Source organism: Azohydromonas lata (assembly GCF_034427735.1).
Lineage (GTDB): Bacteria > Pseudomonadota > Gammaproteobacteria > Burkholderiales > Burkholderiaceae_C > Azohydromonas > Azohydromonas lata.
This window is the reverse complement of record NZ_JAXOJX010000016.1, coordinates 1-55,901: the sequence shown is the minus strand read 5'-3', so window position 1 is coordinate 55,901 and position 55,901 is coordinate 1. Positions and strand designations below refer to the sequence as shown.

51 protein-coding genes, 1 tRNA gene and 1 riboswitch (1 of these 53 running past the window's edge) are annotated in these 55,901 nt (G+C 69.7%); of the genes, 20 read left to right on the top strand and 32 right to left on the bottom strand.

The features are described from left to right. Positions 1-1,009: the 5' portion of a Trk system potassium transporter TrkA gene (trkA, locus tag SM757_RS11945; protein ID WP_066332647.1), read on the bottom strand. 473 nt of this gene lie to the left of the window's left edge; 1,009 of the gene's 1,482 nt are visible here — the first part of the coding sequence; the start codon lies at positions 1,007-1,009; its stop codon lies off the left edge, out of view. A 268-nt stretch (positions 1,010-1,277) separates the two neighbouring features. Here trkA and SM757_RS11940 point away from each other — a divergent pair, with 268 nt between their 5' ends. After that, positions 1,278-1,703, top strand: a complete 426-nt coding sequence (locus SM757_RS11940) for a DUF4148 domain-containing protein (protein WP_066332643.1) — start codon at positions 1,278-1,280, stop codon at positions 1,701-1,703. A 4-nt stretch (positions 1,704-1,707) separates the two neighbouring features. On the opposite strand, the gene SM757_RS11935 is transcribed toward SM757_RS11940, so the two are convergent. Then, complete coding sequence (locus SM757_RS11935) at positions 1,708-2,112, bottom strand: nucleotidyltransferase substrate binding protein (RefSeq protein ID WP_066332640.1); 405 nt, start codon at positions 2,110-2,112, stop codon at positions 1,708-1,710. 228 nt (positions 2,113-2,340) lie between these two features. On the opposite strand from SM757_RS11935, the gene SM757_RS11930 reads away from it, so the two are divergent. Further along, on the top strand, positions 2,341-3,822 hold the full coding sequence (locus SM757_RS11930) for a Do family serine endopeptidase (RefSeq protein ID WP_322465617.1): 1,482 nt from the start codon (positions 2,341-2,343) through the stop codon (positions 3,820-3,822). A 169-nt stretch (positions 3,823-3,991) separates the two neighbouring features. On the opposite strand, the gene SM757_RS11925 is transcribed toward SM757_RS11930, so the two are convergent. Both SM757_RS11925 and SM757_RS11920 read right to left on the bottom strand, forming a co-directional pair. Beyond that, positions 3,992-4,258, bottom strand: a complete 267-nt coding sequence (locus tag SM757_RS11925; protein WP_157118758.1) for a hypothetical protein — start codon at positions 4,256-4,258, stop codon at positions 3,992-3,994. A 98-nt stretch (positions 4,259-4,356) separates the two neighbouring features. After that, positions 4,357-5,478, bottom strand: coding sequence for an NAD(P)/FAD-dependent oxidoreductase (locus SM757_RS11920; protein ID WP_322465616.1), 1,122 nt, complete (start codon positions 5,476-5,478; stop codon positions 4,357-4,359). Between the two features lie 682 nt (positions 5,479-6,160). Here SM757_RS11920 and SM757_RS11915 point away from each other — a divergent pair. Beyond that, complete coding sequence (locus tag SM757_RS11915; RefSeq protein ID WP_066332632.1) at positions 6,161-6,631, top strand: MarR family winged helix-turn-helix transcriptional regulator; 471 nt, start codon at positions 6,161-6,163, stop codon at positions 6,629-6,631. A gap of 132 nt (positions 6,632-6,763) precedes the next feature. Here SM757_RS11915 and SM757_RS11910 read toward each other — a convergent pair whose 3' ends face one another. Both SM757_RS11910 and SM757_RS11905 read right to left on the bottom strand, forming a co-directional pair. Continuing rightward, positions 6,764-7,513 carry a SapC family protein gene (locus tag SM757_RS11910; RefSeq protein ID WP_066332629.1) on the bottom strand — a complete coding sequence of 250 codons (750 nt, stop codon included), beginning with the start codon at positions 7,511-7,513 and terminating at the stop codon, positions 6,764-6,766. A 106-nt stretch (positions 7,514-7,619) separates the two neighbouring features. Further along, the gene (locus SM757_RS11905) at positions 7,620-8,927 is read right to left on the bottom strand and encodes a hemolysin family protein (protein ID WP_066332626.1); all 1,308 of its coding nucleotides are present in this window, start codon (positions 8,925-8,927) and stop codon (positions 7,620-7,622) included. Positions 8,928-9,001: 74 nt separating this feature from the next. Here SM757_RS11905 and SM757_RS11900 point away from each other — a divergent pair, with 74 nt between their 5' ends. The 3 genes from SM757_RS11900 to SM757_RS11890 all read left to right on the top strand — a co-directional run bounded on the left by SM757_RS11900 (position 9,002) and on the right by SM757_RS11890 (position 12,364). Then, positions 9,002-9,829, top strand: a complete 828-nt coding sequence (locus SM757_RS11900; RefSeq protein ID WP_322465615.1) for a symmetrical bis(5'-nucleosyl)-tetraphosphatase — start codon at positions 9,002-9,004, stop codon at positions 9,827-9,829. Next, positions 9,826-10,092, top strand: a riboswitch (cobalamin riboswitch). It overlaps the preceding gene by 4 nt. Before the next feature lie 92 nt (positions 10,093-10,184). After that, positions 10,185-12,152: a TonB-dependent receptor gene (locus tag SM757_RS11895; protein ID WP_322465614.1), complete on the top strand. Its 1,968-nt coding sequence runs from the start codon at positions 10,185-10,187 to the stop codon at positions 12,150-12,152. A gap of 122 nt (positions 12,153-12,274) precedes the next feature. Further along, positions 12,275-12,364: transfer RNA gene (locus tag SM757_RS11890), tRNA-Ser, on the top strand. 226 nt (positions 12,365-12,590) lie between these two features. On the opposite strand, the gene SM757_RS11885 is transcribed toward SM757_RS11890, so the two are convergent. The 13 genes from SM757_RS11885 to SM757_RS11825 form a co-directional block, all read right to left on the bottom strand. Beyond that, positions 12,591-14,831 (bottom strand): putative bifunctional diguanylate cyclase/phosphodiesterase, encoded by a 2,241-nt coding sequence (locus SM757_RS11885; RefSeq protein WP_322465613.1) that lies wholly within the window; start codon positions 14,829-14,831, stop codon positions 12,591-12,593. A 4-nt stretch (positions 14,832-14,835) separates the two neighbouring features. After that, entirely contained in the window at positions 14,836-15,264 is a 429-nt protein-coding gene (locus SM757_RS11880) for an Hpt domain-containing protein (RefSeq protein ID WP_322465612.1), read from the bottom strand. Positions 15,265-15,370: 106 nt separating this feature from the next. After that, a complete protein-coding gene (gene flgL / locus SM757_RS11875; protein WP_066332603.1) occupies positions 15,371-16,615 on the bottom strand; it encodes a flagellar hook-associated protein FlgL in 1,245 nt (414 codons plus the stop codon). A gap of 101 nt (positions 16,616-16,716) precedes the next feature. Beyond that, positions 16,717-18,753, bottom strand: a complete 2,037-nt coding sequence (flgK, locus tag SM757_RS11870; RefSeq protein WP_322465611.1) for a flagellar hook-associated protein FlgK — start codon at positions 18,751-18,753, stop codon at positions 16,717-16,719. 43 nt (positions 18,754-18,796) lie between these two features. After that, positions 18,797-19,753: a flagellar assembly peptidoglycan hydrolase FlgJ gene (gene flgJ / locus SM757_RS11865; RefSeq protein ID WP_322465610.1), complete on the bottom strand. Its 957-nt coding sequence runs from the start codon at positions 19,751-19,753 to the stop codon at positions 18,797-18,799. Next, the gene (locus SM757_RS11860) at positions 19,753-20,901 is read right to left on the bottom strand and encodes a flagellar basal body P-ring protein FlgI (RefSeq protein WP_066332599.1); all 1,149 of its coding nucleotides are present in this window, start codon (positions 20,899-20,901) and stop codon (positions 19,753-19,755) included. Before SM757_RS11860 ends, flgJ begins: the two co-directional genes overlap by 1 nt. Positions 20,902-20,903: 2 nt before the next feature. Beyond that, entirely contained in the window at positions 20,904-21,611 is a 708-nt protein-coding gene (locus tag SM757_RS11855) for a flagellar basal body L-ring protein FlgH (RefSeq protein WP_066332753.1), read from the bottom strand. Positions 21,612-21,646: 35 nt separating this feature from the next. Next, a complete protein-coding gene (gene flgG / locus SM757_RS11850; protein ID WP_066332590.1) occupies positions 21,647-22,429 on the bottom strand; it encodes a flagellar basal-body rod protein FlgG in 783 nt (260 codons plus the stop codon). A 185-nt stretch (positions 22,430-22,614) separates the two neighbouring features. Beyond that, the gene (gene flgF / locus SM757_RS11845) at positions 22,615-23,343 is read right to left on the bottom strand and encodes a flagellar basal-body rod protein FlgF (RefSeq protein WP_066332586.1); all 729 of its coding nucleotides are present in this window, start codon (positions 23,341-23,343) and stop codon (positions 22,615-22,617) included. 44 nt (positions 23,344-23,387) lie between these two features. Beyond that, positions 23,388-24,668 carry a flagellar hook protein FlgE gene (gene flgE / locus SM757_RS11840; RefSeq protein WP_066332582.1) on the bottom strand — a complete coding sequence of 427 codons (1,281 nt, stop codon included), beginning with the start codon at positions 24,666-24,668 and terminating at the stop codon, positions 23,388-23,390. Positions 24,669-24,684: 16 nt separating this feature from the next. Next, the gene (locus tag SM757_RS11835) at positions 24,685-25,374 is read right to left on the bottom strand and encodes a flagellar hook assembly protein FlgD (protein WP_066332575.1); all 690 of its coding nucleotides are present in this window, start codon (positions 25,372-25,374) and stop codon (positions 24,685-24,687) included. Between the two features lie 41 nt (positions 25,375-25,415). Continuing rightward, positions 25,416-25,838: a flagellar basal body rod protein FlgC gene (gene flgC, locus SM757_RS11830; protein ID WP_066332750.1), complete on the bottom strand. Its 423-nt coding sequence runs from the start codon at positions 25,836-25,838 to the stop codon at positions 25,416-25,418. Between the two features lie 59 nt (positions 25,839-25,897). Further along, positions 25,898-26,401 (bottom strand): flagellar basal body rod protein FlgB, encoded by a 504-nt coding sequence (locus SM757_RS11825; RefSeq protein ID WP_066332573.1) that lies wholly within the window; start codon positions 26,399-26,401, stop codon positions 25,898-25,900. A gap of 128 nt (positions 26,402-26,529) precedes the next feature. Between SM757_RS11825 and flgA the strand changes: the two genes are divergently transcribed. The 3 genes from flgA to SM757_RS11810 all read left to right on the top strand — a co-directional run bounded on the left by flgA (position 26,530) and on the right by SM757_RS11810 (position 28,161). Beyond that, on the top strand, positions 26,530-27,261 hold the full coding sequence (flgA, locus tag SM757_RS11820; RefSeq protein WP_157118757.1) for a flagellar basal body P-ring formation chaperone FlgA: 732 nt from the start codon (positions 26,530-26,532) through the stop codon (positions 27,259-27,261). 166 nt (positions 27,262-27,427) lie between these two features. After that, positions 27,428-27,745: a flagellar biosynthesis anti-sigma factor FlgM gene (flgM, locus tag SM757_RS11815; RefSeq protein ID WP_066332571.1), complete on the top strand. Its 318-nt coding sequence runs from the start codon at positions 27,428-27,430 to the stop codon at positions 27,743-27,745. A 20-nt stretch (positions 27,746-27,765) separates the two neighbouring features. Next, positions 27,766-28,161: a hypothetical protein gene (locus SM757_RS11810; RefSeq protein ID WP_066332569.1), complete on the top strand. Its 396-nt coding sequence runs from the start codon at positions 27,766-27,768 to the stop codon at positions 28,159-28,161. 106 nt (positions 28,162-28,267) lie between these two features. Here the strand turns inward: SM757_RS11810 and SM757_RS11805 are convergent, their stop codons facing one another. The 13 genes from SM757_RS11805 to flhD all read right to left on the bottom strand — a co-directional run bounded on the left by SM757_RS11805 (position 28,268) and on the right by flhD (position 42,694). Then, positions 28,268-30,571, bottom strand: coding sequence for a PQQ-dependent sugar dehydrogenase (locus tag SM757_RS11805; RefSeq protein WP_322465609.1), 2,304 nt, complete (start codon positions 30,569-30,571; stop codon positions 28,268-28,270). Between the two features lie 118 nt (positions 30,572-30,689). Continuing rightward, positions 30,690-31,409, bottom strand: a complete 720-nt coding sequence (locus tag SM757_RS11800) for an RNA polymerase sigma factor FliA (protein WP_066332746.1) — start codon at positions 31,407-31,409, stop codon at positions 30,690-30,692. 25 nt (positions 31,410-31,434) lie between these two features. Next, positions 31,435-32,247, bottom strand: coding sequence for a hypothetical protein (locus tag SM757_RS11795; protein WP_066332564.1), 813 nt, complete (start codon positions 32,245-32,247; stop codon positions 31,435-31,437). 14 nt (positions 32,248-32,261) lie between these two features. Continuing rightward, entirely contained in the window at positions 32,262-33,830 is a 1,569-nt protein-coding gene (gene flhF, locus SM757_RS11790) for a flagellar biosynthesis protein FlhF (RefSeq protein WP_322465608.1), read from the bottom strand. Further along, positions 33,827-35,917 carry a flagellar biosynthesis protein FlhA gene (flhA, locus tag SM757_RS11785; protein WP_066332561.1) on the bottom strand — a complete coding sequence of 697 codons (2,091 nt, stop codon included), beginning with the start codon at positions 35,915-35,917 and terminating at the stop codon, positions 33,827-33,829. Before flhA ends, flhF begins: the two co-directional genes overlap by 4 nt. 170 nt (positions 35,918-36,087) lie before the next feature. Next, a complete protein-coding gene (gene flhB, locus SM757_RS11780) occupies positions 36,088-37,227 on the bottom strand; it encodes a flagellar biosynthesis protein FlhB (protein WP_322465607.1) in 1,140 nt (379 codons plus the stop codon). Positions 37,228-37,375: 148 nt separating this feature from the next. After that, positions 37,376-38,017, bottom strand: a complete 642-nt coding sequence (locus tag SM757_RS11775) for a protein phosphatase CheZ (RefSeq protein ID WP_066332553.1) — start codon at positions 38,015-38,017, stop codon at positions 37,376-37,378. A gap of 19 nt (positions 38,018-38,036) precedes the next feature. After that, the gene (gene cheY / locus SM757_RS11770) at positions 38,037-38,438 is read right to left on the bottom strand and encodes a chemotaxis response regulator CheY (RefSeq protein WP_066332550.1); all 402 of its coding nucleotides are present in this window, start codon (positions 38,436-38,438) and stop codon (positions 38,037-38,039) included. Continuing rightward, positions 38,435-39,409, bottom strand: a complete 975-nt coding sequence (gene motB / locus SM757_RS11765; protein WP_066332546.1) for a flagellar motor protein MotB — start codon at positions 39,407-39,409, stop codon at positions 38,435-38,437. Before motB ends, cheY begins: the two co-directional genes overlap by 4 nt. A gap of 33 nt (positions 39,410-39,442) precedes the next feature. Further along, positions 39,443-40,303 carry a flagellar motor stator protein MotA gene (gene motA / locus SM757_RS11760; RefSeq protein WP_066332544.1) on the bottom strand — a complete coding sequence of 287 codons (861 nt, stop codon included), beginning with the start codon at positions 40,301-40,303 and terminating at the stop codon, positions 39,443-39,445. Between the two features lie 84 nt (positions 40,304-40,387). Continuing rightward, positions 40,388-41,575 carry an HD-GYP domain-containing protein gene (locus tag SM757_RS11755; RefSeq protein WP_322465606.1) on the bottom strand — a complete coding sequence of 396 codons (1,188 nt, stop codon included), beginning with the start codon at positions 41,573-41,575 and terminating at the stop codon, positions 40,388-40,390. 146 nt (positions 41,576-41,721) lie between these two features. Further along, positions 41,722-42,261 (bottom strand): flagellar transcriptional regulator FlhC, encoded by a 540-nt coding sequence (gene flhC / locus SM757_RS11750; protein WP_066332542.1) that lies wholly within the window; start codon positions 42,259-42,261, stop codon positions 41,722-41,724. Positions 42,262-42,370: 109 nt separating this feature from the next. Then, the gene (gene flhD, locus SM757_RS11745; RefSeq protein ID WP_066332744.1) at positions 42,371-42,694 is read right to left on the bottom strand and encodes a flagellar transcriptional regulator FlhD; all 324 of its coding nucleotides are present in this window, start codon (positions 42,692-42,694) and stop codon (positions 42,371-42,373) included. A gap of 570 nt (positions 42,695-43,264) precedes the next feature. Here flhD and SM757_RS11740 point away from each other — a divergent pair. The 11 genes from SM757_RS11740 (at position 43,265) to SM757_RS11690 (ending at position 55,807) form a co-directional block, all read left to right on the top strand. After that, entirely contained in the window at positions 43,265-44,137 is an 873-nt protein-coding gene (locus SM757_RS11740; protein WP_322465605.1) for a flagellin N-terminal helical domain-containing protein, read from the top strand. Between the two features lie 228 nt (positions 44,138-44,365). After that, positions 44,366-45,241 carry a flagellin N-terminal helical domain-containing protein gene (locus SM757_RS11735; protein WP_322465604.1) on the top strand — a complete coding sequence of 292 codons (876 nt, stop codon included), beginning with the start codon at positions 44,366-44,368 and terminating at the stop codon, positions 45,239-45,241. A 158-nt stretch (positions 45,242-45,399) separates the two neighbouring features. Further along, positions 45,400-46,824, top strand: a complete 1,425-nt coding sequence (gene fliD / locus SM757_RS11730) for a flagellar filament capping protein FliD (RefSeq protein ID WP_066332533.1) — start codon at positions 45,400-45,402, stop codon at positions 46,822-46,824. Positions 46,825-46,948: 124 nt separating this feature from the next. Then, positions 46,949-47,386 carry a flagellar export chaperone FliS gene (gene fliS / locus SM757_RS11725; protein WP_066332530.1) on the top strand — a complete coding sequence of 146 codons (438 nt, stop codon included), beginning with the start codon at positions 46,949-46,951 and terminating at the stop codon, positions 47,384-47,386. Positions 47,387-47,469: 83 nt separating this feature from the next. Next, positions 47,470-47,769, top strand: coding sequence for a flagellar protein FliT (locus SM757_RS11720; RefSeq protein WP_066332526.1), 300 nt, complete (start codon positions 47,470-47,472; stop codon positions 47,767-47,769). 118 nt (positions 47,770-47,887) lie between these two features. Continuing rightward, the gene (locus tag SM757_RS11715; protein ID WP_322465603.1) at positions 47,888-49,009 is read left to right on the top strand and encodes a glycosyltransferase; all 1,122 of its coding nucleotides are present in this window, start codon (positions 47,888-47,890) and stop codon (positions 49,007-49,009) included. After that, positions 49,006-49,647 carry a glycosyltransferase family 32 protein gene (locus SM757_RS11710; RefSeq protein WP_322465602.1) on the top strand — a complete coding sequence of 214 codons (642 nt, stop codon included), beginning with the start codon at positions 49,006-49,008 and terminating at the stop codon, positions 49,645-49,647. Before SM757_RS11715 ends, SM757_RS11710 begins: the two co-directional genes overlap by 4 nt. Positions 49,648-49,668: 21 nt before the next feature. Continuing rightward, positions 49,669-50,334 (top strand): class I SAM-dependent methyltransferase, encoded by a 666-nt coding sequence (locus SM757_RS11705; RefSeq protein ID WP_322465601.1) that lies wholly within the window; start codon positions 49,669-49,671, stop codon positions 50,332-50,334. A 187-nt stretch (positions 50,335-50,521) separates the two neighbouring features. Next, positions 50,522-52,369 (top strand): O-linked N-acetylglucosamine transferase, SPINDLY family protein, encoded by a 1,848-nt coding sequence (locus SM757_RS11700; protein WP_322465600.1) that lies wholly within the window; start codon positions 50,522-50,524, stop codon positions 52,367-52,369. A 20-nt stretch (positions 52,370-52,389) separates the two neighbouring features. Beyond that, positions 52,390-54,582, top strand: a complete 2,193-nt coding sequence (locus SM757_RS11695; protein ID WP_322465599.1) for a type I secretion system permease/ATPase — start codon at positions 52,390-52,392, stop codon at positions 54,580-54,582. Positions 54,583-54,592: 10 nt separating this feature from the next. Beyond that, positions 54,593-55,807: an HlyD family efflux transporter periplasmic adaptor subunit gene (locus tag SM757_RS11690; RefSeq protein ID WP_322465598.1), complete on the top strand. Its 1,215-nt coding sequence runs from the start codon at positions 54,593-54,595 to the stop codon at positions 55,805-55,807. The last annotated feature ends 94 nt before the right edge of the window (positions 55,808-55,901 follow it).

Sequence of the window (55,901 nt, the reverse complement as noted above, 5' to 3'; positions counted from 1 at the left end):
AGGCGCGGCGGTTGATGAGCGCGAGCACGTGGCGCGCGCCCATGCGCTTGGCCAGCAGGCAGGCCATGATGTTGTCCTCGTCGTCGCTGGTGAGGGCCAGGAAGAGGTCCATGTCCTGCACGTTCTCGTCGCCCATGAGCTCCTCGTCGGTGGAGTCGCCGTTGAGGATGAGCACGTCGCCAGGCAGTTGCGTGGCCAGGTAGTCGCAGCGCGAGCGGCTGACCTCGACGATCTTGACCTGCACCTCCCCGCGAAGCTGCCGCGCCAGGCGCAGGCCCACGCGGCCGCCGCCGGCGATCATGACGCGGCGCACGGGCCGGTCGCGCTCGCGCAGCGCGCCCAGCACGGCGCGCAGCTGCCCGGTGCGGCTGAGGACGAACACCTCGTCGCCGGGTTCTATGCAGGTGTTGCCGCAGACGTCGGCCACCGGCTTGTCCTGCCGGTAGATCGCCACCACGCGCATGTCGGCCTGCGGCGCCAGGCGCGGGATGTCCTCCAGCCGGTGGCGCACCAGCGGGCCGCCGGCCACGGCGCGCACGGCCACCAGGCTCAGCAGGCCCTGCGCCAGCTCCAGCACCTGCAGTGCCTCGGGGTATTTGATGAGCTGCCAGATGGTGCGCATCACCGATTCCTCGGGGCAGATGACGCGGTCCACGCCGAAGCCTTCAGGCCCCGCGGTGAGCGCCGTGCCTTCGGAGAACTCGGGACTGCGCAGCCGCGCGATGGTGGTGGGCACGGTAAAGAGCTGGCGGGCGAGCTTGCAGGCCACGAGGTTGGTCTCGTCGAGCTGCGCGCAGGCGATGAAGAGGTCGGCGTCGGCCAGGCCCGCGTCCCGCAGCACCGAGGGCTGCACGCCGTTGCCGGCCACGCCGCGCAGGTCGAAGCGGTCCTGCAACAGCGACAGCCGCGCCGGGTCGGTGTCCACGACGGTGATGTCGTTGGCCTCCGAGGCGAGGATTTCGGCGACGCTTTCTCCCACGCGTCCGGCACCCAGGATGACGATGTTCATGGCGGCGCGCATCTTCGCCCGGCTTGGAGCCCGGCATGGCCCATCACGGTGATGCAAACGTGACCTCGTGTTGGCGCCCGGCCCAAAGGCTGGCGCGAGGCCCTTCTCGCACCCCCCAACCAATGAGAAACCGTGACCAAACGGTGACCTTTCCTTGAATCCCCCGTGACCCCCGGCGCCCAAACTTCATTTCACCAGCCCGGGACATTCACTCTTGAAACGAAACCACGGCGCTGGACCCTGTCGTCACTCCCTGGAGAGGTCCGCCATGAAAGCCACGCTGATCACCACCGTCCTGGCCGCCACCGCCGCCGCACTGCTGTCCTTCAACACGCAGGCCGCGGAGCTGTCGAGCTACTACCGCGAATCCGCCGTGCCGCCGTTGGCCGGCAGCACCGCCAAGACGCGCGAGCAGGTGAAGGCCGAGCTGGCCGAGGCCGTGGCACGGGGCGAGGTGAACAACAGCGGCGTGCGGCCGTCCTTTACGTACCCGTTCCACCACGAATCCGCTCCCGGGCCGCTGGCCGCCTCCGGCAGCAAGACACGCGAGCAGGTGAAAGCCGAGCTGGCCGAGGCCATCGCGCGTGGCGAGGTTTTTTATACGAGCGGCAACGCGTACCGACGCGGGTATGACTCGGCCCCCGCGCCTTTCATCTCGCCCGCGGCGCCGATGGACGTCATGGCGCGGCGCTGAGCCCTCACACCACCCGCCCCGCCAGCCGCCGCTGCAGGTGGCGCACCTCGTCCAGGAAGCGCGGCACGGCGGCCACCACTTCCGGGCCCATGGGCTCCTCGTCGGTGTGGCCGGTGTGGGCGCGCAGGTCGCTCCAGGTGCGCCACACCGGCCAGCCGCCCAACAGCAGCGCCTGCTCGTGGCCCAAGGTCACCAGCGATTCCATGCTCATCGCCGCCACGTCCTGGGGTTGAGCCGACGCCAGCGCGAGGCAGCGGTGCAAGGCCTTGAGAGCGAGGTCGTAGGTGAATTCGAAGCGGTGGATGAGCCCGTCGCGTATGAGCAGGTCGCCCGGGTCGAGCAGGCTGCGCCGCAAACCCTCATCCAGTTGTTCCACGGCGCGTCTGAGCGGTGCGATGTAAAGGTCCATGGGCCTCCCGGCGGTTGATCGCGGCCCTATCCCACGGGCAACCCGCACACCCGCCGGGACAAGGCTCGCCCGCCATCCTCCCGCCGTCGCGCGCACAGGCCACCCGGCACGGCTCCCCCAGGACGCAGGGACGGCCCGTTCCCGGCAGGGCTCCCGCGCGGCGCAGCCCCGGCGCCAGGGCACACCCCTTGCCATCCCCGGGCGCATCACCGACTGAACGAGGCCGTCATGAAGCCGCGCATTGCCCCTGTCTCGCTGCTGATCGCCGCCGCCCTGGCCGGCTGCGGCCCGCGCTCCAACACCGAGGCCCCGGTGGCTGCTTCCGCCTCGGCGCCCGCGGCGGTGCCGCCCGGCGCATCGGCCTCGGCCATCGCGCCGCTGCCGGCAGGCTCCAACGACTTCACGGCGCTGGTCAAGCGGGTTGGGCCCGCGGTGGTCAACGTCACCACGGTGCAGACGGCCCGGCCGCAGCCCGGGATGGCGCTGCCGCCGGGCGATCCGCTGTCGGAGTTTTTCAGGCGCTTCATGCCGCCGCCGGGCCAGCAGCCACCCCAGCAGGCGCAAGGCATAGGCTCCGGCTTCGTCATCGACGGCGAGGGCCACATCCTCACCAACGCCCACGTGGTGGCCGACGCCGAAGAGGTCACCGTGCGCCTGGCCGACTCCAAGCGCGAGTACAAGGCCCGCGTGGTGGGCAGCGACGCGCTCACCGACGTGGCGCTGCTCAAGGTGGAAACGCCCAACCTGCCCGTGGCCCCCATCGGCCATTCGGCCCAACTGCAGCCGGGCGAGTGGGTGGCGGCCATCGGCTCGCCCTTCGGCTTTGCCAACACCATCACCGCCGGCATCGTCAGCGCCACGCAGCGATCGCTGCCGGACGAGACCTACGTGCCCTTCATCCAGACCGACGTGGCGGTGAACCCGGGCAATTCCGGCGGGCCGCTGCTGAACATGCGCGGCGAGGTGGTGGGCATCAACTCGCAGATCTACAGCCGCTCCGGCGGCTACATGGGCATCTCCTTCGCGATTCCCATCGACATGGCCATGGAGATCGCGCAGCAGCTCAAGGCCAGCGGCCGCGTCACGCGCGGGCGGCTGGGCATTGGCATCCAGGAGGTGAGCGAGCCGCTGGCGCAGTCCTTCAAGCTCGACAGCGCGCGCGGCGCCCTCGTCACCGCCGTGGAGCCGGACAGCCCCGCGGCGCGCGCCGGGCTGGTGCCGGGGGACGTGATCCTCAACTTCGGCGGCCAGGCCGTGGCCGACGCCACCACGCTGCCGCGCCTGGTGGCCGGGACCAAGCCGGGCACGGAAGTGCCGCTGGAGGTCTGGCGCAACGGCGCCGCCGCCACGGTGAAGGCCACGGTGGCGCAGGCGCCGAATCCGCAGGTGGCGCAGGCGGCGCAGCCGGCCCGGGGATCGGCGCCCAAGCCCGCGGCGACGCAGTTGGGCATCGCGGTGAGCGAGCTGCCCGCGGCGGCGCGGCGCGCGCTGGGTGTGCCTTACGGGCTGGTGGTGGAGGAGCTGCAGGCCGGCGTGGCCCGCGCGGGGCTGCAGCAGGGCGATGTGATCGTGGCCGTCAACGGCCAGCGCTTTGCCAGCCTGGAGGAATTCCAGCGCCTGGCCCAGGCCCCGGCCGGCGGCTCCGTGGCGCTGCTGGTGCGCCGCGGGGAAGCGAGCCTGTTCGTCCCGGTACCGGTGGGCAAAGGATGAGGCCCGGCACGGTCATCCGGCGGCCCATAAAAAAACCAGCCCCGCTGGAAGCGGGGCTGGCGTGTGGAGAAAGAAGCTGCGGTTGCGTGGGAGATTGTGTGGTGCCTCAGACGGCTTTTTAGGGTGCAGTGCGTGACGTCAGGCCGGTGTTCTGAAGTCGCTCAGGCGTTCAAAAACGTGACACCGCACTGTGGCTGCCCGAGAGGCCGGCGGGCAGTTGATGGTCCAGCCGGTAGCGGGTGACTTCGGCATCGCGGCCGCCGTAGACCTTGGAGAAGTACAGGTCGCGCGCCGTCACCGGGCCACGGCGCAGAGGGGTTTCGCCTTCGCTGCAGCGTTGACACAAGCCGCTGAACGACAGTTCGAAACAACCAGGGGTCGAGCACCGGTGTTGCAACATGCCTTGCTCCGCTTCGGCGTTGTCAGGGAAAGCCATCCTAGGGGCCACCCTTCCCCTGTTACAGCGGATCAACCCTTACCCGAAGCTTGCATAAGTATGCTGCGGCGCAACAACTTTTTTAGTTGCGCGCGCACTCACAGCTTTTCGAGCTGCTCGGCGGCGTGCTCGGCCAAGGCCAGGCAGGCGGTCAAGCCGGGGGACTCGATGCCAAAGAGATTGACCAGCCCCGGCACCCCATGCTGCGCCGCCGCATCGATGCGGAAATCGGCTGCGGGCTGGCCCGGCCCGCTGATCTTGGGCCGTATGCCGGTATAGGCCGGTGTGAGCGCACCGTCCGGCAGCGCGGGCCAGTAGTGGCGTATGGCGGTTTCGAATGCGGGGATGCGCGATTCATCGACCCGGTAGTCGAAAGTGGCGGGGTCGGCGTTATCCAGCCACTCGGTGTCCGGGCCGAAGCGGGCCTGGCCGCCCAAGTCCAGCGTGAGGTGCACGCCCAGCCCGGCCGAGTTGTGCATGGGGTAGACCAGCCGCGAAAAGGGGCTGCGCCCGCGCAGCGAGAAGTAATGGCCCTTGCAGGCCCAGGCGCGCGGCACGTGCTGCGGCGCCAAGCCGTCGATGCGCGCGGCCAGCGCCGGCGCGCCGTGCCCGGCGGCGTTGACCACGCGCCGCGCCAGCAGCGTCATGGGCTGCTCGCCCCCCACCTGCAATTCGATGCCGCCCTCGCCCACGCGTGCCGAGAGCACGGGGCTGGCCAGCGCCAGCATGGCGCCCGCGGCCTCGGCGTCGCCCAGGAGGCTGAGCATGAGCGCGTGGCTGTCCACGATGCCGGTGGAGGGCGACAGCAGCGCCGCCAGGGCATGCACTTGCGGCTCCAGCGCGCGGGCCTGGGCGGCGCTGAGCCACTGCACGTCGTCGACGCCGTTGGCCAGGGCTTGCGCTTGAAGGGCGCGCAGCGCGCCGAGCTGCGCGTCGTCCGTGGCGGCGATGAGCTTGCCGCAGCGCCGGTGCCCAATGCCGTGTTCGGCGCAGTAGGCGTACAGCCGCTCGCGGCCGCGCACGCACAGCAGTGCCTTGAGCGAACCGCTGGGGTAGTACAGCCCGGCGTGCAGGACCTCGCTGTTGCGCGAGCTGGTGCCCGTGCCGATGGCAGTGGCGCCTTCCAGGATGAGCACCTCGCGCCCGCGCTGCGCCAGCTCGCGCGCCACGGCCAGGCCCACCACGCCGGCGCCTATGACGACGGTATCGACGCTGTCCATCACGCGCGCTCCTGCGCACGGCGGGCTGACGCGTTGCGGCCAGGCCACATGGCGCGGCCCCGGCATGGGCCTGCGCATGGCCCGGGAGTCGCCCGGGGAAACCGGGCGGCGGCATGGGCCGCCGTTGCGTCATGAAAGAGGGGAATCGGCATGGCGGTGTGCATGTGAAACCCCGGCGCAGGGCTGCGCCGGCGGAAGTTGGTTGCGCTGCGAAGGCGCTTGATCACACACGCAAGCATGCACCGGAAAACTGCTGGCGCGGCCGCTGTGGACGGCGGCGCGCCCGGCGTGGAGGTCCCAATGCATGGGCATGCCTCCCCCCATGGCGGTCCGCAGCCGCCCGGAGGCCGCCTTGTGGTCGCCCGACAGCCGCCCTACAGCGGCCCCCGATTGCCGCCCCGTTGCGCAGGCAGCCTGCCGCCGCGGTGGTTGCCTGCGGCACCGGGCTCCTGGGGAAAAGTCACGAACCTTGGGCAGGGGGTCGGTGCGGGAGCGCGGTTTGCCATGGTTGTGTGCGCCACGGCCACGCTGGCCGCTCTGCGGGCGGGTGGGATGTCCCGGAACGCCCTGGCGAGCCGGCCCTGCCGCCCAGAATGCCTTGAAGGAATGGGCGGTTGCGTGCGCAACACGACCGTTGCCTCGCTACACTGGCCTTCCTTTGGTACTGAATTGCGAGCCGACCATGACAACACGTTCCAAGCCCGCCACCCGCACGCCTCCGCCGGCACTGGATGCGTTGCTCAGTCACCGGTTGCACGAGCTCTACAAGCTCAGCGACGCCTTCGGCAGCGGCAGCGGCCTGCGCGCCAGCGGCGTGGCCCCGGGCGACGCGCGCTGCCTTGCCGCCATTGGCGCTTTCGAGCCGCTGTCGGTGGTGGAGCTGGCCGCGCGGGCGCGGCTGAACAAGGCGCAGGCCAGCCGCGCGGCGCAGTCGCTCTCCGACCAGGGCCTGGTGCGCAAGCAGGCCAACGCCGCCGACGCGCGCGGCGTGGTGCTGTCGCTCACCCCGTCCGGGCGCGCAGCCTGGCGCAAGGTGATGGCGCTGATCGAGCGCCACAACGAGCAGGTCTTTGGCGTCTTCTCGCCCAACGAGCGCAAGCAGTTCGACAAGCTGCTGGAGCGGCTGCTGGCGCATCACCGCGAGCAGGCGTAACGCCGCGAGGGCGACGGCTCCTGCGGGAGCCTGTAGGAGGCCCGCTTGCGGGCCGAATTGCAGCGCGCAACACCACGGCGCGCCGGCGGTTCGGCCCGCAAGCGGGCCTCCTACGTTCTGCGGCGAGGTGTCTTAGTGCGCCGCCGCGCGGATGGCCCGGCGCTCGGCCAGGCGGCGCAGGTGCACCATGGAGAGTTGATGGGCGTGGATCAGGCGCATCAGCCCGCTGCGCACCAGCTCGGCCAGCGTCGCGTCGTCCAGCTTGAGCAGCTTTTCCTCGGCCACGGCCATGAAGCCGTCCACCCGCAGCGTCGGACCGCCCTCGCCCTGGCTGATGTCCAGCCGCATCTCCTGCAGCAGCCCCAGGCCCATCAGCCGCGCGCAGCCGCGGCGCGTGCGCTGCGCCTCGGCCTCCAGCTCCGGCAATTGCTGCTGCATGCGCTGCACCAGCGCCGAGGGGCTGCCGTCGGCTTCGAACAGCAAGTCGCCTTGCGCCTCCGACAAGCCGGCGTAGGCACGGTCTATGCAGAGCGCGGCCTGCTGCGCGTCCACCTGCGCCAGCGCGAAGGGGTAGACGCGCAACTGCGCCGGCAGGTACTGCGCGGACCAGGCGCCGTCAGGCTGCAGGTACAGGTTCTCGTCGCGCGTGAGGCCCAGCACCGCCATGGGGGCGATTTGCGGCTGGCCGGCCTCGTCGGTGCCGGCGCGGACGAACACGATGGGGTACTCCATGCACGCCTGCGCAAACTCCGCCCCGTGCAGGAAACAGGCGTTGAGCTTGCCCGCGGCGCTGGCCAGGTCCACGGGCAGTTTCAAACGCAGCGCGCGGTGGTGGTTGCGGTCCAGGGCGACGGGGTCGCGGTGCAGGGCGGGATTGATCATGGCAAGTCTGTGAAGCGGGAAAAAACCGTTGGCGCCACGGCGGCCGGGAGCGGGTCGGGCCGGCGGGCGCGAGCAAAGGGTTCAGGCGTCGTGGGAAGCAGGCGCCTCACTGCGCCTTGGCAGGCTCGGCCATGGGCGTGGCCAGCACCTTGTCGATGCGCTTGCCGTCCAGGTCCACGACCTCGAAGCGCCAGTCGGCCCATTCCACGGCGTCGGCCGTGCGCGGCAGCCGGCCCAGCAGCAGCAGCACCATGCCGGCCAGGGTGTTGTAGCGGCCGCGCTCCTCCTCCGGCAGCTCCTTCAGGTCCAGCCTGTCCTTGAGCTCGGGCACGGGGATGAGGCCATCGAGCAGCCAGCTGCCGTCCTCGCGCGGCACGGCCCAGGGCTGCTCGTGCTCGCCGTCGCCGCCGCTGAACTCGCCCGTGATGGCCTCCAGCAGGTCGCGGATGGTGATCACGCCCTGGACTTCGCCGTACTCGTCCACCACGAACACCATTTCCGCGCCCGTGGCGCGGAAGTGCTCCAGCAGCTCCATGCCGGACAGCGTTTCCGGGACGAACACCGGCGGCATGAGGTGGTCGGCGATGTTCAGCGGCTCGCCGCGCAGCACCTGGCGCAGCAGCGCCTGGGCGGCGACCACACCCACCACATCGTTGAGGTCGCTGCGGCACACGGGGTAGCGCGAGTGGGCGGCCTCGGCCAGCGACACCTGCACCTCCTCAACCGTGGCGCCGGCGTCCAGCCACTGGATGTCGGCGCGCGGAATCATCATGGAGCCGATCTGGCGCTCGTCCAGCCGGAACACGTTGCGCACCATCTGGTGCTCCTGCGCCTCGATCACGCCGGCGTCCACGCCCTCTTCGAGCTGCGCGGCGATCTCCTCTTCCGTCACGCTGCGGCTCACCGCGTTGCGAATGCCCAGCAGGCGCAGCACCGCTTCCGTGCACACCGACAGCAGCACCACGAAGGGCCGCGCGACGGTGCTCAGGCCTTCCATGGGCAGCGCCACCAGCCGCGCCACCTGCTCCGGGAACATCTGGCCGACGCGCTTGGGCACCAGCTCGCCAAAGATGATGGTCAGGATGGTGATGATGATCACCACCAGCGCCGTGGCGGTCACGGCCGCGGCGTCTTCCGGCACGTGCAGCGTCTGCGTGAGCCAGTGCGACAGCGGCTGGGAGAAGGCGTTCTCGCCCACGATGCCGTTGAGCACGCCTATCGACGTGATGCCGATCTGCACCGTGGAGAGGAACTTGGTGGGGTTGTCGTGCAAGTCCAGCGCGGCTTGGGCGCCGGGCTCTCCCGCTTCGAGCATCACCAGCAGCCGCGTCTTGCGGCTGGCCGTGAGCGCCATTTCCGACATGGCGAACAGCCCGTTGAGCAGGATCAGGAATACCAGTAACGCAAAGTCCATCGGGAAGGCGCGGGGCGCCGCGGCGGCGGCCGCGCCGGGTAGAAGAGGCGGGCAAGCGTAGCAGAATCCCCTAAATGCACTATTTCATCGGCGACCTCCAGGGCTGCTGTGACGCTTTCGAGCGGCTGCTGGCCGAGCTGGGCTTCTCCCCTTCCCGCGACCGCCTCACGGTGTTGGGCGACCTGGTCAACCGCGGCCCTGCCTCGCTGGGCACGCTGCGGCGCTTGCGCGATCTGGGCAACGCCGCCGACGCGCTGCTGGGCAACCACGACCTGCACCTGCTGGCTGTGGCCCACGGCGTGCGCCCGCAGCACCGCAGCGACACCCTGCGCGACATCCTGGAGTCCGACGAGCGCGAGGCCTGGATCGACTGGATACGCCAGCGCCCCCTGGCCCTGCGCCGCGAAGGCTGGCTGTGCGTGCACGCGGGCTTGCCGCCGCAGTGGAGCGGCGACGACACCCTGGCCCTGGCCGGCGAAGTCGAAACCCTGCTGCGCGGCCCGGGTCTAGCCGACTTCCTGGCCGTGATGTACGGCAACGAGCCCGCACGCTGGAGCGACGCGCTGCAAGGCGCCCAGCGCTGGCGCTTCGTCATCAACGTGCTCACGCGCATGCGCTTTTGCGCCGCCGACGGCACGCTGGACTTCAAGACCAAGGACGGCGCGCTGGCCGCCCCGCCGGGGCTGATGCCGTGGTTCGAGGTACCCGGGCGGCGCAGCGAGGGCGAGCCCATCGCCTTCGGCCACTGGAGCACGCTGGGCCTGATCAATCGGCCGGAACTGCTGGCGCTGGACACGGGCTGCGTCTGGGGCGGACGGCTCACCGCCGTGCGCGTGGACGGCGGGCGGCGCGAGGTGACGCAGGTCGACTGTCAGCAAGCGCAGGCGCCCGGCCCGGTATGATGCGCGCCGCTTCAGGTGCCCGCGGTTTCGGCCGGGGGTTGAACGGGAAGCAGGTGCCGCGGCGAAGCGGGGGTTCACACACCCGCTGACGCCGGGAAGGCCTGCGCTGCCCCCGCACCGGTAAGCAGGCATGTTGTTCATCACTGGGCCACTGCGGGCAATGACGCCCGTGGGAAGGCGATGCATGACGCGTGCGGAGGAAGCCACACCTTCCCGCGCGCAGCCTGCGAGCCCGGATACCGGCCTCGATGCATCGCCGCCGCCTCGGTCTGCGCCTTGTTTGTTGCAAGGCGCTCAACCGCAGCGGCTTGTTGCCACTGCAGCCTGCGGGGACGCTGGCTGCCGGAGCCTTGTGATGAACTTCCCCTTCCAACGGCCTGCCGCGCTGTGCGGCCTGGCCCTGCTCGCCCTCACCCCCATCGCCCGTGCCGCCGAGGCCGCGGTGCAGGAACCCAGCCTCGTCGCGCTGGCGGACATGCCGGTGCAGCCTGTCGTGGTGACGGCCACGCGCTTTCCCGAGAACGCCGACCGCCTGCCTTTCGGCGTGAGCGTCATCACGGCCGAGGAATTGCAGAAGTCCGGCGCTTTCACCGTCAACGAAGCGCTGGTGCAGTTGCTGGGCCTGCCGGGCCGGCTGGATCTCACGGGCGGCGGCAACACCAGCATAGATCTGCGAGGCTTTGGCGAAACCGCCTTTAGCAACCAGGCAGTCATCGTGGATGGCTTACGGGTCAACGAAGGCGACCTCATTGGCCCACAACTGGCACAGATACCCGTTGAGGCTATCGAGCGCATTGAAGTGATTCGCGGCAATGCCTCCGTGCTGTACGGCGAAGGGGCCACGGCCGGTGCCATCGTCATCTCCACGCGCGCCGGCACGGGTGCACAACGCAATGGCGGCCAAGTTCGTGCCACGGCCGGCAGTTATGGCCTGCGCGAGCTGCGTGGCAGCGTGACCGCGGCGATGGGTGACTTCGCCCTGGACGCCTCGGCTCAGCGCCGCAACGCAGACAACTATCGCGACAACGCCCGCTCCGAATTGGAAGCAGGCTCGTTGGGCGGGCAATGGCGCAGCGGCGACCTGCGACTGGGCGCGCGCATCGCCGATGACAAGCTGGATGCTCGCCTGCCCGGCGAATTGACCGCACAACAGTACGCGGACAACCCGCGCCAGACCGCGAAGCCCAATGACTGGGGGAACATTCATAACCAGCGGCGCAGCGTGTTCGCTCAGACCATAGTGGGAGACTGGTCCGTAGGTCTGGACGCGGGCTGGCGTCAAAAAGAGGTGCGAAGCCTGACCACGTTCCGCGGCATCGCAAGTCCCTACGACTACGACATCGAGGCCAACACTCAATCCTTGCGTGCCCGCGGCGAATGGGCGCTGGGTTCGACTCGCCACGCCGTAACGGTAGGCATAGACCGCAGCCACTGGGAACGCACTGTGCTCGGCCAGTACGGCACCCGCGCGACCCAGCAATCGATTGGCTTCTACGCCAAAGACGATGTGGATCTGAGCGAAGGCACGCGTCTGAGCGCCGGCGTTCGCAGCGAAAAATTCGACAAGCGCTTTGACAGCGGCTTCGGCGTCACGACCATTGATGATCGCTTGCCGGCCTGGGACTTGGGCCTGACCCAGTCGCTGGGCCAGGGCGTTGCCGCTTTTGGGCGCGTGGGCCGCAGTTTCCGGCTGGCCAATGCTGACGAGTACGGCTATTCGACGCCGGGCGCCTCGACGCTGCGTCCGCAGATTTCTCGTGACGTTGAGTTGGGCACGCGCTGGACGCATGCGAAGGGCCGGGTCGAAGCCCGCATCTACCGCAGTGCCTTGCGCGACGAAATCGGCTTTGATCAGCTCACCTACACCAACGTCAACTTCGACCGCACGCGCCGCCAGGGCCTGGAAGTGGAGGCGCGCCAAGCTCTCTCCTCCACGCTGGACCTGCGTGCCAACGCAGCTTGGCGGCGGGCCAAGTTCACCGCCGGGCAGTACGAAGGCAAAGAGGTGGCACTGGTGCCCAAATCCTCGCTGGCGGTCAACCTGGACTGGACGCCGATGCCTCAGCACCGCGTAGGTTTCGGCGTGCAACTGGTGTCGTCGCAGCACGCGGATTTCGCCAACCAGTGCACCATCCCGGGCTACGCCACGACGCAGGCCCGCTACGCTTACCAGTGGCGTGATGCCGAATTCGCGCTCGTGATGAGCAACCTTGGCAACCACCGCTACTACACACTGGCCTACGCTTGCGACAGCGGCACCACCAGCAACCTCTATCCGGAGCCCGGCCGCACCGCTGCCGCTTCGGTGACCGTGCGCTTCTGAGCGCTGGCGCGAGGCACGTGCCCAGTTGCTGCATTCGCGCCTGTACCGCCTGCTAAAGATGCGACAATGCACGCTTCGCCGCGCGGCTCTGCAACGGGGTCCGAACGGCAACAGCGACATCAGGAAGCGTGGCCGAGCGGTTTAAGGCACCGGTCTTGAAAACCGGCGAGGGTTGATCCCCTCCGTGGGTTCGAATCCCACCGCTTCCGCCAAACTGAAAAAAACGCCCCCACGGGCGTTTTTTCATTTCGGCGAACCCCTTCAACGCGTCGGCATGCTTGTTGAATATCTTTGGCTTTGGCCGAAATGATCGACGACTTGGCACAGGCAATAAGGTGGAAATCCAGGAAATTAATTTCCCTGCCCATCGAATATCGCAGCCGAAATAAGAACGGCAGCCTTGCAGCTGCCGCTTCCTCCAAACCGTGACCGGCGCCCTCAGCCCGCCGCGGCCCGCGGCAGCAGTGCGGGGTCGGCCACCTCCTCGCCGTCAGCCGCATCCATCCACGCCGCCTTGCGCGGCAGCACGGTCTGCGTGAGCCAGCGCTCCAGCTCGCTGGCCAGGCAGGGCCGGCTGAACAGGTAGCCCTGCATGATGGTGCAGCCCAGGCGGTTGAGCACCTCCATCTGGCGCAGCGTCTCCACGCCCTCGGCCACCACGCGCAGCTTGAGCGTGCGCGCCAGGGCGATGATGGCCGTCACCACCGCCGAGCTCTGCGGCGTCACGCCCAGGTCGCGCACGAAGCTGCGGTCGATCTTCAGCTCCGAGATGGGCAGCGTGGTCAGGTAGGCCAGCGACGAGTAGCCGGTGCCGAAATCGTCGATGGCGATCTGCACCCCGATTTCATTGAGCCGGTGCAGCGACGGAATGACCTCCTGCAAATCCTTCATCAGCCCGGTCTCGGTGATCTCCAGCTGGATGGCGTCGGTCTTGACGCCGTACTCGCTCACCGCGCGCTCGATGTGCTGCACCAGGTCCGAGCGCTCGAAGAGGCGGTTGGGCAGGTTCACGGCGATGGAGTCGCTGAAGCCGAAGCTCACCTCCCAGCGCTTGGCCTGGCGCGCGGCCTCGTGCAGCGCCCATTCGGACATGGGCACGATCAGCCCCGTCTCCTCCGCCAGCGGGATGAACTCCGCCGGCGACACCAGCGTGCGCCCGCGCTGCCAGCGCATGAGCGCCTCCACGCCCACCATGCCCTGGCCGCGCACGTCCACCTTGGGCTGGTAGTACATCACCAGCTCGTCGCGCTCTATGGCCTTGTGCAGCGCGCTTTCCAGCTCCAGCTTCTCGCGCCCGCGGCCGGCCAGCATGGGGCTGTAGCTCGACGCCGCGTTGCGGCCCTGCGCCTTGACGGCGTACATGGCCACGTCGGAGTTGCGCATGAGGTCGGCCACCGAGGCGCCGTCGCGCGGGTACAGCGCGATGCCCACGCTGGCGGTGACGAAGCACTCCTGCCCGCCCACGAAAATGGGCTCGCGCATCACCTCCAGTATGCGGTCGGCCACGCGCTGCGCGTCGGTCTCGTCCATGACCTCCGGCAGCAGCGCGATGAACTCGTCGCCCCCGAGGCGTCCAACCGCCTCCAGCGAGCGGTGCGAGCGCGAGCCCACGGCCTCCAGCGTGCCCTCCTGCACCGTGTCGCAGTGGCGCACGCAGGCCTTCAGGCGGCGGCCCACCTCCACCAGCAGCTCGTCGCCGGCGCTGTGGCCCAGCGTGTCGTTGATGACCTTGAAACGGTCCAGGTCGATGAGCAGCAGCGCCGCGGCGTGGCCCAGGCGGCGGCCGTGCTCTATGGCCTTGTCGGCGCGCCACAGGAGCTGGCGGCGGTTGGGCAGCCCGGTGAGGGCATCGAAGTTGGCAAGGTGGCGGATCTTGTCCTCGGCCACGCGGCGGTCCGTCACGTCCTGGACGATGCCGGTGTAGCCCGTCTGCACGCCGTGCTCGTTGAACTCCGGCTCGGCCTCGATGTGCAGCACGCGGTGGCGGCCGTCAGGCAGGGTCACGGGCACGTCGGTGGCCAGCACCGCGCCGTGCGCCAGCGCTTCGCGCAACAGGCGCAGCAGCCCGGCGCGCTCGGCCAGGCGCAGCAGGTGGTACAGGCCCGGGCGGTCGCCCGCGGCGTAGCCGAAGACGCGCAAGCCCTCGGGCGAAAGCAGCAGCGTGCCCGGGTGCCCGTCCTGCGGGTGGCGCCAGTCGAAGCTGCCCATGCGGGCGATGTCCTGCGCCCGCGCCAGCCGCGCCTGGCTGCGCTCGAGCTCGCGCCGCGTGCGGGCGCTGCGCAGCAGGTACTGCAGCCGCCCGGCCAGCAGGCTCCACTGCGAGCTCTTGACGTAGAAGTCCGTGGCGCCGGCCTGGTAGGCGCGGCTGATGGAGGCGTCGTCGTTCAGGCCCGTGAGCATGAGCACGGGCATGTGCTCGAAGCCCGTCGTGGCGCGCAGGCGGTGGCAGGTCTCGAAGCCGTCGAGGTCGGGCATGAGCGCGTCCAGCACCACGATGTCGAAGGGCGCCTGCTGCAGCATGCGCAGCGCCGCCGCGCCGCCGTCGGCCTCCGTCACCTCGAAGCCGCGCTGTCGCAGCGCCGCGCCGGTGAGCATGAGCTGCACCTGGTCGTCGTCCACCAGCAGCACCTTGGGCTGCTCCAGGCCCTCGTCGGCATCCATGGGCAGCGGCAGGCTCATGCGCTCAGCCACCGGTGCCCAGCAGCGGCTGCAGCGTGCACAGCAACTGCCGGCCCTCCGTTTCCAACTCGTCCAGCAGCGCCGGCAGCCCCTGCGTGCGCTGCTCGCGCACGCACTGCTCGGCGTCGGCGCACAACTGCGACAGCCGCAGCGCGCCCACGCTCATGGAGGAGGACTTCAGCGTGTGAGCCACCATGCGCTGGCCTTCGAGGTCGGCCGCGCCGCGCGCGGCCGCCAACTGCTCCAGCAGCCGCCGCGTGGAGCTGTCGAAGGTGCGCAGCACCTTGGGCAGCAGGCCATGGCGGCCGCCGGGATCGAGCTCGCTGAGCCGCTGCAGCGCCTCCGCGTCCAGCGGAGGGCTCAGGGCGGCCAGCAGGGCTTGCGAGGGGTCGATGTCGGTCATGAGGGCAAAGGACTGGCGTATTGCCTGCATTCTGCCCCGCCGCCGCCCCCTGCTGGCAAGGGCGTTGCCCCGGCAGCACCGCGGCAATGGCCGCTTGTCCAGCCCCGCCGCGCAGTGCGGGCCCGCGCCCGCGGCATCAGCCGCCGATGTAGTTGAAGATGGAGAGCCGCTGCACCATCGAGTAGGTCTTGAGCGCCGCCTCGTAGCCGGTGTTCTTGAGCTGGAATTCCGACAGCGCCTGGTAGGGGTCGAGGTCCACGGCCTGGCTCCTGGCCTCCTGGCCCTGCAGCTTGAGCGAGGCGTTGCGCTCCTCGGCCGCGTCGGCGTGGTTGAGCGACTCGCCCGCGCGGCTGCGCAGCGAGCCCAGCGCCGTGAGCGAGCCGTCCAGCCCCGCCATGCCCTCCTGCACCGTCTGCTGCACCTGGGCGCTGCCGCGGTTGGGCGTCTTGAGCGCGGCGATGGCGCGGTCCAGCGTGTCGAACACGCTTTGCTTGGGCTGCGACAGCCGCACCTCGAAGACGTTGCCGTCGGCCGGCGCACCGCCGATGGCGAAGCTCATGCCGTCGAACTCCACGGCGCGGCCGCCGGACGTGCTGGTGCCCGTCCAGGGCTTGGGCGCATCCATGGCCTCACCGTTCTTGAGCACGGTGTAGCTCATGTCGCCGGCCGTGCCGCTGAACTTCACCTCGTAGCGCAGCGCCGAAGGGTCGGCCACCGCCGGCGGCGAGGTGGCGGCAAAGAAGGCGGCCGGGTTGGTGACATGCCCGCCGTCGCTCCAGGCCGTGGTGCTGTTGGTGTTGCTGGCCTTGAACAGGCCGTTGCCGTCCGGGGCCTGCAGCCAGGCGCCCTGCCCGTCCACGGTCAGCGCCAGGCCCTCGCCGCCGTCTGCGCCGGTCTGGGTGCCGGCCGTGCCGCGGAACGCCACGCCCGCGGGCCCGTTGACGAAGGGCGGCGCGCTGGAGCCCTGGCCGCCGAAGAAGTAGTTGCCCGCGCCGTCCTCGCGGTTGGCCAGCGCCAGCAACTGGTCGCGCAGGCCCTGCAGCTTGTTGCCGATGTTGGCGCGCTCGCTGTCGCCCAAGGCGCCGTTGCCGGCCTGCACCAGGGTCTCGCGGGCGTCCTGCATCAGGTCGATGGCGTCGCTCAAGGTGGACTCGGTCTGCGACATGGCGTTGCGGCTGGCGTCCACGGCGCGCTGCTGGGCGTCGCTGCGCGCGATCTGGGCCTGCGCGCGCTCGGCACGCGCGGCGGCCACGGGGTCGTCGCTGGCGCGCAGCACGCGCTTTTGCGCGTTGAGGTGATCCTGCAGGTCCGCCAGCTCGCTGTGGCGGTCCTGCAGCGCAGCGACGCTGCGCGCGAAGGTGGCGGTGTTGGTGATCCTCATCGGCGGCTCCTGTGCGTGCGGCGGCGGGCCTGGGCGGCGCGGGCGCGGACGTCTTGGTTCATGGCGGGTACGGTGCGGCGGCGGTCGGTGCCGGGCGGGCCTCAGCGCGAGGTGGCCTGCAGCAGCGCGTCGAACACCGTCTGCGCGACCTGCAGCACCTTGGCCGCGGCCTGGTAGCTCTTTTGGTACTGGATCAGCTTGGCCCCCTCCTCGTCGGTGTCCACGCCGGTCTTGGCGTCGCGCTGCGCCAGCGCATTGGTGGCCACGCCATCGGAGATCTCGCTGGCCGTGCGCGCCACCTGCACGCGCGAGCCCACGTTGGCCAGCGCACCGGCGTAGGCGTTGGTGATGGTGTCGCCGCCGGTGCTGCCGGCGGCGGACCAGTTGCGGCCTATGAAGGACTCCGTGCCCAGCCCGGCCAGCGCGCGGGCGTTGCCGTTGTTGGTGGCGGGGTTGGTGGTGGTGGCCACGGCGATGCTGTCGCCCTTGGCCGGGCGGCCGGCCAGCGTGAGGCTGAACCCTTCCAGCGCGATGGGCTGGCCGGCTTGCCAGGTGCCGGTGAGCGTGTTGCTGCCCACCACGGCGCCGGAGGCATCCAGCTCGTCCCACTTGTACTCGTAGGCGCCGCCGTCGTCGGTGAAGCTCAGGCTGCCCTGCACCGAGTGCGAGGCGTCAAAGCCGCTGCCCGTCATGGTGAGCGCGCTCACGGTGGCGGTGCCGGTGTTGGTGCGCTGGGGCGAGGCCGTCAGCGGCGCCGCGGCGGCCAGGCCACGCGGGTCGTCCAGCACGCGGCGCATGTTGGCTGCGGCACCGCCCACGGGCTGCAGCAGGAAGCGGTCGCCCGCGCTCACGCCTTCGATGTTCAGCGTGAAGCCGGGGTGGAAGCTCGCGTCCGAGCCCGCCGCGGCACCCTCGCGGGTGAAGCTCTGGCCGTCGGCGGTGGAAAAGCGCTGGCCGTCGCTGGTGCGCGTCATGACGTAGCCGCCCCCGGCGGCGCCTTCGAGCGTGTACTCGGCCGCCTCCAGCAGCGAGGCGTCGTCGATGTGTATTTCCACGCTGCCCAGCGCGTTGCCGCTGCCGTCGCGCGCGTTGCCCACGTCCGCCAGCCCGCGCAGCGCGCCGGCTTGCGACTGGCTCATGAAGTCGGTGAACAGCGGCTGGCCGCTGCCGGCGGGGCTGCGCAGGTCCAGGCCCAGGGCCTGCTGCTGGTTCATGCGCGCCGACACCGCGGTGGCCATCTGGCCCAGCGAGTTGCGCGCGGCCACCAGGTCCTGGTTCTGGAAGCGCAGCATGGCGCCCATGGAGCCGCCACCGGAGAGGGCGGTGCTGTCCAGCGTGACCAGCATGCCGTTGCCCTGGCGCACGCCCAGCGCGGCACGGCTGCCGTCCATGCGGTCGGCCGTGACTTCGAGCTTTTGCACCTGGTCGCCCAGCACCAGGCTCTGGCCGCCGGCGGCGAACACGCCTATCGAGCCGTCCGGCGCCGCCACGGTGCTCACCTGCAGGTAGCCGCTGAGCTGCTGCACCAGCTGGTCGCGCTTGTCCAGCAGGTCGTTGGGCGGCTGGCCCTGGGCCTGCTGGCGCACGATCTGCGCGTTGAGCTGCGCGATGCCGCTGGTGATGCCGTTGGCGCCGTTGATGGCGGTGCGCAGGTCCTTCACCACGCCGTCCTGCAGCGCGTTGAGCTGCTCGCCGGCATTGGCAAATCGCTGCGCGAGCTGGTCCGCGCGCGAAAGCACCACCTGGCGCGCCGAGGCGTCGCCCGGGCTGGTGCTCAGGTCGGTGAAGGCGCCCAGCAGCGAGCTGGCCGCAGCCCCCACGCCGGAGTCGCCGGTGGGAAAGGCGTTTTCCATCTGCGACAGCAGGTCCAGCCGCGTGCTGTCCGCGGCGGCCTGCGACTGGGCGGCGCTCACCTCGCGGGTGAGAAAGGCGTCGTGCGCACGCGAGATGGTGGTCACGTCCACGCCTTGCCCAATGAAGCCGCTGGGCGTGTACTGACCGTTGGCGGTGCTGAACTCCACCTCCTGGCGCGAGTACCCGGCAACGTTGGCATTGGCGATGTTGTTGCCGGTGGTCTGCAGCGCGGCGTAGTTCGCGCTCATCGCACGGGCGCCCACGGACAACAGGGAAAAGGCCATAGGAAAGCTCCGGGGTTCGTGTTCTTTGAAAGCGGGCCGCGCCTCAGGTCATCGCCCGCTGCAGCCGCAGCGTGGTGTCGATGACGCGGCCGAGCTTGTCGGCGTAGGCGGGATCGGTGGCGTAGCCCGCGCGCTGCAGCCCCTGCGCAAAGCCTTGGGCATTGCTGCCGCTGGCCACCACTTGGGCGTAGCGCGGGCTGTTCTTCATGAGGCGGGCGTAGTCGGCGAAGGACTCCTCGGCGCTGGCGTAGGCGCGAAAGCGCGCCACCACCTGGCGCGGCTGCCCGCCGACGTACTCGGTGGTGCGCACCTCGGCCACGGGGCCCTTCCAGTCGCTGCCGGCCTTGATGCCGAAGAGGTTGTGCGAGGGGCTGCCGTCGGCCTTGCGGATGTCGCGCTTGCCCCAGCCGGTCTCGTGCGCGGCCTGCGCGAGCATGAAGGTGGCCGGTATGCCCGTGGCCACCTCGGCCACGCGCGCGGCGCCCTGGTGCGCGGCAATGAATTCATGCGCCTTGCCGCGGGGAGCGGCCGCGGCCGTGGCGGACGCGCCGTCGGCGCGCGCCGGCGCATTGGCCGCCTGGCCGGGCAGCGGCGCGGCCAGGGCGCGCGACGCCGCGGCCTGGCCGGCAGCGCCGGACCCCTGGACGGCCTGCGCCCCATGGGTGCCCGCCTTGTCCAGGCCCATGCCCCGTTCGAGCTGGCGCAGGATGGCGCCGTGCAGCCCGCCGGGCTGGCCGCTCAACTGCGTGGACAGCTGCTTGTCCAGCAGCTCCGTTCCCAACTGCGAGCCCTCGTTGTCCAACAGCCCGCTGCTTTGCGTGGCCTGGCGCATGCTCTTGAGCATCTCCTGCATGAACAGCGACTCGAACTGCTTGGCCACCTCCTTGGCGGCGCCGCGCGGGTCGTTCTTGGCGACGTTGCGCAGCGAGTCCAGCGTTCGCGTGTCGGCGGCCAGCCCCTGCGGGGCGGAGGACAGGCCCTTGGTCGGGAAGGCGCACATCAGATCACCTCCAGCTCGGCATTGAGCGCGCCCGCGGTCTTCATGGCCTGCAGGATGGCCAGCAGGTCCTGCGGCGTGGCGCCCAACAGGTTGAGCGCCTTGACCACGTCGGCGAGCTTGGTGCCCGCGGGCAGTTGCACCAGGGCGCCGCCCTGCTGCGAAATCGTGATGTCGGACTTCTGCGTCACCACCGTCTGGCCCTGCGACAGCGGCGCGGGCTGGCTGACCATGGGCGTGGTGTTGATGGTCACCGACAGGCTGCCGTGCGCCACGGCGCAGGCGCCCAGCGTCACCGCCTCGTTCATCACCACCGAGCCGGTGCGGGCGTTGAGCACCACCTTGGCCGCCGGGCGGGCCAGCTCGACCTGCAGGTTCTCGATGTCGGCCAGGAAGGCCACGCGCGCGTCGGTGTTGCCCTGGGCGGGCATGCGCACGCGCACCACGCGGCCGTCCAGCGCCTGCGCCGTGCCCTCGCCCTTGGCGCGGTTGATGGTGTGCGCCACTTGGCGCGCGGTGTCGAAGTCCGCGGCGCTCAGGCCCAGGCTCAGCACCTCGCCTTGCTGCAGCGGCGTGGCCACCTCGCGCTCCACCGTCGCGCCCTCGGGAATGCGCCCGGCGCTCAGGTGGTTGATCTGCACCTTGGAGCCGCCGGCCGAGGCGCCAGCGCCGCCCACCACCAGGTTGCCCTGGGCCAGCGCGTAGATCTGCCCGTCGGCGCCCTTGAGCGGTGTGGCCACCAGCGTGCCCCCGCGCAGGCTCTTGGCGTTGCCCATGGAGGAGACGTTGACGTCTATGGCCTGCCCCGGCACGGCAAAGGGCGGCAGCACCGCCGTCACCATCACCGCGGCCACGTTGCGCAGCTGCATGGTGGTGCCCGGCGGCACCGTCACGCCCATCTGCTGCAGCATGGCGTTGAGGCTTTGCGTGGTGAAGGGCGTCTGCGTGGTCTGGTCGCCCGTGCCGTCCAGGCCCACCACCAGGCCGTAGCCCACGAGCTGGTTGTTGCGCACGCCCTGCACGGCGGCGATTTCCTTGATGCGCACGGCGTGCGCGCTGTGCAGCGGCACGAGCAGCGCGGCGCCCAGCGCCAGCACGGCCAGGGCGGCCCGGCCGCGGAAGGAGCGAAGTGACGGTGTCATGGCCCGCATCCTCAGAACGGCAGCACGCTCAGGAACACGCGGCCCAGCAGCCCCATGAGCTGCGCGTCGGCCTGCTGGCCGCGGCTGCGGTGCTCCACGCGCACGTTGGCGATGCGCGAGCTGGGCACGACGTTGCCGGGCTGAATGGCGCGCGGATCGACCTGGCCGGCAAAGCGCAGCACGTCCACGTTGGCGTTCACGCCGATCTGCTTCTCGCCGGTGATGAGCAGGTGCCCGTTGGGCAGCACGCCCGTGACCATGGCGGTGATGGTCCCGGAGAAGTCGTTGCTGCTTTCGGTGGCGCCCTTGCCGGCGAAGGTGTTGCTCGCGTCCGCGCCGGCGCCGAGCTTGCCGACGATGGAACCGCTGCCCAGTATGGGCAGCGCGCTGACGCTGGCGTCCACCTTGCCGCTCTTGTCCACGGAGCTGGTGGACTTCTGGCTGGCGCTCACGGCTTCCACGATCTGCACCGTGAGCGTGTCGCCCACCAGCCGCGCGCGGTGGTCCTCGAACAGCGGGCGGTAGGTCGCGCCCTGGAAGATGGAGCCGTTGGCCACCACCGGCACCGCCGGCATGGCCTGGGGCTGCACGGGGGCGGTGCTGGGCATGTCCACGCGCGGGGCGCGGTAGTCGTCCAGGCCGGCGCAGCCGGACAGCGCCAGCAGAACGGTGGCGGCCGCCGCGGCGGCGCTTCGGGACGGGAGACGGGGGTACTTCACGACGGAACCTTGGATGTTGCGCAGCGCTTTCAGCCTCAAAGCTGGCTGAGCTTTTGCAGCATCTGGTCCGAGGTGGAGACAGCCTTGGAGTTGAGCTCGTAGGCGCGCTGCGTCTGGATCATGCTCACCAGCTCCTCCACCACCGAGACGTTGGAGGTCTCGACGAAGCCCTGCGCCAGCGGGCCCAGGCCGTTGCTGTTGGGCGTGCCCGTGGTCGGGGTGCCGGAGGCCGCGGTTTCGGTGTACAGGTTCTGCCCGCGCGGCTCCAGGCCGGCCGGGTTGATGAACTGCGTGAGCTGGAGCTGGCCGATCTGCTGCGGCGCGAGCTGGTTGGGCACGGTCACGGTGACGATGCCGGTGGACGACACCGACACCTTGGTGGCGTTGTTGGGCACGGTCAGGCCCGGCTGCACCGTGTAGCCCTCGTGCGTGACGACCTGGCCATTGGAGTCCAGCCGGAAGGCGCCGTCGCGCGTGTAGGCCGTGGTGCCGTCGGGCAGCTGGACCTGGAAGAAGCCCTGGCCCTGGATGGCCACGTCCAGGTCGTTGCCGGTGCTCTGCAGGCTGCCCGGCTCGAAGTTGCGCGAGGTGGCCACGGTGCGCACGCCCAGGCCCAGCTGCAGGCCTTCGGGCAACTGCGTCTGCTCCGAGGTGGCCGAGCCGCTCTGGCGCAGGTTCTGGTACATCAGATCCTCGAACACGGCATGGCTGCGCTTGTAGCCATTGGTCGAGACGTTGGCCAAGTTGTTGGTGATGGTGTCCAGCTTGGTCTGCTGGGCTTCCATACCGGACTTGGCGATCCACAGCGAACGGATCATGGAAAGCTTCTCCTGGATGCTGCGGGCGATCTTCTCCCGCCCCCGGCCCCGCCCAGGGCACGAAAAAAGCGGTGTTTGATGTCCATATCGGCAGCGCCCGGCGCGGCTTGAGCCGGACCGGGCGCGCTGAGGTCACGAAGGGAGGCGGCGCGGGGCACGCCGCGCGCGGATTTCGGCGGCGGGGGTCAGCCGCCCAGCAGCTTGGCTGCCGTCTGCGACTGGCGCTCGGCCGTCTGCATGAGCTTCATCTGCTGCTCGAACTGGCGCGCCGCGGCAATCATGGCCACCATGGTTTCCACCGGCGAGACGTTGCTGCCTTCGAGCGTGCCGTCGCGCAGCCGCGCCGCGGGGTCGGCGGGCAGGTCGCCATTGGCGGCGCGAAACAGCCCGTCCGTGCCGCGGGTGAGCGCGGCCTGCGGCGTGACCATCTTGAGCCGCCCGGCGGTGGTGGTGCGCCCGTCAGGGTTGGTGATGCTCACCGTGCCGTCGCTGCCGATGCTCAGGGTGCCGCCCGTGCCCGCGGGCACGCTGATGGGACCGCCCTCGCCCAACACGGGCAGCCCGTTGCGGGTGACGACCTGGCCCTGCGCGTCCAGGTCCAGCGAGCCCGCGCGGGTGTAGGCCTCGGTGCCGTCCAGGCCCTGCACGGCCAGCCAGGCGTCGCCCACCATGGCCACGTCCAGGTTGCGCCCGGTGTTCTGCATGGGGCCGGGCGTGGCGTCGTAGCCGGTGGTGGTCTCCAGCGAGGGCACGCGGGTGCTGGCGCCGTCGCCGCGCACCGGCACGGCGCGAAAGGCCGCCATCTCGGCGCGAAAGCCCGCGGTGGAGACGTTGGCCAGGTTGTTGGAGATCACGTCCTGGCGCTGCATGGTCGCCTTGGCTCCCGTCATGGAGAGGTAAATCATGCGGTCCAAGGCAATGCTCCTTCGGTGCTTCGGTCAGTGGGCGGCGGGAACTATCAGCGCAGGTTGACCAGGGTCTGCAGCACCTGGTCCTGCGTCTTGATGGTCTGCGCGTTGGCCTGGTAGGAGCGCTGCGCCGTGATCATGTTCACCAGCTCGCCGGCCAGGTCCACGTTGGACTCCTCCAGAGCACCCGCCTGCAGCTTGCCCAGCGAGCCGCTGCCCGGGGCGCCGCGCACGGGCTCGCCGGCTTCCAGCGAAATCGCCCACATGTTGCCCGCCACCGGCTTGAGGCCCTGCGGGTTGCGGAAGTTGGCCAGCTCCACCTGGCCCGCGGCCAGGCTCTGGCCGTTGCTGTACTGGGCCATCACCGTGCCGTTGTCCTGGATGTTCAGGCCCGTGAGGTTGCCCGGGGGAAAGCCGTCCTGGTTGATCTTGGTCACCGAGAAGGAGGTGCCGTACTGGCGCACCGCGGTGAAATCGAAGCCGGAGATGGGAATGTCCAGCGTCGTCATGCCCGGCAGCGTGCCGGTGGCCGCCGTCGTGGTGGACACGATGCCGTTGCCGCCGGACTCCAGGGCGGGCAGCTCGGGCTGCGGGTCCTGCACGGTGCTGCCGTTGCTGGCGAACTTGAGCTGGTTGGTCAGCGCGGCGCCGCCGTTGAGCATGTTGCCGTTGGCGCTGACGAAGACGTTCCAGGTGTCGACGGCGGCCTTCTGGAAGTAGTAGGTCATCGCCACCGGCTGGCCCTTGGCGTCGTAGACGGTCTGGGAGGTGGCGTTGTTGTAGGTGGTGGGGTCGGTGGCGTTGAACGGCTTGGTGTCCGAAGCCGTGACGGCCGAGCGCGAGTCCAGGTTGAGCTCCAGCGAAATGCTGCCGGTGGCCTTGGGCTGTATGCCGGAGGTGGGCAACTGCAGCGCCTGCGGCGTGCCGGGCTGGATGTTGCCGTTGGGGTCAGCCGGGTAGCCCAGCAGCTTCATGCCGTCGTTGTTGACGATGGTGCCGCTGCGGTCCACCTTGAACTGGCCGTTGCGGGTGTACATCGTCGGGTTGACGCCGTCGCTCACCTGGAAGAAGCCGCTGCCGCTGATGGCCAGGTCGGTGGGCTTGTCGGTGGAGGTGATGTTGCCGCCGGTGAACTGCTGCGACACCTCGTCCAGGCTCACGCCGATGCCGATGTCCCCGCTCACGCCGCCCGAAGCCGCCGCGTACATGTGCGAGAACTCCGCGCGCGCGGTCTTGGCGCCATAGGTGTTGGCGTTGGCAATGTTGTTGCCGATGACTTCGAGGTTCTTGCTGGAGGCGTTGAGGCCGGAGAGGCCTTGCTGGAAGCTCATGGCGAGTCCTTGTTCTTCAGTTGAAGGCCTTGACGGCGCTGTAGTTCACGAGCCCGCTATGGCTCAGCCGCAGTTGCAGCGACTGTCCGCTGGTGCTGACGGCGGTGACGGTGTCGGTGGTCAAAGGCGTGGCGGTGACGGCGTTGGAGCCGGCGCTCGCGGTGACCTTGAAGGTCTGGCCCGCGGCCACGCCGCTGGGCTGCGTCCACTCGAAATTGACGCGCCCGGCCTTTTGCGCGTTCAGCTGCACGGTATCGATCACGGCGCCGGCACCGTCCAAGATCTGCACCTGCACCCGGTCGGCCGAGTTGGCGAGGTCCAGCGAGCCGGCCAGCTTGTTGGAGGCGCTGCCCTCGGTGAGCCGGTTGCCCTCGATCACCACGTTGCGGTTGACCAGGCTGGCGGCCTGCACCGCCTGCATCTGCATGAACTGCGAGCCCAGCCCGGCCACGGTGGTGTTGAGCTTGTCCAGGCCGCTGACGGTATTGATCTGCGCCAGCTGGCTCGTGACCTGCGCGTTGTCCATGGGGTTGAGCGGGTCCTGGTTCTTCATCTGCGCCACCAGCAGCGTGAGGAAGCGGTCCTCGGTGGCCACCTGCTTGTTCTTGTCGCTGCTGCCGGAGCTGCTCGTGCTGCTCGTGCTGCTGTTGGAAAGCGCCGCAAAGGGATTGGCGCTGTTGGCGGAGGTGGTGGCGGTGGTGGTCATGCGGGGAGGAAGTCAGGAGGAGCGGGCCGGCGCAGTCAACGTCAGCCCTGGCCCAGTTGCAGCGTCTTCTGCAGCAGGCTCTTGGCGGTGTTCATGATCTCGACGTTGTTCTGGTAGGAACGCGAGGCCGAGATCATGTTGACCATCTCCTCCACCGGGTTGACGTTGCTGAAGGTGACATACCCATCGGCATCGGCGGCCGGATGTTTAGGGTCGAACACGCGGCGCCCCGGCGAGTTGTCCTCCACCACGTTGCTCACGCGCACGCCGGCGCTCTCGCCCACGCCGCCTTGCTGTGCGCCCATGAGCTCGGTCTGGAACACCACCTGGCGCGCCTTGTAGGCCTGGCCGTCGGGGCCGGCCACGGTGTCGGCATTGGCCAGGTTGGAGGCCACGGTGTTCAGGCGCTGGCTTTGCGCGCTCACGGCGCTGCCGGCGACGTTGAAGATGTTGAGCAGGCTCATGCGGCGGTGGTTCTGGAATCGGTGGGCGAAACGGCGGCGGTGCGGGCGGCGCCGGCCGCTCACTGGCCCTTGATGGCGTCGAGCATGGTGCGCACGCCGGTATTGATGAAGCGCAGCGTCGCCTCGTACTTGACGCTGTTGTCGGCGAAGGCGGCGCGCTCGCGGTCCATGTCCACGGTGTTGCCGTCCAGCGAGGTCATGGCCGGGCTGGCGTAGGCCAGCTCGCCGTGTCGGCTTTGCGTGCCTATCTCGGCCACGGAGCCCTCCACCGGCGAGGCCAGGTGGCCCGCGGCGCTGGCCAGCGGCTGCGGCGCGCCGGAACGAATGGTCAGCGCCGGCGCGGCCGAGGCGCCGGCGGCCGTGGACGGCGGCATCATCTCGGCCCTGAGCGTGGCCTGGCCGCCCGTGGCCTCGCGCAGCGCCTGCGCGAAATCCATGTCGCGCGCCTGGTAGTGCGGCGTGTCGGCGTTGGCGATGTTGCTGGCCAGCACGCGCTGGCGTTCCGAACGCAGCAGCAAAGCCTCGGTCTGGAAGCTCAGGGTGTCGGTGAGGCGTTTGAGCATGACGGCACGGCTTTTCTGATGCGTCGCATTGTGGGCACGCCGTCGCGCGCTGGCCGCTGGAATAAGCGGCAGGAACCGGGCGCAATTCCGGCGCATGGCCCGCGCGGGCGGGCTCTAAAGTGGCCGCCGTGAAAGCACTGCGCCCCCTACTCCTGCCTCTGCTCGGCCTGTGCGCCGCGGCTGCGGCCTGCGCGCAAGCGGCAGCGCCTGCTGCCGCCGGCGCGGGGCTGGAGCCCGCGGTGCTGGCGCGCGTGCGTGAGCTGGCGCAGCAGGCGGCACAGGCCGCCTCGGCCGAGCTGCCCGGCGCCCGCGTGCAGCTGGAGCTGGGCACGCTGGACCCCAGGCTGCGCCTGGCGCCCTGCGCGCAGGTGCAACCCTACGTGCCTGCGGGCCAGCGCATGTGGGGGCGCGCACGCATCGGCCTGCGCTGCATGGCCGGTGCGCCCTGGAACGTGTATTTGCCCGTCACGGTCAAGGTCTTCGCCCCGGCGCTGGTGATGGCGCAGGCCCTGCCTGTGGGCACGGTACTGGAAGCCGCGCACCTGGCGCGCGAGGAAGTGGACGTCGCCGCCGGCGCCAGCCCCGCGGTGACCGCGGCCGAGCAGGCGCTGGGCCGCGCGCTGGCGCAGTCACTGCCCGCGGGCGAAACGCTGCAGCGCGCCCACCTGCGCGCGCGCCAGTGGTTCGCCGCCGGCGACACGGTGCGCGTGGTCGCCACGGGCGACGGCTACAGCGTCAGCGGCGAGGCCCAGGCGCTGGGTCCCGGCTTGGAAGGCCAGGCCGTGCGGCTGCGCACCGACAGCGGCCGCGTCATCAGCGCGCTGCCCGTGGCGCCGCGCCAGGCGGAGGTGGCGCCATGACGCGCACGTCCGTTTTCCCGCCGGCGCCTGCGCGTGCTCAAGGCTGCGCGGCGCCCTGCCCCCTATATGAGCGCCGGTTACCAAGCCCCATTAAAGTTCTCCGTAGCGGCTCCGATATCTCACCCATGTTGAGCGGGCCGGTCCAGCCCGTACCCGGAGACGCACCATGAAGATCGGCCCTTTCAATCTCTCGTCCGCCCGCACCACGGCCAATGGCGAGACCGCGGCTGCTGCGCGTCCCTCCACCAGCGGCACGGCATCCACATCCTCTTCCGTGGCCGCTGGCGAGGCCAGCAGCACGCAGGTCGCACTCTCGCCTGCAGCCACCACGCTCATTGCCGGCGGCGATGCCAGCTTCGACACCGCCAAGGTGCAGCGCATCGCACAAGCCATACGCGACGGCTCTTTCCGCATCAACGCCGGAGCCATCGCCGACAAGCTTCTCGACAACGCCCAGGAACTGCTGGCGCGTTCTCCGCATTGACACAACCACCGCTGTAACCCATGAACAACCCCTGCGCCGACAACACGTCCACCGCCGAAGAGCTGGAAAGCACTCTGGCTGTGCTGGAGGCGAACCTTTTGGGGTTGAGCAATTCCCTGCGCGAGCGCGACGCCGCCGCCATGGAGCGCCAGGCCGAGCAGTTGCACCAGGCCCTGGCCACGGCCGTCAACCGCTTCGCCCAGGCCGCGCGCAACGGCAGCGTGCCGCCGGCACTGCGCCTGCGCCTGGCGCACGCGGGCAGCCAGGTGGCCGCCCAGCGCGAAGCCCTGGCCCGCGCCACCGCGGCGCTGGACCGCGCCATCGACGTGCTGCTGCCCGGCCTCAATGCCGGCCCCGTCTACGGCGCCGGCGGCCTGGCCGACCGCCCCTCGCGCGGCGGCATGGTGCGCGCCTGAGCGGCCGCACCCTCGCCTGAACGGCCCGCTTCCAGCGGGCCTTTTTTGTTCCCCGTCGCCACGCGGGGGCATCGGCACGGTTTGTAGGAGTCAGCGACGCCCCGGCTTACGGATTGACGCCGCCGCTGTAGGGGCTCAGCCGCCAGACCTGGGTGCGCACGTTGCTGTGGTTGTTGTCGCTGGAGGTGCTGATGTAGAGCGAGCCGTCGGGCCCCTGCACCACATGGCGCAGCCGCACGTTGAGCTCCTCCAGCAGCGGCGTGACGGCGCGCACGGCGTCGCCGGTGTCGGTGAGCTGCAGCACCAGCAGGCGGCGGCCCGACATCTGGCCGATGACCAGGGCATTGCGCCAGTCCTTCCAGACCGGTCCGGTGACGAAGGTGCCGCCGCCCGTGCCGCGCGCGGGCAGGCCGGAGCGCCAGGCCGGGCGCAGCGCATCGGGATAGAGGCCCGTGTCCGTCATCCTGGTGCCGGCATAGCCGCAGTAGGTGAGCAACTGGCCGTTTGGGCAGCGCGCGCCGGGGCTGCCCAGCGGGCGCGGGCGCGGGTCCCAGCCGCCGTTGCCGGGGCGCAGCGGCGTGACCTCGTCGTCACTGCCGGGGCCGTGCTCTATCAGGTAGGGCCGCTGCGTGAACGGCTGCACCGCCAACCCCTGCCCGTTGCGCAGGCCCACGACCCAGAGGCGCGCATCGCCCCCGGCCGGCGCCTGGTTGCCCGCGGCCGGGCGCCCCTCGCGGTCCACCCGCAGCACCTTGCCGCCCAAGGACTTGAGGTTCTGCGGCACGGGCCCCGCGCGCAGGTCGCCCGTGCTGATGAGCAAGTCCGTCCCCACGAAGGCCAGCGCCCCGCCGGAGTGCTGGCCGACCAGCCCGGGCTGGTTCTGGAACGGGATGCCGGTGACGATGTCGGTGCGCCCCTCCACCCCCGTCCAGTCCGGCTTCACGCGCAGCCGCACCACGCGGTTGTCGCGCACGCCGCCCAAGCTGGAAGCCATGAACACGTACACGCGGCGGTTGGCGGCGAACTCCGGGTCCAGCGCCAGGCCCAGCATGCCGCTGTTGGTGGCGCTCACGAAATCCGCCGGCGCGAAGAGCTGCCGGCGCTCGCCGCCGGGCAGGCGCGCCCACAGCCCCTTGCCGCGCTCGGTGTAGAGCATCACGCCCTCCGGCGCGAAGGCCATGTCCCAGACCTCGTAGACGTTGCGCATGAAGACCTCGCGCACCAGCGTGGGCGCGCCCGCGGGCAGCGCTTGGGCGCTGAGCTGCAAGCCGGCGTAGCCGCCGGCCTGCACGTCCATGGTCTGCTCGCCCTCGCCGGCCCCCAGCGTCCAGGTGCCCGGGCTGGCGCGCCCCTGGGCGTCGCTCACGGCCACGGTGCGGCCGACGCGGCTGCCGTCGTTTGGGCTGAAGCTCACGGCCACGCCGGCCACGGGCCGCCCGGCGGCGTTCATCACGTACACCGCGGGCTGGCGCGGCAGCGCGGTGTTGACCGGCGCCATCTGGTGGTTGCTGGCTTCCGGCACCTCCAGCCGCGCCCCGTCGGACAGCGCCGTGGCCCGTATCACGGCCTCGGCCAGCCCCGGCGTGCTGGCCGAGACGCGCTGCCGCCCGGCAATGGGCCCAAGCGTCCAGCTTCCCAGCCGCGCATTGCCCTGGCCGTTGGTGAGCACGTAGGCGCCGGTGATGGTCCCGCCGCCGTCCACCACCCGAAAGCGCACCGGCACGCCCACGACGGCCACGCCGTTGGCGTCCAGCACCCGCACCATGGGCGCCACGGGCAGCCGCGTGTTCACGGGCGCGCTCTGGCCCTGGCCCTGCACCACGCGCACGTCGGCCGGCGTGCCGGCGGCGGCTTCCTCGGACACCAGGCGCCAGGCCTGGGCGCAGTCGGCGCTCAAGGGCTGGCGCACGGCGGCGGCGCCTTCGGCATCCGCCGCGGCGGCCAGCGCCAGCCCGTCCTGTCGCGACACCACGCGCATCCAGCCGTCGCCCAAGGGCTGCAGCACGACGCGCTGGCTGGCCGTGTCGGCCCGGGCGCCTTGCGCATAGCCGGCGGCCTCGCTTTGCAAGGCCAGCTCGCTGTGCTGCGCCGTGAGGCGGTAGTCGCCATCGGCCAGCCGCTCCAGCCGCCAGCGCTGGTGTGCCAGCGACTGCCAATGCCCAAGCTGCAGCGCCGCCTGCTCGCGCACGGCGCCGCCCTGTACCTGCAGCACACGCAAGCTGCATTGGTTTTCCACTCGATACACCCCGTCGCCGGGCAGCCCCGGGCTCGCGGACGGCATGGCCGCGGCCGTCGCCGCAGCGCTGGCGCCCTCCTGGGCCCGCACCGGCAAGCCCGCCGCCACGGCGACCGCACCGCCCGCCAACCCCAAGGCGCGCAGCCAGGCGCGCCACTCCGCTTGAAACCGCATGGCAACCCTCAAGACCGTGAAAAGACGGCCGTGGAGAGAGCAAGAGTGATGCCCTGGCGCGTTCGGGGCGTGCCTAAGGGGACCTTCCGTTACAGGCGGGCGGCACGCGGCAGGCGCCTCACCACTCCCTGAGCTTGGAGCGCAGCCGCGCGATGCTCTGGCTGTGGAGCTGGCACACGCGCGACTCGGTCACGCCCAGCACGGCGGCGATTTCCTTGAGGTTCATGTCGTGCTCGTAGTACATGCTCATGACGTACTGCTCGCGCTCGGGCAGCGCCTCGATGGCGGCCACCAGCGCCTCGCGCATGCGCCGGTCCTGCAGCCGGAACATGGGGTTGGCCTCGGCGTCGCCGACATGGCGGTCGAGGAACTCCTCGTCGCCGTCACCGTTGCCACCGCTCATGTCCTCCAGGTACAGCAACTGCGTGCCGCGCACCTTGCCCAGCATGTCCTGGTAGTCGGTCAGCGACAGGCCCATCTCCGCGGCGATCTCGCTCTCGATGGGCACGCGGCCCAGGCGGTGCTCCAGCTTGTGCACGGCCGCCTCGATCTCGCGCTGCTGGCGGCGGTTGCCGCGGCTCATCCAGTCGGCGCCGCGCAGCTCGTCGAGCATGGCGCCGCGAATGCGCTGCGTGGCAAAGGTTTCGAATTGCACGCCCTGATTGGCGTCGAAGCGGCCCAACGCATCGTTGAGGCCCATCATGCCGACCTGTATCAGGTCGGACAGCTCCACGTTGGCCGGCAGCTTGGCGATCATTTGATGCGCCAGCCTGCGCACCAGCGGGCTGTACTGCGTCAGCAGTGCGTCGGTGTCCAAGCGACCTTTGGCGGTGTACATATTCCAGCGCTCCAGGGCGTCCTGCTCAGTTGCGCGCGGGTAAGGCCGCGCCCCGGGCGGCATCGCCTCCGCCCGGATGCCAGTTCCCCGGCTCTTGTTCATCGTGTGCTTCCAGCAGCGCCGCGGCCAGTTGCGCCAGCGTGGGCGGCAGCGCGGGCTCCTGCGCGTCGCGCGCCGGGTCCAGCGCCACGCCGTGGCGCAGCCCCAGGTTGAGCCGGCTGCGCGCCCAACCGCCCAGGTGGCGCACGGCGCGCACGGCCTGCGGCGAGGTCATGGGCAGGCCCAGCAGCAGGTCGAACTGCGTGCAGCGGTGGCGCGCGGCCAGCAGCCGCAGGCTGGCCAGCGCGTGGGTGAGGCTGTCGTCGCCCTCGGCGGCCAGCAGCAGCGGCTGCAGCGCGCGGCCGCCGAAGAAGCGGCTGATCTCCGTGGCCGGCGCGTGCACCAGCAGCACGTCGCACTGCGGCGCCGCGGCCGCCAGGCGCTGCAGCCACTGCGCCGCGCCGCCGGCCACCTCGCGCAAGCCCTGCGACAGCCCGCGCGCAGCCACGTAGGACAGGCGCTCGCCCAGGGGCTCCAGGCCCAGCGCCGGGTCTTCCAGCACCGCCACGGAGGGCACGGGCGCGCTTTCGCTGGCGTCTATGACCAGCGCGTGGCAGGCCTGGGCGGCAAAGGCCGCCGTCAGCCGCTCCAGCAGCACGCCGGCGCAGGCCACGTGCGGGTTGCTGGCCACGGCGACGAAGCGCTGGTGCGCGCCGCCGCTGAAGAGCCGGCGCAAGCCCGCGGCTTGGTCGGTGCGGTCGCTCAGCGTCAAGGAATTGCGGTTGAAGAGACTGCGCATACCCCGCCGCTCCCTCAAAGCATGGCCTGTGCCGAGTCGGAACGGCCCGCGTTGGAAAACACCAGGTTCACGTCGTCAGTCTGCATCCGGTAGGCCGCCGCGCCGCCGGCGCGCAATGCGCGCTGCACCAGCGCGATGGCCGACAGGCGGTGCCAGTCCTCGGGCACGCGCTGCCCGTTGGCCACGCCCACCACGCGCAGCCGGTGGCGGATGAGCGCGTCCAGCGCAGGCGCGAGCTTCACCGCCTCGTCCAGCTTGGACAGGATCACCCCGCGGCACTCCGCGGCACGCCAGGCCAGCATCACGTCGTCTATGGTCTCGGACTGCGAGGCGGCATTGACCACCAGCAGCCGCCGGATGGACGGGTGCACCAGCATGTCCAGCAGCTCGCGCGTGCGCTCGTCGCGCTGCGCCATGCCGGCCGTGTCGATGATCACCATCTTCTTGCCGCCCAGCAGCGCCAGCAGGTCCTCCAGCGAGGCGCGGTCGTGCGCGGTGTGCACCGGCACGCCCAGGATGCGGCCGTAGGTGCGCAGCTGCTCATGGGCGCCCACCCGGTAGGCGTCCAGCGTCACCAGGCCGAGCTGCCCCGGGCCGTGGCGCGTGGCGCAGGCCGCGGCGAGCTTGGCGGTGGTGGTGGTCTTGCCAACGCCGGTGGAGCCGATGAGGGCGTAGACGCCGCCCTCGTCCTCCAGCGGCACCTCGGCCTCGGCGCTGCGCAGGTTGCGCTGCAGCACGCCCGCGGCCCAGGCCAGCGGCTCGGCCGTTTCCGCCGGCAGGCCCTGGCAGAGCTTGCGGATGAGCACGGGCGAGAAGCCGCAGTCCAGCAGCCGCTGCGTCAGGGCCGCCTGCGTGGGGCTGCGCTGGAGCTGGTCCACGTAGGCCATGGCATCGAAGCGCTGCTCGATGGCGCCGCGCATGGAGCGCAGCTCGTTGAGCATCTCCATCTGCTCGCGGCGCAGGTCTGCGGCCATGTCGCTGATCTCGGGCAGCACCACGTTGACGGCGGGCGCCTGTGCCAGCGGCGTCTGCAGCACCGGCACGGCCTCCAGCGGCACCTGCCCCGTGTAGAGGGACTCCGCCAGCGACGCGGGCGGCGGCGCGGGCGGCAGTTGCGCCTGATGCACGGGCAACTGCGCCTGAGGCACGGGCGCTTGCGGCTGGGCCGCCACCTGCATCGGCGCCGCGGCGCGCAAGGGCATTTCGGCCGCCGGGAGGGCGGGCGCTTGCGGCTGCGCGGGGCGCGTGATCTCGGCCTGGCGGCGCTTGAGCATGCGCTCGCGCACGTAGTCCTGGAACGACAGCGTGCTCATGGCCGCCGCCTCCTCATGGGCCGGCAGCTGCGCCAGCGGCTGGGCCTGAGGGCGGGCGGCCGACTGCACGGCGGCAGCCACCGCGGTTCGAGCAGGCAGCCCGGGCGTGAAGCGTTCAAGCTGGCGCACGCTCTCCGGCGGCATGGCCAGCATCTCCACGCCCTCGGCACAAGGGCGGGTGGAGAGCACGACGGCGTCTTCGCCGAAGGCCTGCTTGACCAGTTGAAGGGCCTCGCGCGAAGTGCGCGCTGTGAAGCGTTTGACGTTCATGCAGTGCCCCCGATGATCGAGGCGATTCGAATGGAGTGGGTTTCAGGAATCTCGCTGTGCGCCAGCACCTTCAGGCGTGGCGCAGCGCGCTTGAGCAGCCGCGCCATGGGCGCGCGGATGGCGTCAGGCACCAGCAGGCAGGCCGGCACGCCCAGCTCCTCCTGGCGCTGCGCGGTGTCGGCCGCGCCCTTGGACAGTGCCTCGGCCACGCCCGGGTCCAGCGCCGCGCCGTGCGGCGAGTTCAGCGCCTGCGCCACCAGGCGCTCCAGCCCCGGCTCTATGGCGATGACCTCGAGCTCGCGCACGGGCCCGTAGATCTGCTGGACGATGGCCGGCGACAGGTGCACGCGCACGCGGCGCGCCATCTCGGCCGCATCGGCCGCGGCGGCGGCATTTTCCGACAGGCACTCCACGATGGAGCGCATGTCGCGGATGTGCACGCCCTCTTCCAGCAGCAGCTGCAGCACCTTCTGCACCACCGGGATGGCCACGATCTTGGGAATCACGTCTTCGATGAGCTTGGGTGCGAGCTTGGCCACATGGTCCACCAACTGTTGCGTTTCCACGCGGCCCAACAGCTTCGCGGCATGGACCTGCATCAAGTGTGAGAGGTGGGTGGCCACCACGGTCGAGCAATCAACCACGGTAAAGCCGCTCATTTGGGCCTGCTCGCGCAGCCGCTCCTCCACCCACACCGCGGGCAGGCCGAAAGCCGGGTCGGTGGTGGCGGTGCCGGGCAGCTGCTGCGTGGCGCCGCCGGGGTTGATGGCCAGCAGCATGCCGGGGAACGCCTCGCCCTCGCCCACCACGGCGCCGCGCAGCGTCACGCGGTACACGCTTGGGCGCAGCTCCAGGTTGTCGCGGATGTGCACCGCCGGCGGCAAGAAGCCCACCTCCTGCGCAAACTTCTTGCGCACGCCCTTGATGCGGGTGAGCAGGTCGCCGTTGCGGGTCTTGTCCACCAGCGTGATGAGCCGGTAGCCCACCTCCAGGCCCAGCGTGTCCACGGGCACCAGGTCGTCCCAGCTGGCCTCGGCGTCGGCCGGGCGCTCCACGGGAGCCGCGGGCTGCTGCGGCTGCAGCGCGCGGCGCTGCGCGGCCTGCTGCAGCTTCCAGGCCACCGCGCCCAGCGCCGCGGCCAGCAGCAGGAACACCAGGTGCGGCATGCCCGGGATCAGGCCCAGCCCGCCCACGATGGCCGCGGCAATGGCCAGCGCACGCGGCGAGCCGAAGAGCTGGCCGCCGATCTGGCTGCCGATGTCCGCGTCCTTGCCCACGCGCGAGACCACCATGGCCGAGGCCACGGAGATCAGCAGGCCCGGGATCTGCGCCACCAGCGCGTCGCCCACGGCCAGCAGGATGTAGGAGTTGGCGGCGTCGGCGGCGCTGAGGTCGTGCTGCGCCATGCCGATGATGAAGCCGCCCACCATGTTGATGAACAGGATCAGCAGGCCCGCCATCGCGTCGCCGCGCACGTACTTGCTGGCACCGTCCATGGAGCCGAAGAACTCGGCCTCGTCGCCCACCTCGGCGCGGCGGCGCTTGGCCTCCTTCTCGTCGATGAGGCCGGCGTTGAGGTCGGCATCGATGGCCATCTGCTTGCCGGGCATGGCGTCCAGCGTGAAGCGCGCGCCGACCTCGGCAATGCGCTCGGCGCCCTTGGTGATCACGATGAAGTTGATCACCACCAGCACCGCGAACACGATCAGGCCCACGGCGAAGTTGCCGCCGATGAGGAAGTGGCCGAAGGCCTCGATGACGTGGCCGGCCGCACCCGTGCCCGTGTGGCCGTTGAGCAGCACCACGCGCGTGGAGGCGACGTTGAGCGACAGCCGCAACAGCGTCGTGACCAGCAGCACCGCGGGGAAGGAGGCGAAGTCCAGCGGCCTGACCATGCTGGAGGCCACCAGCATCACGATCAGGGCCATGGCGATGTTGAAGGTGAAGAACACGTCCAGCACGAAGACCGGAAGCGGCAACACCATCATGGCCAGCACCATGACCACGAACAGCGGCGCACCGAGCGTGCGCACGAAGTCCGGCTTCACGCCCAGCATCGCCTGCAGCCGAGCGAGATAGGAGTTCATGGGGGAGGATTGTTCCGGGGCGTGGCGGCGACTTGAGCCGGATTAGAAGGCCGAAAACGGCGCTGTTCACCCATGGCACGACGCAGCTTGCGACAACGCAAAAAATTGCCGTTTCCCGACGCCCGCGGCGCCAGCGTCCGTAGCGCAGCCGCCGCCGCGGGCGCAGCGCGTCAATGCGGCGCCTTGTTCAGCGGGTCCATCTCCGGCGGCACGGGCAGCGATGCCGGCGCCACGGGCATGGCGCCGCGCCCGGCCATGGCCGCGCGCAACTGCCACACGTAGGCCAGCACCTGCGCCACCGCGGCGTACAGCGCGCCGGGGATCTCGCGGTCCAGGTCGCCGTGGGCGTAGAGCGCACGCGCCAGCGGCGGCGCCTCCAGCAGCGGCACCTGGTGCTCGCGCGCGACCTCGCGTATGCGCTGCGCCATGAGGTCCGTGCCCAGCGCGACCACCTTGGGCGCGGCCATGGAGGCCTCGTCGTACTGCAGCGCCACGGCGTAGTGCGTCGGGTTGGTCACCACCAGGTCGGCCTTGGGCACGGCCGAGAGCATGCGCTTGCGCGACATCTCGCGCATGCGCTGGCGGATCTGGCCCTTGACCTCCGGGTTGCCCTCGGCCTCCTTGTGCTCCTGCTTGGCCTCCTGGTGGCTCATGCGCAGCCGCTTGAGCAGCAAGAAGCGCTGCAGCGGCACGTCCACCAGCGCAAACAGCGCCAGCGCCCCGATGAGCAGCGCCAGCCCGCCGTAGACGCGCGAGGTGCCCTCGGCCAGCGCCGCGGGCAGCGGCAGCGACAGCAGCGCGGTGAAGTCGCCCAGGTGCGCGCGCAAGTACAGCCCGCCCACCACGCCCAGCACCAGCGCCAGCAGGCTGACCTTGAGCGTCTGCACCAGCTGGTCCTTGGACACCAGCCGCCCAAGGCCCGTGATCGGGTTGAAGCGGGTGAAGTCCGGGCGCAGCGCCTGCGTGGCGAAGTTCCAGCCCCCGCCGCCCAGGGCCGCGCCCACCGCCACCAGCGCCATGAGCAGGCCCATCGGCAGCACCACCAGCAGCATGGGCAGCACCAGGTCCATGAGGCGCTGCCCCATGGCCTCCGGGTGCATCAGCACTTGGTGGTCGAAACGCAGCCCGTGCACCAGGATCCTGCGCAACCAGTCGGCCAGCGGCCGCGCCCCGGCCACCAGCGCCAGCCCGCCCACGGCCATGGCCGCGAAATGGCCCAGGTCGCGCGAACGCGCCACCTGGCCCTCTTCGCGGGCCTTGCGTATCTTGCGTTCTGACGCCGGTAAGTCGCGGTCCTGGTCATCAGCCATGGCTGTGCCTCAGTGGGAAAGCGCGCGATGATGCGCCCGCGCGCGCGGCCGCGGCGGGCAAAAAAACGGCGCCTATGCCGCGCAATACGAAAAGCCGCCCGCGGGCGGCTTCGCTTGGGAGCCTGGCTGCGCGGCCGGCGCGCCGGGCTCAGAAGCCCAGGCTGGCCAGCAGGTCGTCGACTTCGCTCTGGTCGGTGACGACGTCGGTGCGGCCCTCGGCATCGACCACCGGGCCGTCGAGCTCGGCCACTTGGGCAGTGGCCATGTTGTGCATCTTTTCACGCTGCTCGGGCGGCACCACCTGCACCAGCAGCTTGAGCAGCCCGTCTTCGAGCTCGTTGGCCAGGGTCACGACCTTGGCCACCACCTGGCCGGTGAGGTCGTGGAAGTCCTGCGCCATCATGATGTCGGTGAGGTGCCCGTCGATGCGCGAGGAGGCCGTCTCCACGTCGTGCATGAAGTTCATCACCGCGCCGGAGGCCACGGCCTTGACGGGGTTGCTCACCATGGCGGCGGCGATTTCGCGCGTGGCGTCGCTGATGCGCTTTTGCTCGATCTTGGCCTCTTCGACCAGGTTGAGCACCTTGGTGGCGGCGTCGGCCGTCTTGGTGGCGATGTACTGCAGCCGGCTGCGCGCGTCGGGCAGGCCATCGGTGGCGGTCTGCAGCCGCGGCATCACGTCGAGCTGCTGCATGGTGTCGTGCAGCATGCGCGTGATGGCGCCGAGCTGCTGGAACACCTCGGGAGAGACGATCAGCGGATTGCTGGGCGTGGTCAGGTCGAAGTTCATGATCGCTGGCTCCTTCGCCTCAAGCCTTTGCGGCCGTCATCTTCTGCAGGATCTTCTGCACCTTCTCTTCCAGCGTCGCCTTGGTGAAAGGCTTGACGATGTAGCCGGCCGCACCGCTTTGCGCCGCACGCACGATGTCCTCCTTGCGCGCCTCGGCCGTCACCATGAGCACCGGCAGGTGCTTGAGCGCCGGGTCCGCCTTGACGGAGGCCAGCAGCTCGAAGCCGTTCATGTTGGGCATGTTGATGTCGCTGACGACGAAGTCGAACTTCTGGTTCTTGAGCATGCTCAGCGCAATGGCGCCATCCTCGGCCTCGTCGGCGTTGTGGCAACCCATTTCCTTGAGCAGCCCGCGCACGATGCGGCGCATGGTGGAGAAGTCGTCGACGATCAGGAATTTCAGATCGGAAGGGTTGCTCATGGTGTGATTCGGGGACGGATGTTGGGAGGAACCGGCGTTGCCGGCGCCACGGTGCCAGGAGAAGCCGGCTCAGGCGCGGAGTCCAGGGCTTCGGCAAGGTCGGAAGCGTTGCGGAAGAAACGTTCTTCGGCTTCGCGGTTCATGACGAGAATGCTGATGCGCCGATTTTGCGGGTTCAGCGGGTCTTTGGGATCGAAAAGCACGCTGGAGGCCAGGCCCTGCACGCGCAGCACGCGATCTTCGGGCAGCCCCGCGCCAATGAGCTCGCGGCGGCTGGCGTTGGCGCGGTCGCTGGAGAGCTCCCAGTTGCTGTAGCCGCGCTCGCCGCCGGAGTAGAGCTGCGCGTCGGTGTGGCCTTCGAGCGTGAGGCGGTTGGAGATGTCGGCCAGCGTCTGGCCGATCTCGCGCAGCAGCTCGCGCATGTAGGGCTGCACCACGGCGCTGCCGGTGGCGAACATGGGGCGGTTGCGCTCGTCGACGATTTGTATGCGCAAACCGTCGCGCACCATCTCCACCTTGATCTGCGAGGACATCTGCGCCAGGCGCGGGTTCTCGCCCAGCTTGGACAACACCTTGGCGCGCAGCGCCTCCAGGCGGCGGCGCTCCTGGCGCGCCTGCTCGGCCTTGAGCTGCCTGACGGCCTCGGCCGGGTCGGGGTCGCTTTTCTTGACCTGCCCGGCGCTGCGCGTGAGGTCCTGCCCGCCGCCCTTGATGATGCTTTGCGCATCGCCCGTGCTGTTGCCCGTCTGGCCCATCACCATGACCTTCAGCGGCGCGTTGAAGTAGTCGGCAATGCCCTTGCGGTCGCCCTCGGTGACCGAGCCCATCAGCCACATCAGCAGGAAGAAGGCCATCATCGCCGTGACGAAGTCGGCATAGGCGATCTTCCAGGCACCGCCGTGGTGCCCGTGGCCGCCCTTCTTCACCCGCTTGATGATGATGGGCTGCAGCTTCTTGTTGTCGCCTGCCATGGAATGGTCCTGCCGGGTGCCTGCGCCGCCGGTTTACTTCTTGCCCTTGACGTGGCTTTCGAGCTCGGCGAAGGTGGGCCGCTCGGTCGAGTACAGCACCTTGCGTCCAAACTCCACGGCCACCTGCGGCGCGTAACCCTGCATGGAGGCCAGCAGCGTGGTCTTGATGCACTGCAGCTCCTTGGTGCTTTCGTCGATCTTCTGTTCCATGAGCCCGGCCAGCGGCTCGAAGATGGCGTAGGACAGCAAGATGCCCAGGAAGGTCCCCACGAGGGCCGAGCCGATCATGGCGCCCAGCACCGCCGGGGGCTGGCCCACGGAGCCCATGGTGTTGACCACCCCCAGCACGGCCGCCACGATGCCGAAGGCCGGCAGGCCGCCGGCCACCCGCGTCATGGCCGCCGCCGGCGCATGCGCCTCGGCGTGGTGGGTATCGATCTCGCTGTCCATGAGGCTTTCAATCTCATGCGCATTGAGGTTGCCCGAGACCATCATGCGCAAGTAGTCGGTGATGAACTCCACCACGTGGTGGTCGGCGCTGACCGAGGGGTAGCGCTGGAACAGCGCGGACTCGCCGGGCGACTCCACGTCGTTCTCGATGGCGATCAGGCCTTCCTTGCGCGCCTTTTGCAGGATGTCGTAGAGCAGCGCCATGAGCTCCAGGTAGCGTGTCTTGCTGTACTTGGAGCCCTTGAAGCACGCGGCCACCCCGCGCCCCGTGGCCTTGAGCACCTTGGGCTGGTTGTTCGCCACGAACGCGCCAGCCGCCGCGCCACCGATGGTGATCAGCTCGAACGGCAGCGCATGCAACACGACGGAAATATTCCCGCCGTGAGCCACGAACACACCAAAAACGCAGGCCAGCGCAACACCCCAGCCAATGAAAACGAACATGAAAGGTGGAGAGTTTTTGAGTGTTTCTGTTATCGGCCCACGATAGGGAGGATTTAAGAAACCCTCTGCCGCGCGCCCTTCGGTTCAGCGCAACAGCGCCAACAACTTCTCATGATTGGGCCGCTCGCGCACCTTGGTGCAATCGAGCGCGGACTTTACGGCGTAGCCGGGCAAGGCAGTGTCACGCAAGCGTGGACGGAATACGGGAGCGCCCTGCGCGTCCGTGAAGGCCGCCACGCGCGGCGCGTTGGCGCGGCTGCCGCGCGACAGCACCAGGGCCTGCTCGCCGCCGGCCAGTTGCACGAAGCTGCCCGGCGGGTACATGCCCATGGTCTTGAGCAGCGCCGAGCCGATCTCGTCGGCGTGCCCGTCGGCGTCCAGGCAGGCCTCGCGCAGCGCACGCAGGCCCGACAGCGGCGCGCGGCGCCCGCGGCGGCTGAGCTTGGCGCAGAAGATGTCCACGCGGCGCAGCAGTTGCGCGGCCTGCTGCGCCGGGGTGAGCTGCTCCGGCGGCGTGGTGGCGTTTTGCGCGTCGTGGTGCAGCATCACGGCGCTGAGCCACACCGCATCGGCCACGCCCGCGGCGGCCAGCAGCCGCGCCGCCTCGCGCGGATGGTTGGCCACTTGCATCCGCATGCCCGTGCTCAGCCCCGTGTCGCGCTGCGCCAGCATGTCCTGCAACGCGCGCATGGCCACGTTCATGGTCAGCGCCGCGTTCTCCAGCGATTCCACCATCTCCGTGCTCCAGCCCATGGCGCGCGCGCACTCGCCGGCAATGAGCATGCAGCGCAGCGCCTGGTGGCAGCTGTAGAGGTTGGCGTGCATGCCGCCGGTGTAGATGAGGTGGCACACGGAGGCATCCAGCGCGCGCTCGGCCACCTGGCGCACGCGCTGGCGCACCGAGCACAGCTCGCGCACCCAGCCCGGATCCGCTCGCGGCTCGCGCAGCACCGAATCCAGCGCCACCACCAGCGTGGACCACTCCCGGCCCAGGCTCAGCCGCTTTTGCACGGCGCCGTACTCGTCGAAGTCGTCCTCGTCGTCCTCGGCGATCTTGCGCCGCTTGGAGACGTCCACGCCCATGAGCTGGCGTCGCCAGGCCATGCTTTGCGCCTCGTCGGCAAACAGCTCCCAGCGCAGCAGGTAGGTCAGCGTGTTGGGCTCGATCTGCTGCCCCGCGGCCAGCAGCAACCGGCCTTTGCCGTCAAAGACGTCAAAGGGCAGTTCGTTGTTGGTCTCCAGGTAGGGCTGCGGAAAGGGAACGAGCTTCACGGAGGGACGGCGGCAGGCGCATGGGCGGGCGCCGTGGCGGGCGCGGGCCAGAAGTTATCGGCACGGGCGGCAGCGAACTTGAGCTGCATCAACGTTGCGCCAGAGCGGGCCCGCGTGCGCGGCGGGCCGCTAGAGCGGCGGCGGCGTCAGTGCATGGACAGGCTGCCCGCGGCCTTGCCCTTGCCCGCGCGCGCCGGCGGATTGCACAGCCCGCACACGTAGTGCTTGGCGATCTCGTGCGGGTGCGTCACGAAGTGGCCGCCGCAGCGGCTGCACTTGGTCATGGCCAGCATGCCGTTGTCCACGAACTTGACCAGGCGCCAGGCGCGCGTGACCGACAGCAGCGGCTCCAGCCCCTGGGAGCTCGTGTGCTCCAGGTAGAGCTGGTAGGCCTTGATGATGATGTCGATGTCCTCCAGCGCCGCGCTCTTGTTCAGGTACTCGTGGATGTTGAGGAAGAGACTGGCGTGGATGTTGGGCTGCCAGGTCATGAACCAGTCCGTGGAAAACGGCAGCTGGCCCTTGCTGGGGCTCTTGCCCGACACTTCCTTATAGAGGCGCAGCAGCCGCTCGTAGCTCAGGTCGGTTTCGCTCTCCAGCACCTGCAGCCGGGCCCCCAGGTTGATCAGCGTGACGGCGCGTTCGATCTGGCGGGCTTCGGAGAGGATGCTTTTGTTGCGGGCCATGGCGGAATTTGGTGACTGCGACTGCGACTGCAACTGCGGGCGCGGACTGCGGACGCGGTTGCGCGTGGAACGGACTTGAGAAAGGGCAGGCGCGCGGCGCGCCGGCGGCTCAGGCCGCTTCCTGGTGGCGCCCGGCCATCAATATGGAAGCATGCAGCCGGTTGACGCCGTCGTTGGCGGCACCGCGGCCATGGTTGGTGAGCAGGTTCCACACCAGCTCGTCGTCCATGCGGAAGCGGCACAGCAGCGTGTTGCCGGAGGCGATCTTGAGCATCTGCGCCGGCGTGAGCGTGCCGATGAGGCCGGCGGTCTCGTCGGAAATGCCCAGCCGGTACAGCGCCTGCTCGCGGTCGCTGCGGATGAGGCTTTGCGCCAGCATCAGGTACGACAGGTTGGCTTCCCGAATCTCGGCAAGGATCTGTTCGGTGTTCATGGCGTTCTCCGGCAAGGTGAATGGGGCGTTTGCAGCGTGGTGTGAACTGTAGAAGCCGAAGAAGCGGGCCAATATCGGCCCATCTCCGTCCGTTTTGTCTTGTTTTTTCCAGCCCCTTGTCAGGCAAATTCCTACAAGGCCCGGGCCGCCTACAGGCACCCGCTCCCGGGCGCGGCCGGGTGGCTTCCCTCTGTGGCGGCGTGCCGCGCGGGCACAAGAAAAACAGTTCTCAAGTTCCCTAAACCGTCTCCGATAACCAGATGACAGCGCTTTCTCCGCCTACGGAAAAGCGGCCAAAAATCACATCAAATTTGTGTTGACGCCCCCCTAAAGTTCTTCCGGGCCCCCTCCGATAACAAACACAACGGATCGCAAAAACGGTTCGGGGTCCGACAGTAGGAGCCGGACGCAGACAAGGAACACGGGCATCGAGCCCACCAAGGTCTGCACGGATGACTACCGCCGGGCGCAGTCGGCGGACAACCGCTGATGCGGTGCGAGGGCGGGTGCCCATGCACCGGGGCAATGCCGGCGTCTGCCGGGGTCATCTACTAGACACGGAGTTTCATCATGAGCATGTCTGTCAATACCAACATCGCGTCACTCAACGCGCAGCGCAATCTCCAGGGCAACCAAGGTGCCGTGGCCACGTCGATGCAGCGCCTGTCCAGCGGCCTGCGCGTCAACAGCGCCAAGGACGACGCTGCCGGTCTGGCCATCGCCGAGCGCATGAACTCGCAAGTGCGCGGCATGAACCAGGCCGTGCGCAACTCCAACGACGGCATCTCCATGACGCAGACGGCGGAAGCCGCGCTGGGCAAGGTCGGTGACTCGCTGCAGCGCATGCGTGAGCTGGCCGTGCAGTCGGCCAACGACTCCAACAACACCTCTGACCGCGACTCGCTGGACAAGGAGTTTGGTGAGCTGGCCAAGGAAATCCAGCGCGTGATGGGCAACACCAGCTTCAACGGCAAGAAGATCCTGGGTGCCGACTCCAACGAGACCACGGGCTACCAATTCCAGATCGGTGCCAACACCTCCAGCGACGACACCATCGCGATCAAGACCAAGAACATGACCACGGCGGCTGAAATCACCACCGTGGCCGGAACGGACAACACGGGTGCGGGCCGCTCGGTGATCGACAACACCGCCGACAACGCCGCCATCCACACCGTGATGGACAACATCGACAAGGCCATCGACCTGGTCAACAACGAGCGCGCCACCATGGGCGCCAACCAGTCGCGCTTCGAGTCGGTGATCTCCAACCTGCAGTCGGCCTCGGAAAGCCAGTCCGCCGCCAAGAGCCGCATCATGGACACCGACTTCGCGGCCGAAACCGCCAACCTGTCGCGCGCCCAGATCCTGCAGCAGGCCGGCACCGCCATGCTGGCGCAGGCCAACCAGCAGCCCCAGCAGGTCATGTCGCTGCTCCGCTGATCCCGGCGACAGCACCGCTTGCGCTCCAGACGCGAGCGCCAAGGGCCTCCCCGCAAGGGTCGAGGCCCTTTTTCTTACCAGCCACGGGTTTCACGGCGGCAAACTGCGCCGAAAACACCCTGCTTGTCGCAGCTTTCACACGCCGCGCCTGGCGAAAGAATCCTCCTACCCGCCGAGGTCGTCCACAGGACGGGCCGCACGCCGCCAACCTGAACCTTTGCCACCGCCATGTCCCAATCCATCAACACCAACCTGGCTTCCCTCGTTGCGCAGCGCAATATGCAGGGCAACCAGGGGGCCGTTTCCACGTCGATGCAGCGCCTGTCCAGCGGCCTGCGCGTCAACAGCGCCAAGGACGACGCGGCGGGTTTGGCCATTGCCGAGCGCATGAACGCCCAGGTGCGCGGCATGAACCAAGCCGTGCGCAACTCCAACGACGGCATCTCCATGACCCAGACCGTCGAAAGCGCGCTGGGCCGCGCCAGCGATGCGCTGCAGCGCATGCGTGAGCTGGCCGTGCAGTCGGGCAACGACTCCAACACCACCTCCGACCGCGACTCGCTGGACAAGGAGTTCGGCGAGCTTGCCGAGGAAGTGCAGCGCGTTCTGGGCAGCACGACCTTCAACGGCAAGCACGTGCTCGGCACCGACGCGCAGCCCACCACCGGCTTCAAGTTCCAGATCGGTGCCAACACCACCACCGACGACACCATCACCGTCTTCACCAAGAGCATGACGACGGAGCCCAACATCATCGCGGTAGCCGGTACAGACAACACGGGTGCGGGCCGCGCGGTGATCGACAACACCGCCGACAACACGTCCATCCACACCGTGATGGACAACATCGACAAAGCGCTGGACCTGATCAACGACGAGCGTGCCAGCATGGGCGCCAACCAGTCGCGCTTCGAGTCGGTGATCTCCAACCTGCAGTCGGCCTCGGAGAACCAGTCCGCCGCCAAGAGCCGCATCATGGATGCCGACTTCGCCGCCGAAACCGCCAACCTGTCGCGCGCGCAAATCCTGCAGCAGGCCGGCACCGCCATGCTCGCGCAGGCCAATCAGCAACCGCAGCAGGTGATGAAGCTGCTGCAAGGCTGACGCACTCGCCTTCGCCGCGCGGGCCGCTGCCCCGCGCGGCCTTGGCCGCTTCGCCTTCAGACCCCGCGCCTGCCGTCGTGGCCAGCGCGAAATCATTCAAGTTCCGCCGGCTCGCGCCGATCTGACACGTACCCCATCAAGCCCTGAAGGACCGGAGCATGGCCACCCTATCTTCCACCGGCATAGGCAGCGGGCTCAACGTCAGCAGCATCCTGAGCCAGCTGGAGGCTGTCGAGCGCAAGCCCATAGACAACCTGCAGACCGCCGCCAAGTCCATAGATTCGCAAATCTCGGCCTACGGAAAGATCCAAAGCTTGATGTCCACGCTGCGCGACAGCGCAGCGGCGCTGGCATCGACCAGCCTGTGGAAACAGGGCACGGCCACGCCTTCGGACACGACCGTGATGTCGGCCACCGCCACCAGCGGCGGCCTGGCCGCGGGCGACTACGCGGTGTCGGTGTCGCAGATCGCGCGGGCGCAGACGCTGTACTCGCGCGCCCTCTCGTCTTCGGCCGCCGTGGTGGGCGCCGGTTCGCTGACCATCCAGCTCATGAGCGGCTATTCCCCGCCCACGCCCAAGGATGGCAGCACCGCGGTGCAGCTGGACTTCAGCGACCCCAACACGACGCTGGAACAGGTGCGCGACCGCATCAACGGTGCCGACCTGGGCGTCAACGCCTCGCTCATACGTGACGCCACCGGCGCCGCGCGGCTGGCCCTGACGGCCAAGAATTCCGGCACGCAGAACCAGATCTCCATCACGGGCACGGACGGCCTGGCCGGCTTCAGTTACCCGCCCTCGGACACCTCCGACGTCACCAACCCCGACCGCGTGCGCGAGGGCCAGTCGGCGCAGGACGCCAAGCTCACCATCAACGGCGTGCCGGTCACGGCGTCTTCCAATCAGATCGCCGACGCCCTGCCCGGCGTGACGCTGAACCTGACCAAGGAAACGACCACGCCCATCACGCTGAGCGTCAAGAACGACAACGCCGCGCAGGAAAAGGCGGTGCAGGACTTCGTGACCGCGTACAACGCGCTCAACACCCAGCTGGTCAACCAGACCAAGTACGACGACGCCACCAAGACCGCCGGGACACTGCAGGGCGACAGCGCCGCGCTGAGCATACGCAGCCAGATGCGCAGCCTGCTGCACGAGACCAACGGCGCCTCCAGCGTCTTCAGCTCGCTGCAGGCCATCGGCCTGTCCACGCAGACCGACGGCACCATCAAGGTCGACAGCACCAAGCTCAAGAAGGCACTGGAACAGCCCGCCGAGGTGGCCAAGCTCTTTTCCAGCACCGATAGCGACGTCAAGGGCAACAACGGCCTGGGCGTGCGCTTTCGCGAGCTGCTGGGCGGCATCACCGGCTCCGGCGGGCTGCTGACCTCGCGCACCGAGGGCCTGCAAAGCAAGCTCAAGCGCAACCAGGACGAGCAGGCCCGGCTGGAAGACCGCGTGAACGCCAACATGCTGCGGCTGCAAAAGCAGTACCAGGCGCTGGACAGCAAGATGTCCTCGCTCAACAGCCTGTCCACCTACATCACGCAACAGGTCACGGCCATGAACAACAGCGGCTGACCGCTGCTGAGGCGGCAGGCGGGCCCGGCGCCGGGCACCGCCCTTACAGGACAACGGCCGGCACCCGCGCCGGTGTTGCCGCAACCACCGTCCCATGACAACTCTCACTGATAGGGTAGAACCGATGTACACCGCCTCCCCCTTCTCGCGCCCCCCCATCGCGGCCCGCACGGGTCTGGCCAATGCCTACCACGAGGTTGGCGTGGTCACCGGCGTGACGACGGCCTCCCCGCACAGGCTCGTGGCCATGCTGTACGACGGGCTGATGACGGAGCTGACCAAGGCGCAAGGCGCCATCGGCAAGAAGGACGTGGAAGGCAAGTGCACCGCCATCTCGCGCGCGGTGCGCATCGTTGACGAAGGCCTGAAGTCCGCGCTGGACCTGCAGCAAGGCGGCCAGATCGCCCAGGACCTCAACGAGCTGTATGCCTACGTGTCCATGCGGCTGACGCTGGCCAACCTGCGCAGCAGCCCCGAGATGATCGAGGAATGCAAGCGCCTGATCGAGCCGGTGCGCGAGGCCTGGAAGGCCATCGGCCCGCAGGTCGAAGGCGCCCGCTGACCACGCCCGCGCGCGTGCACACCCTGCCGCACCACCCCACGCCCAACGCCTAACGCCGGCCCACGGCTGGCCCAAAGTTCTTCATGAACACTTCGCTGCTGAGCTACTACGAGGCCATAGAGAAGACCAGCGCCGACATGCTGCTGGCGGCTCAGCGTGGCGACTGGCAACAGTTCGTGGCGCTGGAAGGCACTTGCGGGAACCTGATTTCCCAACTGCGGCAGGCCGGCAGCGCGCGCAAGCTGCCCGTGGAGCAGGCGCGTGCCAAGGCCCGCATCCTGCAGCGCATCCTGCTCAACGACGCGCAGATCCGCCGCCTGGCCGAACCCTGGCTGGACGAGCTCGACGCCGTGCTGGCCGCCCGCCCCCGCACCGTGCATTGAGCACCCCACGCCGGCCACGGCGTGAACGCTTCATCACCCACAACGCCGCGCGCAGCGGCGGCGCCGCGCCATCCGCCGGCGCTGCCCGTTGCCGCCTGGCAACCCTCCCTCTTTCGCCATGGGCAAGAAACCACGCGGCGCACGCGGCAACGCACCGCCGGCCCGGCCGGCGCAGCCGGACATCGCCCTGGTCGTCATCGCGCGCGACGAGGCCCGCTGCATCGCGCGCTGCCTGCAAAGCGCCGCGCCCCACGTGCGCCGCATGCTGGTGCTGGACACGGGCTCCACGGACGCCACCGTGGAGATCGCCCGCCGCTGCGGCGCGCGCGTGGAGCACCTGGCCTGGACAGGCGACTTCTCCGCCGCGCGCAACGCCGCGCTGGCCCTGGCCGACGCCGACTGGCACCTGGTGCTGGACGCCGACGAATGGCTGGAAGCCGGCGCACACGCGCTGCGGGGCGCCGCCCTGGCCGAGCCCTTCCTCGGCCTAGTGACGGTGCGCAGCGACATCGCCGTGGGAGCGCACCAGGAGCACAGCCGCACCTGGCTGCCGCGGCTGCTGCCGCGCGGCGTGCGCTACGAGGGTCGCATCCACGAGCAGCCCGTTTCCTGCCTGCCGCGCCGGCGGCTGCCGCTGGTGCTTGGGCATGACGGCTATGCAGCCGCGCAACTCGCCCAAAAGGCCGGCCGCAACCGCGAGATATTGCTGCGCGAAATCCAGGACCACCCCGGCGACGCTTATGTGCGCTACCAATTGGGCAAGGACATGGAAATCCACCGCGAATTCCAGAGCGCCTGCGAGGCATATTTCCGCGCCCTGGAAGGTGCGCCCGCGCAAGCGGCTTGGCGCAAGGACGCGGCCGTGCGGCTGATGTATTGCCTGGCGCAGTCCCGGCAATTCGAGCGCGCCATCGTCCTGTCCGGCGACCTCATGGACGACTGCCAGCACTTTCCCGACTACTTTTTCGCGCTGGGCAATCTTTTCCTGGACATGGCGGTGGCGCAACCCGGCCAGGCCCATGAACAATGGCTGCCCATGGCCGAATCGGCCTGGCTGCGCTGCCTGGAGCTGGGCGAGCGCCCGGACCTGGACGGCGTGCAGGGCCGCGGCAGTTTCCTGGCCGCCCACAATCTCGCCGTGCTCTACGGTGGCCTGCAGAATCCGCAGCGCCAGCGGCATTACGAAAACCTCGCCCGCCAATTGCGGCAAAACTCCACCGCACCGGCTCGACAAGCATGATCAGCAAGAAGCTTCATTTCATCTGGGTCGGCGACGAGAGCAAGCGCCCCAACAATTGCATAGACACCTGGGTACGCCGCCATCCCGGCTGGGATATTCGCATCTGGGGCAATGAGGATCTCGCATCCACCGAATGGATCAATGCCCGCCACATGCGCGACATGTCCAGCAAGGAATTGAACGGCGTGGCCGACATGATGCGCTGGGAGATTCTCTACAACGAGGGCGGCATCGTGCTGGATGCCGACAGCCTATGCACCCGGCCGCTGCCGGAATGGATGCTGGAATCCGAAGCCTTCGCCTGCTGGGAAAACGAGCTGGAGCGGCCCATGCTGATTGCGGCCGGCTACGTCGGCTCGGTGCCGGAAAATCCGTTTTTCGGCCAGATCATTCTCGACATCCAGGCCAAGGCCACGGTGACCGACGACATGGCCTGGAAGACGGTGGGGCCCATGGCGCTGAGCGAGGCCTATTACAAGCACAAGTACAGCGGCCTGACCATCTACCCCAGCCATTTCTTCATTCCCGAGCATTTCTCCGGCGCACGCTACGAGGGCCCGGGGCCGGTATTTGCGCAGCAGGAGTGGGGCAGCACGCGGCGCGCTTATGACGAGCTGCACCTGAAGACTTTCGAATAACCACACCCCTGCAGCATGACCATGGACACGCCCGCCGCGCCACCGGATCTGTCGGCCTCCCAATTGGCCCGGCGCCATGCGCCCTATTTCGTGCAAACCGTTCCCGTGCGCTCCGAGCTGCAGGGCCACCGCCGGCTGGACGTATTCCGGCAATTGTGCGAAGGCCGCCGCGTGCTGCACGTGGGCTGCGTGGACTGGCCTATTACCGATGTTCGCCAAAGCCTGCACCTGCAGCTCGCGCCTTATTGCGCGCAGCTCGACGGCTTCGACATACACGCCGAAATTTTCGATGTGCTGCGCCCCGCCCTGCCCCAGGGTTCCCGCCTTTTCTCCGACTGGGCCGAGGTGACGGAAGAATATGACCTGGTGCTGGTGCCCGAGGTTTTGGAGCACGTGCCGGACGTTCAGGGTTTTCTGGGGCAACTGGACAAGGTCAAGGCCAAAGAGTATGTCATCACCGTACCGGATGCCTACTCCTGCTTTTCCGCCCATTTTGAGCATTTGCCCGACCAGGGCACGGTGGTGGAAGTCGTGCATCCGGACCACAATTGTTGGTATACCCCCTACACCTTCAGCAACGTGCTGAAAAAATATACGCCCTGGCGGCTGGACGGACTGTGGTTTTTCAACCGCATTTCCCTGCTGGCCCTGCTGAGCAAATTGCCCGGCAACCCGCCGCTCGAATAGCGCCGGCCACGGCACCGGTAATTTTTGGCAATTTGACCTGCCGATGCGTTCCCGGCGGCGTTTGGACGTACCGGCTGCGGGGAGGCCCGTCCGGTGATCTGGCGGGCCTTCCCGGGCTTGATGCGGCGATTGGGCGCGGCGCGGGTTTCCGACAATTCCCACTGAAGCATTTTCTGCCGGCCTGACCATGCCCTCAACGAAGTCCGTTTCCCTGCCTGCGACCCAAGAAGCCGCGCTGGCCCCCATGCTGGTCCAGGCCCGCTCGGGGAAGATGCCGCTGGCCGAGCTGCTCGACAGTGCCGGGCGGCTGAGCCAGCAGGGGCTGCCGGAAGCCTCGGCCAAGCTCTACGAGAGCTGGATTGCGCACACCGCCTCGCCGCTGCGCCATGTGGCCTGCTTCAACTGGGGCACGGTGCTGGGCGCGCTTGGGCGCGCCGCGGAGGCCGAGCGCGCCTACCGCCAGGCGCTGGAGCTGGCCCCGGGCTTTGCGCAGGCGCGGCTGAACCTGGGCCACCAGCTCGAACGCCTTGGGCGTCATGACGAGGCCCTGGCGCAATGGGCGCCCATCGCCAAGGCCCCGGCCACCGATGCCGCGGGCATGGAGCTCAGGCTGCACGCGCTCAACAACTCCGCGCGGCTGTGCGAGCAGCTGCGCCGCTTCCAGGAGGCCGAGCAGTTCCTGCACGAGAGCCTGAGCATCAACCCCTCGCAGTCCGGCCCCATACAGCACTACGTGCACCTGCGCCAGAAGCAGTGCGAATGGCCGGTGTACCAGCCCTTTGGCGCACTCACGCACTACCAGATGCTGGCCAACACGTCGGCGCTGGCCATGCTCAGCGCCACCGACGATCCGGCGCTGCACATGGTGGCGGCACAGCGCTACCTGCTGGAGCGCACGCCCAAGCCGCCGCTGGTGCCGCTGCACGCCGGGCGGCCCAAGCGCAGCGGGCGCATCAAGATCGGCTACCTCTCCGGCGACCTGCACATGCATGCCGTGGGCCTGCTCACGGCCGAGCTCTACGAGCTGCACGACCGCAAGCGCTTCGAGGTGCATGCCTTTTGCTGGAGCAGCGAGGACGCCAGCCCGCTGCGCGCGCGGCTCAAGGCCTCGTTCGACAAGCTCTGGCCCCTGGCCGGGCTCTCCGACGAGGCCGCGGCGCAGCTCATCGCCCAGCAGGACATCGACATCCTGGTGGACCTGCAGGGCCTGACGGCCGGCGCCCGCCCCGCCATCCTCGTGCACCGTCCCGCGCCGGTGCAGGTGAGCTACCTGGGCTTCCCCGGCTCCTGCGGCATCCCCGGCGTGGACTGGGTCATTGCCGACCGCTACGTCATGCCGCCGCAGCTGCTGCCCTTCAGCAGCGAGAAGCCCATCTACGTGCCCGACTGCTACCAGATCAGCGACCGCAAGCGCGAGGTCGGCGCGCCCACCACGCGCGAGAAGTGCGGGCTGCCCGCCGACGCCTTCGTCTACTGCGCCTTCAACAACAACTTCAAGTTCACCGAGGACGTCTTCCGCAGCTGGATGCGCGTGCTGCACGCCGTTCCCAACAGCGTGCTGTGGCTGCTGGCCGACAACGAGTGGTCGCAGGAGAACATGCGCCGTGCCGCCGACGCCCAGGGCGTGGCGCGCGAGCGGCTGATCTTCGCGCCGCGCGTGGCGCCGCCGGACTACCTGGCGCGGCTGCAGATGGCCGACCTCTTCCTCGACACCTTCCCCTACAACGGCGGCACCACCGTCAGCGACGTGCTGTGGATGGGCGTGCCGGTGCTCACCCTCTCCGGGCGCACCTACATCTCGCGCATGGCCGGCAGCCTGCTCACGCACGTGGGCCTGCCGGACCTCATCACCGACACGCTGGCGGACTACGAGCGCCTGGCCATCGTGCTGGGCCGCACGCCCGCGCGCGTGGCCTCCCACCGGCGCTACCTGGCCGAGCACGGGCGGCAGTCGGTGCTGTTCGACATCCCGCGCTTCATGCGCGGCTACGAAGCCGAGCTCGAGCGCCTGGCGCTGCAGCACCGCGCCGGTTGAGCCTCCTCAGGAAGTCGTTCATGCGCCCCGAAAACACCGCGGCGGCCGACCCGCTGCTTTCCGCGCTGCTGTGGCTGTCGCGCCATCACGGCCGCAACCACAGCGCCGCCTCGCTGCTGGCGGGCCAGCCCGTGGACGGGCTGCTGGCGGCGCCGCAGGCGCTGCGGGTGATGCAGGCCGCCGGCTTCAAGGCCGGCGTCGTGGAGCGTCCGCTGGCGCAGCTCAGCGAGCTGCTGTTCCCGGCCGTGCTGCTGCTGCACGAGCGTGGCGTGTGCATCGTGCTGCGCCGGCTCGACGGCGCGCGCTACGAGATCGTGGACCCGGTCAGCGGCGCCACTTCCGAGCAGGATGAAGCCACGCTGGCGGGTCGCCACAGCGGCTACGCGCTGCTGGCCACGCCGCGGGCCGTTGACGCGCGCGCGGCCGCGCGCAGCGACGCGCCGCACTGGCTGTGGGGCACGCTGCGCCGCTTCCTGCCGCATTACCGCTCGGCCCTGTTGGCGGCGCTGCTGAGCAACGTGCTGACCATGGGCATAGGCCTGCTGTCGTCCATTACCTTCGACAAGGTCATCCCCACCCAGGCCTTCATGACCATGTGGGCGCTGGCCGGCATGACGCTGCTGGCGCTGGGCTTCGACATGGCCGCGCGCCAGCTGCGCAGCCACCTCATCGACCTGGCGGGCAAGAAGTGCGACCTGCTGGTGGGCTCCGTGCTGTTCCGGCAGACGCTGGACGTGCGCATGGAGCACCGCCCGGCCTCGGCCGGCGCCTGCGCGCACCAGATGGCGCAGATCGAGCTGGTGCGCGACTTCACCGCCTCGGCCACGCTCTCGGCGCTGTCGGACGTGCCCTTCGTGCTGCTGTTCACGGCCATGATCTTCGCCACGGCCGGCCCGCTGGGCTGGGTGATGGTGGCGGCCATTCCGCTGGTGCTGGGCACGGCGCTGGGCATGCAGACCTCGCTGCGCCGCACCATGCGCGACAACCTCAAGCACCAGGCCGACCAGCAGTCGCTGCTGGTGGAGGCGCTGGAAGGGCTGGAAGACCTCAAGGCCGCCGGCGCGCAGGGCCGCTTCGTGCAGCGCCACGACCAGGCCATCGCCGCCGGCGCCGAAACCTCGCTGCGCTCGCGCCGGCTCATGAGCTGGACGCAGAACCTCAGCTCCGTGGCCCAGCAGCTGGTGACGCTGGCCATGCTGGTGTGGGGCGTGCACCTCATCGCCGACGGCCACCTCACCAGCGGCGCGCTCATCGGCGGCATCATGTTCGCCGGGCGCGCCATCGCGCCGCTGACCGGCCTGGTGATGCTGGCCACGCGCTACCAGAGCGCACGCGCGGCGCTGCAGTCGCTGGACGAGCTGATGGCGCGCCCCTGCGAGCGCGACGCCGGCGCGCCCGTGCTGCCGCCCATGGCACTGAGCGGGCGCATCGGCCTGCGCGACGTGCAGTTCTCCTACCCGCCCACCGGCGAGGCGCCGGCGCCCCTGGTGCTGCGCGGCGTGAACCTGCGCTTCGAGCCGGGCGAGCGCGTGGCCGTCATCGGCCGCATAGGCAGCGGCAAGTCCACCGTGCTGCGCGTGATGGCCGGGCTGTACGAGCCCACCCAGGGCCGCGTGGAGGTGGACGGCATAGACCTGCGCCAGATGGACCGCGCCGACTTCCGCATGCAGTTGGGCTTCGTGTCGCAGGAGCCGCGGCTGTTCACCGGCACCCTGCGCGAGAACGTGGTGCTGGGCCGTCCGGGCGTGGACGCCGTGGCGCTGACCGAGGTGGCCAAGCTCACGGGGCTGGACCGGCTGGTGGAGTCCCACCCGCAGGGTTGGGAGCTGCAGGTCGGCGAGATGGGCGCGCTGCTGTCGGGCGGGCAACGCCAGCTCGTGGCGCTGGCGCGCTGCCTGGTCACGCGCCCGCGCATCCTGCTCATGGACGAGCCCACCAGCTCCATGGACGCGCAGTCCGAAGCCGCTTTCCTGCGCCAGCTCACTGCTGCCGCGGGCGATCGCACGCTGATCATGGTCACGCACCGTCCGGCCGTGCTCGATCTCGCGCAGCGCGTGGTGGTCATCGACGCCGGCCAAGTGCTGCTGGACGGCCCCAAGGCCCTGGTGATGGCCGCGCTGGCCGGCCAGAAGCCCGCCCCCGCTCCCGCCATCGCCGCCACCGCGTCCGCCGCGCCTGTCCCGCCGCCGGCAGCGGCGGCCACTCAAGCCTGAGCAGTTCATCATGGCTTCCCGTCCCACCATCAACGCCGAAGAGGCGCAATACCTGTCGGAGCTGCGCGCCGCGCAGCACCTGGACGACCTGCCGCGCGGCCGCTGGGCGCTGGTGCTGATCGCTGCGCTGCTGGGCGCGCTCGTGGCCTGGGCCGCGCTGTCGCGCGTGGACCGCGTGACGCGCGCCGATGGCCGCGTGATGGCCGACGGCCGCGAGCAGCAGGTGGCCAGCCTCGAAGGCGGGCTGCTGGCCGAGCTCATGGTGCGCGAAGGCGCCCGGGTGCACGCCGGCCAGCCGCTGGCGCGGCTGGACCCCACGCGCTACCAGGCCCAGCAGAACGAGGGCGAGGCCAAGCGCCTGGCGCTGCGCGCCACCATCGCGCGGCTGGAGGCCGAGGCCGGCACGCAGCCGCTGCGCTTCCCCGCGGACGTGCAGCGCGACGCCGCCACCGTGCGCGCCGAAACCAGCGCCTTTCAGGCACGGCGCCGCGCGCTGGACGAGGCCGTGGCCGCCAACCGCCGCAGCGCCGAGCTGCTGCAGCGCGAGCTCGACGTGGCGCAGCAGATGTCGGCGCAGGGCCTGCTGTCGGAAGTGGAGGTGATGCGGCTGCAGCGCCAGCTCAACGACCAGAAGACGCAGGGCGAGGAGCGCATCAACCGCTTCCGCCAGGACGCCAGCACCGAGCTGCTGCGTGTGCGCACCGACCTCGCGCAGCTGGAGGAACAGCAGGGCGGGCGCGCCGACGTGCTGCGCCGCACCGTGCTGACCTCGCCCGTGGAGGGCTTCGTCAAGAACATACGCAGCGGCACGCTGGGCGGCGTGGTGTCGCCCGGCGGCGTGGTCATGGAGATCGTGCCCGCGAGCTCCAAGCTGCTGGTGGAGGTGCGGGTGAAGCCGGCGGAAATCGGCTTCCTGCACACCGGCCAGAACGCCGAGCTCAAGCTCAGCGCCTACGACGTGGCCGTCTACGGCGGGCTCAAGGGCCATGTCGAGTACATCAGCCCCGACGTGCTGGGCGACCCCGACCGCCCCGGCGGCGACGGCACCTACTACCGCGTGATGGTGCGCACCGAGGATGCCGTGCTGCGCCCCGCGCACGGCGAGCCGCTGCCCGTGATCCCGGGCATGACCGGCACCGTGGACATCCGCACCGGCGAGCGCTCGGTGCTGTCCTTCCTGCTGCGCCCCATGCTGCGGGCGAACGAAGTTTTCGAGAGCCGTTGAGCATGGCACGGCACAGCAGTACCCGCAGCCGCGCCGCGGCGACGGCCCCGGTGCGCGCGGCATGCGCGCTGCTGGCCGCAGCGCTGGCCTGGCC

Bases quoted from the DNA above. Each gene is read 5' to 3' on its own strand.
- SM757_RS11940 (WP_066332643.1), top strand. From the start codon at position 1,278: ATGAAAGCCACGCTGATCACCACCGTCCTGGCCGCCACCGCCGCCGCA.
- SM757_RS11935 (WP_066332640.1), bottom strand. From the start codon at position 2,112: ATGGACCTTTACATCGCACCGCTCAGACGCGCCGTGGAACAACTGGAT.
- SM757_RS11930 (WP_322465617.1), top strand. From the start codon at position 2,341: ATGAAGCCGCGCATTGCCCCTGTCTCGCTGCTGATCGCCGCCGCCCTG.
- SM757_RS11925 (WP_157118758.1), bottom strand. From the start codon at position 4,258: ATGGCTTTCCCTGACAACGCCGAAGCGGAGCAAGGCATGTTGCAACAC.
- SM757_RS11920 (WP_322465616.1), bottom strand. From the start codon at position 5,478: ATGGACAGCGTCGATACCGTCGTCATAGGCGCCGGCGTGGTGGGCCTG.
- SM757_RS11915 (WP_066332632.1), top strand. From the start codon at position 6,161: ATGACAACACGTTCCAAGCCCGCCACCCGCACGCCTCCGCCGGCACTG.
- SM757_RS11910 (WP_066332629.1), bottom strand. From the start codon at position 7,513: ATGATCAATCCCGCCCTGCACCGCGACCCCGTCGCCCTGGACCGCAAC.
- SM757_RS11905 (WP_066332626.1), bottom strand. From the start codon at position 8,927: ATGGACTTTGCGTTACTGGTATTCCTGATCCTGCTCAACGGGCTGTTC.
- SM757_RS11900 (WP_322465615.1), top strand. From the start codon at position 9,002: ATGCACTATTTCATCGGCGACCTCCAGGGCTGCTGTGACGCTTTCGAG.
- SM757_RS11895 (WP_322465614.1), top strand. From the start codon at position 10,185: ATGAACTTCCCCTTCCAACGGCCTGCCGCGCTGTGCGGCCTGGCCCTG.
- SM757_RS11885 (WP_322465613.1), bottom strand. From the start codon at position 14,831: ATGAGCCTGCCGCTGCCCATGGATGCCGACGAGGGCCTGGAGCAGCCC.
- SM757_RS11880 (WP_322465612.1), bottom strand. From the start codon at position 15,264: ATGCAGGCAATACGCCAGTCCTTTGCCCTCATGACCGACATCGACCCC.
- flgL (WP_066332603.1), bottom strand. From the start codon at position 16,615: ATGAGGATCACCAACACCGCCACCTTCGCGCGCAGCGTCGCTGCGCTG.
- flgK (WP_322465611.1), bottom strand. From the start codon at position 18,753: ATGGCCTTTTCCCTGTTGTCCGTGGGCGCCCGTGCGATGAGCGCGAAC.
- flgJ (WP_322465610.1), bottom strand. From the start codon at position 19,753: ATGTGCGCCTTCCCGACCAAGGGCCTGTCCTCCGCCCCGCAGGGGCTG.
- SM757_RS11860 (WP_066332599.1), bottom strand. From the start codon at position 20,901: ATGCGGGCCATGACACCGTCACTTCGCTCCTTCCGCGGCCGGGCCGCC.
- flgG (WP_066332590.1), bottom strand. From the start codon at position 22,429: ATGATCCGTTCGCTGTGGATCGCCAAGTCCGGTATGGAAGCCCAGCAG.
- flgE (WP_066332582.1), bottom strand. From the start codon at position 24,668: ATGAGCTTCCAGCAAGGCCTCTCCGGCCTCAACGCCTCCAGCAAGAAC.
- SM757_RS11835 (WP_066332575.1), bottom strand. From the start codon at position 25,374: ATGACCACCACCGCCACCACCTCCGCCAACAGCGCCAATCCCTTTGCG.
- flgC (WP_066332750.1), bottom strand. From the start codon at position 25,838: ATGAGCCTGCTCAACATCTTCAACGTCGCCGGCAGCGCCGTGAGCGCG.
- SM757_RS11825 (WP_066332573.1), bottom strand. From the start codon at position 26,401: ATGCTCAAACGCCTCACCGACACCCTGAGCTTCCAGACCGAGGCTTTG.
- flgM (WP_066332571.1), top strand. From the start codon at position 27,428: ATGAAGATCGGCCCTTTCAATCTCTCGTCCGCCCGCACCACGGCCAAT.
- SM757_RS11810 (WP_066332569.1), top strand. From the start codon at position 27,766: ATGAACAACCCCTGCGCCGACAACACGTCCACCGCCGAAGAGCTGGAA.
- SM757_RS11805 (WP_322465609.1), bottom strand. From the start codon at position 30,571: ATGCGGTTTCAAGCGGAGTGGCGCGCCTGGCTGCGCGCCTTGGGGTTG.
- SM757_RS11800 (WP_066332746.1), bottom strand. From the start codon at position 31,409: ATGTACACCGCCAAAGGTCGCTTGGACACCGACGCACTGCTGACGCAG.
- SM757_RS11795 (WP_066332564.1), bottom strand. From the start codon at position 32,247: ATGCGCAGTCTCTTCAACCGCAATTCCTTGACGCTGAGCGACCGCACC.
- flhF (WP_322465608.1), bottom strand. From the start codon at position 33,830: ATGAACGTCAAACGCTTCACAGCGCGCACTTCGCGCGAGGCCCTTCAA.
- flhA (WP_066332561.1), bottom strand. From the start codon at position 35,917: ATGAACTCCTATCTCGCTCGGCTGCAGGCGATGCTGGGCGTGAAGCCG.
- flhB (WP_322465607.1), bottom strand. From the start codon at position 37,227: ATGGCTGATGACCAGGACCGCGACTTACCGGCGTCAGAACGCAAGATA.
- SM757_RS11775 (WP_066332553.1), bottom strand. From the start codon at position 38,017: ATGAACTTCGACCTGACCACGCCCAGCAATCCGCTGATCGTCTCTCCC.
- cheY (WP_066332550.1), bottom strand. From the start codon at position 38,438: ATGAGCAACCCTTCCGATCTGAAATTCCTGATCGTCGACGACTTCTCC.
- motB (WP_066332546.1), bottom strand. From the start codon at position 39,409: ATGGCAGGCGACAACAAGAAGCTGCAGCCCATCATCATCAAGCGGGTG.
- motA (WP_066332544.1), bottom strand. From the start codon at position 40,303: ATGTTCGTTTTCATTGGCTGGGGTGTTGCGCTGGCCTGCGTTTTTGGT.
- flhC (WP_066332542.1), bottom strand. From the start codon at position 42,261: ATGGCCCGCAACAAAAGCATCCTCTCCGAAGCCCGCCAGATCGAACGC.
- flhD (WP_066332744.1), bottom strand. From the start codon at position 42,694: ATGAACACCGAACAGATCCTTGCCGAGATTCGGGAAGCCAACCTGTCG.
- SM757_RS11740 (WP_322465605.1), top strand. From the start codon at position 43,265: ATGAGCATGTCTGTCAATACCAACATCGCGTCACTCAACGCGCAGCGC.
- SM757_RS11735 (WP_322465604.1), top strand. From the start codon at position 44,366: ATGTCCCAATCCATCAACACCAACCTGGCTTCCCTCGTTGCGCAGCGC.
- fliD (WP_066332533.1), top strand. From the start codon at position 45,400: ATGGCCACCCTATCTTCCACCGGCATAGGCAGCGGGCTCAACGTCAGC.
- fliS (WP_066332530.1), top strand. From the start codon at position 46,949: ATGTACACCGCCTCCCCCTTCTCGCGCCCCCCCATCGCGGCCCGCACG.
- SM757_RS11720 (WP_066332526.1), top strand. From the start codon at position 47,470: ATGAACACTTCGCTGCTGAGCTACTACGAGGCCATAGAGAAGACCAGC.
- SM757_RS11715 (WP_322465603.1), top strand. From the start codon at position 47,888: ATGGGCAAGAAACCACGCGGCGCACGCGGCAACGCACCGCCGGCCCGG.
- SM757_RS11710 (WP_322465602.1), top strand. From the start codon at position 49,006: ATGATCAGCAAGAAGCTTCATTTCATCTGGGTCGGCGACGAGAGCAAG.
- SM757_RS11705 (WP_322465601.1), top strand. From the start codon at position 49,669: ATGGACACGCCCGCCGCGCCACCGGATCTGTCGGCCTCCCAATTGGCC.
- SM757_RS11700 (WP_322465600.1), top strand. From the start codon at position 50,522: ATGCCCTCAACGAAGTCCGTTTCCCTGCCTGCGACCCAAGAAGCCGCG.
- SM757_RS11695 (WP_322465599.1), top strand. From the start codon at position 52,390: ATGCGCCCCGAAAACACCGCGGCGGCCGACCCGCTGCTTTCCGCGCTG.
- SM757_RS11690 (WP_322465598.1), top strand. From the start codon at position 54,593: ATGGCTTCCCGTCCCACCATCAACGCCGAAGAGGCGCAATACCTGTCG.